Annotated in this window: 43 protein-coding genes; 22 read left to right on the forward strand and 21 right to left on the reverse strand. The window is 71.7% G+C overall.

Annotation, left to right across the window (positions count from 1 at the left end):
• Positions 1–44: 44 nt before the first annotated feature.
• Positions 45–1,469 (reverse strand): type I glutamate--ammonia ligase, encoded by a 1,425-nt coding sequence (gene glnA, locus AB0J90_RS33280; RefSeq protein ID WP_363602846.1) that lies wholly within the window; start codon positions 1,467–1,469, stop codon positions 45–47.
• 298 nt (positions 1,470–1,767) lie between these two features.
• Here glnA and AB0J90_RS33285 point away from each other — a divergent pair, with 298 nt between their 5' ends.
• The 3 genes from AB0J90_RS33285 to AB0J90_RS33295 all read left to right on the forward strand — a co-directional run bounded on the left by AB0J90_RS33285 (position 1,768) and on the right by AB0J90_RS33295 (position 3,756).
• Positions 1,768–2,169, forward strand: coding sequence for an RDD family protein (locus AB0J90_RS33285; RefSeq protein WP_363602848.1), 402 nt, complete (start codon positions 1,768–1,770; stop codon positions 2,167–2,169).
• 68 nt (positions 2,170–2,237) lie between these two features.
• Positions 2,238–2,843, forward strand: coding sequence for an isochorismatase family protein (locus AB0J90_RS33290; RefSeq protein WP_363602850.1), 606 nt, complete (start codon positions 2,238–2,240; stop codon positions 2,841–2,843).
• A gap of 7 nt (positions 2,844–2,850) precedes the next feature.
• Positions 2,851–3,756, forward strand: coding sequence for a DJ-1/PfpI family protein (locus AB0J90_RS33295; RefSeq protein ID WP_363602852.1), 906 nt, complete (start codon positions 2,851–2,853; stop codon positions 3,754–3,756).
• Positions 3,757–3,836: 80 nt separating this feature from the next.
• On the opposite strand, the gene AB0J90_RS33300 is transcribed toward AB0J90_RS33295, so the two are convergent.
• The 3 genes from AB0J90_RS33300 to lipA form a co-directional block, all read right to left on the reverse strand.
• Positions 3,837–4,526 (reverse strand): DUF4191 domain-containing protein, encoded by a 690-nt coding sequence (locus AB0J90_RS33300; RefSeq protein WP_326556626.1) that lies wholly within the window; start codon positions 4,524–4,526, stop codon positions 3,837–3,839.
• Between the two features lie 101 nt (positions 4,527–4,627).
• Complete coding sequence (locus tag AB0J90_RS33305; protein WP_363602854.1) at positions 4,628–6,157, reverse strand: NAD(P)/FAD-dependent oxidoreductase; 1,530 nt, start codon at positions 6,155–6,157, stop codon at positions 4,628–4,630.
• A gap of 222 nt (positions 6,158–6,379) precedes the next feature.
• Complete coding sequence (gene lipA, locus AB0J90_RS33310; RefSeq protein WP_363602856.1) at positions 6,380–7,474, reverse strand: lipoyl synthase; 1,095 nt, start codon at positions 7,472–7,474, stop codon at positions 6,380–6,382.
• A gap of 372 nt (positions 7,475–7,846) precedes the next feature.
• Between lipA and aspS the strand changes: the two genes are divergently transcribed.
• On the forward strand, positions 7,847–9,172 hold the full coding sequence (gene aspS / locus AB0J90_RS33315; RefSeq protein WP_363602858.1) for an aspartate--tRNA(Asn) ligase: 1,326 nt from the start codon (positions 7,847–7,849) through the stop codon (positions 9,170–9,172).
• 71 nt (positions 9,173–9,243) lie between these two features.
• Here the strand turns inward: aspS and lipB are convergent, their stop codons facing one another.
• Positions 9,244–9,882: a lipoyl(octanoyl) transferase LipB gene (lipB, locus tag AB0J90_RS33320; RefSeq protein ID WP_363602860.1), complete on the reverse strand. Its 639-nt coding sequence runs from the start codon at positions 9,880–9,882 to the stop codon at positions 9,244–9,246.
• A gap of 425 nt (positions 9,883–10,307) precedes the next feature.
• Here lipB and AB0J90_RS33325 point away from each other — a divergent pair, with 425 nt between their 5' ends.
• The gene (locus tag AB0J90_RS33325) at positions 10,308–10,595 is read left to right on the forward strand and encodes a hypothetical protein (protein WP_363602862.1); all 288 of its coding nucleotides are present in this window, start codon (positions 10,308–10,310) and stop codon (positions 10,593–10,595) included.
• Between the two features lie 56 nt (positions 10,596–10,651).
• Here AB0J90_RS33325 and AB0J90_RS33330 read toward each other — a convergent pair whose 3' ends face one another.
• Positions 10,652–12,397, reverse strand: coding sequence for a DUF2079 domain-containing protein (locus tag AB0J90_RS33330; RefSeq protein ID WP_363602939.1), 1,746 nt, complete (start codon positions 12,395–12,397; stop codon positions 10,652–10,654).
• A gap of 225 nt (positions 12,398–12,622) precedes the next feature.
• Here AB0J90_RS33330 and AB0J90_RS33335 point away from each other — a divergent pair, with 225 nt between their 5' ends.
• The 3 genes from AB0J90_RS33335 to AB0J90_RS33345 all read left to right on the forward strand — a co-directional run bounded on the left by AB0J90_RS33335 (position 12,623) and on the right by AB0J90_RS33345 (position 15,693).
• Positions 12,623–13,597 carry an ATP-binding protein gene (locus AB0J90_RS33335; RefSeq protein WP_363602864.1) on the forward strand — a complete coding sequence of 325 codons (975 nt, stop codon included), beginning with the start codon at positions 12,623–12,625 and terminating at the stop codon, positions 13,595–13,597.
• A 47-nt stretch (positions 13,598–13,644) separates the two neighbouring features.
• Positions 13,645–14,037 (forward strand): SCO5389 family protein, encoded by a 393-nt coding sequence (locus tag AB0J90_RS33340; RefSeq protein ID WP_363602866.1) that lies wholly within the window; start codon positions 13,645–13,647, stop codon positions 14,035–14,037.
• Positions 14,038–14,235: 198 nt separating this feature from the next.
• The gene (locus tag AB0J90_RS33345; RefSeq protein ID WP_363602868.1) at positions 14,236–15,693 is read left to right on the forward strand and encodes a PHB depolymerase family esterase; all 1,458 of its coding nucleotides are present in this window, start codon (positions 14,236–14,238) and stop codon (positions 15,691–15,693) included.
• Between the two features lie 68 nt (positions 15,694–15,761).
• Here the strand turns inward: AB0J90_RS33345 and AB0J90_RS33350 are convergent, their stop codons facing one another.
• From AB0J90_RS33350 to lpdA, 3 genes are all read right to left on the reverse strand, one after another.
• Positions 15,762–16,661, reverse strand: a complete 900-nt coding sequence (locus AB0J90_RS33350) for a TIGR01777 family oxidoreductase (protein WP_363602870.1) — start codon at positions 16,659–16,661, stop codon at positions 15,762–15,764.
• 135 nt (positions 16,662–16,796) lie between these two features.
• Positions 16,797–18,620 carry a 2-oxoglutarate dehydrogenase, E2 component, dihydrolipoamide succinyltransferase gene (gene sucB, locus AB0J90_RS33355; protein WP_363602872.1) on the reverse strand — a complete coding sequence of 608 codons (1,824 nt, stop codon included), beginning with the start codon at positions 18,618–18,620 and terminating at the stop codon, positions 16,797–16,799.
• A 72-nt stretch (positions 18,621–18,692) separates the two neighbouring features.
• Positions 18,693–20,081, reverse strand: coding sequence for a dihydrolipoyl dehydrogenase (gene lpdA / locus AB0J90_RS33360; RefSeq protein WP_363602874.1), 1,389 nt, complete (start codon positions 20,079–20,081; stop codon positions 18,693–18,695).
• Between the two features lie 226 nt (positions 20,082–20,307).
• On the opposite strand from lpdA, the gene AB0J90_RS33365 reads away from it, so the two are divergent.
• A complete protein-coding gene (locus tag AB0J90_RS33365) occupies positions 20,308–20,634 on the forward strand; it encodes a hypothetical protein (protein ID WP_363602877.1) in 327 nt (108 codons plus the stop codon).
• A 142-nt stretch (positions 20,635–20,776) separates the two neighbouring features.
• On the opposite strand, the gene AB0J90_RS33370 is transcribed toward AB0J90_RS33365, so the two are convergent.
• The gene (locus AB0J90_RS33370; protein WP_363602879.1) at positions 20,777–22,366 is read right to left on the reverse strand and encodes a leucyl aminopeptidase; all 1,590 of its coding nucleotides are present in this window, start codon (positions 22,364–22,366) and stop codon (positions 20,777–20,779) included.
• Between the two features lie 185 nt (positions 22,367–22,551).
• Between AB0J90_RS33370 and gcvT the strand changes: the two genes are divergently transcribed.
• Positions 22,552–23,694, forward strand: a complete 1,143-nt coding sequence (gene gcvT, locus AB0J90_RS33375) for a glycine cleavage system aminomethyltransferase GcvT (RefSeq protein ID WP_363602882.1) — start codon at positions 22,552–22,554, stop codon at positions 23,692–23,694.
• A 26-nt stretch (positions 23,695–23,720) separates the two neighbouring features.
• Here the strand turns inward: gcvT and AB0J90_RS33380 are convergent, their stop codons facing one another.
• The 4 genes from AB0J90_RS33380 to AB0J90_RS33395 form a co-directional block, all read right to left on the reverse strand.
• Entirely contained in the window at positions 23,721–25,004 is a 1,284-nt protein-coding gene (locus tag AB0J90_RS33380) for a DUF2314 domain-containing protein (RefSeq protein ID WP_363602884.1), read from the reverse strand.
• A 67-nt stretch (positions 25,005–25,071) separates the two neighbouring features.
• On the reverse strand, positions 25,072–25,845 hold the full coding sequence (locus AB0J90_RS33385; protein WP_363602888.1) for an adenosylcobinamide-GDP ribazoletransferase: 774 nt from the start codon (positions 25,843–25,845) through the stop codon (positions 25,072–25,074).
• Complete coding sequence (locus AB0J90_RS33390) at positions 25,838–27,880, reverse strand: bifunctional adenosylcobinamide kinase/adenosylcobinamide-phosphate guanylyltransferase (protein ID WP_363602893.1); 2,043 nt, start codon at positions 27,878–27,880, stop codon at positions 25,838–25,840. Before AB0J90_RS33390 ends, AB0J90_RS33385 begins: the two co-directional genes overlap by 8 nt.
• 98 nt (positions 27,881–27,978) lie before the next feature.
• Positions 27,979–29,241, reverse strand: coding sequence for an MFS transporter (locus AB0J90_RS33395; protein WP_363602895.1), 1,263 nt, complete (start codon positions 29,239–29,241; stop codon positions 27,979–27,981).
• A gap of 151 nt (positions 29,242–29,392) precedes the next feature.
• On the opposite strand from AB0J90_RS33395, the gene AB0J90_RS33400 reads away from it, so the two are divergent.
• Positions 29,393–29,593, forward strand: a complete 201-nt coding sequence (locus tag AB0J90_RS33400) for a hypothetical protein (RefSeq protein ID WP_326556643.1) — start codon at positions 29,393–29,395, stop codon at positions 29,591–29,593.
• Positions 29,594–29,598: 5 nt separating this feature from the next.
• On the forward strand, positions 29,599–30,402 hold the full coding sequence (locus AB0J90_RS33405) for a site-2 protease family protein (protein ID WP_363602900.1): 804 nt from the start codon (positions 29,599–29,601) through the stop codon (positions 30,400–30,402).
• A 93-nt stretch (positions 30,403–30,495) separates the two neighbouring features.
• On the opposite strand, the gene AB0J90_RS33410 is transcribed toward AB0J90_RS33405, so the two are convergent.
• Complete coding sequence (locus AB0J90_RS33410) at positions 30,496–31,491, reverse strand: aldo/keto reductase family protein (RefSeq protein WP_363602905.1); 996 nt, start codon at positions 31,489–31,491, stop codon at positions 30,496–30,498.
• 128 nt (positions 31,492–31,619) lie between these two features.
• Complete coding sequence (locus AB0J90_RS33415) at positions 31,620–35,966, reverse strand: tetratricopeptide repeat protein (RefSeq protein WP_363602908.1); 4,347 nt, start codon at positions 35,964–35,966, stop codon at positions 31,620–31,622.
• Positions 35,967–36,817: 851 nt separating this feature from the next.
• Here AB0J90_RS33415 and AB0J90_RS33420 point away from each other — a divergent pair.
• The 3 genes from AB0J90_RS33420 to AB0J90_RS33430 are packed head-to-tail and all read left to right on the forward strand — an operon-like array spanning position 36,818 to position 39,460.
• Positions 36,818–37,624, forward strand: a complete 807-nt coding sequence (locus AB0J90_RS33420) for an ABC-2 family transporter protein (protein ID WP_363602910.1) — start codon at positions 36,818–36,820, stop codon at positions 37,622–37,624.
• Positions 37,617–38,438 carry an ABC-2 family transporter protein gene (locus AB0J90_RS33425; RefSeq protein WP_363602912.1) on the forward strand — a complete coding sequence of 274 codons (822 nt, stop codon included), beginning with the start codon at positions 37,617–37,619 and terminating at the stop codon, positions 38,436–38,438. Before AB0J90_RS33420 ends, AB0J90_RS33425 begins: the two co-directional genes overlap by 8 nt.
• Positions 38,438–39,460: an ATP-binding cassette domain-containing protein gene (locus AB0J90_RS33430; RefSeq protein ID WP_363602914.1), complete on the forward strand. Its 1,023-nt coding sequence runs from the start codon at positions 38,438–38,440 to the stop codon at positions 39,458–39,460. Before AB0J90_RS33425 ends, AB0J90_RS33430 begins: the two co-directional genes overlap by 1 nt.
• A gap of 6 nt (positions 39,461–39,466) precedes the next feature.
• On the opposite strand, the gene AB0J90_RS33435 is transcribed toward AB0J90_RS33430, so the two are convergent.
• Positions 39,467–40,030, reverse strand: a complete 564-nt coding sequence (locus tag AB0J90_RS33435) for an XRE family transcriptional regulator (protein ID WP_363602942.1) — start codon at positions 40,028–40,030, stop codon at positions 39,467–39,469.
• Between the two features lie 65 nt (positions 40,031–40,095).
• Between AB0J90_RS33435 and AB0J90_RS33440 the strand changes: the two genes are divergently transcribed.
• Positions 40,096–40,782 carry an AzlC family ABC transporter permease gene (locus AB0J90_RS33440; RefSeq protein ID WP_363602916.1) on the forward strand — a complete coding sequence of 229 codons (687 nt, stop codon included), beginning with the start codon at positions 40,096–40,098 and terminating at the stop codon, positions 40,780–40,782.
• Positions 40,776–41,084, forward strand: coding sequence for an AzlD domain-containing protein (locus AB0J90_RS33445; protein WP_363602918.1), 309 nt, complete (start codon positions 40,776–40,778; stop codon positions 41,082–41,084). The genes AB0J90_RS33440 and AB0J90_RS33445 overlap by 7 nt, the downstream gene beginning before the upstream one ends.
• 56 nt (positions 41,085–41,140) lie before the next feature.
• Here the strand turns inward: AB0J90_RS33445 and AB0J90_RS33450 are convergent, their stop codons facing one another.
• From AB0J90_RS33450 to nadA, 3 genes are all read right to left on the reverse strand, one after another.
• On the reverse strand, positions 41,141–41,755 hold the full coding sequence (locus tag AB0J90_RS33450; RefSeq protein WP_363602920.1) for a DUF3043 domain-containing protein: 615 nt from the start codon (positions 41,753–41,755) through the stop codon (positions 41,141–41,143).
• 78 nt (positions 41,756–41,833) lie between these two features.
• Positions 41,834–43,189, reverse strand: a complete 1,356-nt coding sequence (gene murA / locus AB0J90_RS33455; protein WP_363602923.1) for a UDP-N-acetylglucosamine 1-carboxyvinyltransferase — start codon at positions 43,187–43,189, stop codon at positions 41,834–41,836.
• A gap of 233 nt (positions 43,190–43,422) precedes the next feature.
• Positions 43,423–44,592, reverse strand: a complete 1,170-nt coding sequence (nadA, locus tag AB0J90_RS33460) for a quinolinate synthase NadA (protein WP_363602925.1) — start codon at positions 44,590–44,592, stop codon at positions 43,423–43,425.
• A 67-nt stretch (positions 44,593–44,659) separates the two neighbouring features.
• Between nadA and AB0J90_RS33465 the strand changes: the two genes are divergently transcribed.
• Entirely contained in the window at positions 44,660–45,811 is a 1,152-nt protein-coding gene (locus tag AB0J90_RS33465; RefSeq protein ID WP_363602927.1) for a glycerate kinase, read from the forward strand.
• 55 nt (positions 45,812–45,866) lie between these two features.
• Here AB0J90_RS33465 and AB0J90_RS33470 read toward each other — a convergent pair whose 3' ends face one another.
• Positions 45,867–47,327, reverse strand: coding sequence for an MFS transporter (locus AB0J90_RS33470; RefSeq protein ID WP_363602929.1), 1,461 nt, complete (start codon positions 47,325–47,327; stop codon positions 45,867–45,869).
• Between the two features lie 175 nt (positions 47,328–47,502).
• On the opposite strand from AB0J90_RS33470, the gene AB0J90_RS33475 reads away from it, so the two are divergent.
• The 4 genes from AB0J90_RS33475 (at position 47,503) to AB0J90_RS33490 (ending at position 50,149) form a co-directional block, all read left to right on the forward strand.
• Positions 47,503–47,898, forward strand: a complete 396-nt coding sequence (locus tag AB0J90_RS33475) for a MarR family transcriptional regulator (protein ID WP_363602931.1) — start codon at positions 47,503–47,505, stop codon at positions 47,896–47,898.
• A 111-nt stretch (positions 47,899–48,009) separates the two neighbouring features.
• Positions 48,010–48,387, forward strand: coding sequence for an iron-sulfur cluster insertion protein ErpA (gene erpA / locus AB0J90_RS33480; RefSeq protein WP_363602933.1), 378 nt, complete (start codon positions 48,010–48,012; stop codon positions 48,385–48,387).
• A gap of 279 nt (positions 48,388–48,666) precedes the next feature.
• The gene (locus AB0J90_RS33485; protein ID WP_363602935.1) at positions 48,667–49,644 is read left to right on the forward strand and encodes a carbohydrate kinase family protein; all 978 of its coding nucleotides are present in this window, start codon (positions 48,667–48,669) and stop codon (positions 49,642–49,644) included.
• Between the two features lie 4 nt (positions 49,645–49,648).
• Positions 49,649–50,149, forward strand: a complete 501-nt coding sequence (locus tag AB0J90_RS33490; RefSeq protein WP_363602937.1) for an ATP-binding protein — start codon at positions 49,649–49,651, stop codon at positions 50,147–50,149.
• Positions 50,150–50,260: the final 111 nt, after the last annotated feature.

Genomic DNA, 50,260 nt, shown 5'->3' on the forward strand with positions numbered 1-50,260 from the left:
CGACGCCCTCCGGGCGTCGGCGGCTCGCCGTAGGTGTTGCGCGTTCAGCAGTCGTAGTACATGGCGAACTCGTGCGGGGTGGGGCGCAGGCGGACCGGGTCGATCTCGTTGGTGCGCTTGTAGTCGACCCAGGTGGAGACGAGGTCGGGGGTGAAGACGCCGCCTTCGAGGAGGTAGTCGTGGTCGGCTTCGAGGGAGTCGAGTACCTCGGCCAGCGAACCGGGGACCTGCTTGACCGAGCCCCACTCCTCCGGCGGGAGGTCGTAGAGGTCCTTGTCGATCGGCGTCGGCGGTTCGATCTTGCTCTTGATGCCGTCGAGGCCGGCCATCATCATGGCGGAGAAGGCCAGGTAGACGTTGGCGGACGGGTCCGGCACCCGGAACTCGACCCGCTTGGCCTTCGGGTTGCTGCCGGTCACCGGGATACGGGTGCAGGCGGAGCGGTTGCGCTGGGAGTAGACCAGGTTGACCGGGGCCTCGTAGCCCGGCACCAGCCGGCGGTAGGAGTTGACCGTCGGGTTGGTGAAGGCGAGCAGCGACGGGGCGTGGTGCAGCAGACCGCCGATGTACCAGCGGGCGGTGTCGGACAGGCCGGCGTAACCGGTCTCGTCGTAGAACAGCGGCTCGCCACCGAGCCAGAGGCTCTGGTGGGTGTGCATGCCGGAGCCGTTGTCGCCGAACAGCGGCTTGGGCATGAAGGTCGCGGTCTTGCCGGCGGCCCAGGCCTGGTTCTTGACGATGTACTTGAAGAGCTGGAGCTGGTCACCGGCGTGCAGCAGGGTCGAGAACTTGTAGTTGATCTCGGCCTGGCCGGCGGTGCCGACCTCGTGGTGCGAGCGCTCCACGGTGAAGCCGGTGTCGATCAGCCGGCGGACGATCTGGTCGCGCAGGTCGGCGTAGTGGTCGACCGGCGGGACCGGGAAGTAACCGCCCTTGTACGCGGTCTTGTAACCGCGGTTGCCGCCCTCTTCCTCACGGCCGGTGTTCCAGGCGCCCTCGATCGAGTCGATGTAGTAGAAGGCCTGGTTCGCCGAGGTCTCGTGGCGGATCGAGTCGAAGATGTAGAACTCCGCCTCGGCGCCGAAGTAGGCGGTGTCGGCGATGCCGCTCGCGGCGAGGTAGGCCTCGGCCTTCTTCGCCACGTTGCGCGGGTCCCGGGAGTACGCCTCGCGGGTGAACGGGTCGTGGATGAAGAAGTTGAGCGCCAGGGTCTTCTCGATCCGGAACGGGTCGATGAAGGCGGTGGCGACGTCGGGGAGCAGCAGCATGTCCGACTCGTGGATCGCCTGGAAACCACGGATCGACGATCCGTCGAAGGCGAGACCGTCGGTGAAGACACTGTCGTCGAACGACTCGACCGGCAGGTTGAAGTGCTGCATCACGCCCGGCAGGTCACAGAAACGTACATCGACGAACTTTACGTCCTCGTTCTTGAGGTATCGCAGGAGTTCCTCGGGATTGGCGAACACACATCCTCCTGGCACGTCCACGGGGTGGCTAGGCTGGTGGGGACGCTATGACCATGCGGTTGCCCGAGCATGTCTCTTATGTTTCTGCCGTGTTACGTCATTTGCGGAGCGTGATCCCCACTGGATGGCCGTGGTCGGGTCCCCCGCTCGGACGATACCCCGCCGAAGCCGCGGACGGCAGTGCGCGAACTCCGTGTCGCGGCCCCGGACCGGTCGGAACCGGTCGGGGGCCGGCCGGTGCCGGGCTGCCGTACGGTGCCCGATACCCTGACTCTCCGTGGCGATTCAGGATGGAAGCATGGCACTCAGTCCGGCAACGGACCCGGCCTTCGTGCCGCCGAGCCTCGCTCGCCGGTTCGGTGCGCTGATCATCGACTGGGTGCTCTGCCTGCTGGTGGCCAACTTCATCGGCGACCCGGTACGCGACGGCTGGCCCCCGGTCCTCGTACTGATCGGCGTGTACGGCTTTTTCGTCGGCCTGTTCGCCCAGACGCCGGGCATGTTCGTCACCCGCCTGCGCTGCGTCGCGTACGCCGACGGCGGCCGGATCGGGGTGATCCGCGGACTGCTCCGCGGCGTCCTGGTGTCGCTGGTGATCCCCGTGCTGATCATGGACGGGCGTCGGCGCGGCTGGCACGATCGGGCGGTCGGCTCGGTGATCGTCCCGGCCCCGCCGGCCACCGCCACCCCGGCCGGTTGACCAGATCCGTCCGCAACCGGGCGTGATTGTGTCTTCTGACGCTGGCCGCACCGGGTCAGGATCGAGCCATGGATAAAGCACTTCTTGTCATCGACGTCCAGGAGTCGTTCCGGCAGCGGCCGATCTGGCGGGCCAGTTCCAACCCCGACATCGTCGACCGGGTCTCCCGGCTGGTCGACACCGCCCGTGCCGACGGCGACCTGGTCGTCTGGGTGCTGCACAGCGAGCCCGGCACCGGCGACGTCTTCGACCCCGCGAACGGTCACGTACGGCTGGTCGAACCGCTCCGGCCCGAGTCCGGCGAGCCGGTGCTGACCAAGACCTCCCGCAACGCGTTCACCACCACGAACCTGCAACAACTCCTCACCACCAGGGGCATCCGGGAACTGGTCGTCTGCGGCATCCAGACCGAGCAGTGCTGCGAGACCACCGCCCGGGTCGCCAACGACCTCGGCTTCGACGTCACCTTCGTGATCGACGCCACCGCCACCTTCCCGATCCAGCACCGCGACGCCCCGGCCGGGCGGTCGGTGGAGGAGATCCTGGCCGACCCGACCACGCTCGGCACCGCCGACATCCTCGACCGCACCGAGTACGCGCTGGCCGGGCGGTTCGCCACCATCCGTACCGTGGCCGAGTTGACCGGCGCGGTCCCGGTCGTACCGGTCGGCTGACCGGATCGTGACCCAGGTCGTCTTCCTGCTCGTACCCCAGGTGCACCTGCTGGACCTGGCCGGGCCCGCCCAGGTCTTCTCGACCGCGGCGACCCTCGGGTACGACTACCGGCTGCACTATCTCGGCGAGCAGGAAGACGTACCGACCGCACAGGGTCTGCCGGTACGGACCGTTGTCGAGCCGCCGCGACTCGGACCGGAGGACCTGATCGTCGTACCCGGATGGCGGGCGCCGACGATCGACCGCAACGGGCAGCTCATGCCCGGCACGCTGCGCTGGCTGGCCGACCACCACGCGGCCGGCGGCACCGTGGCCAGCGTCTGTGCCGGTGCGGACGCGCTCGGCCGGGCCGGGCTGCTCGACGGGCGGCGCTGCACCACCCACCATGAGGTGCAGGACGAACTCGCCCGGCGCTACCCGAGGGCGACCGTGGTCCGTGACGTGCTCTACGTGGTCGACGGCCGGGTGGTCACCTCGGCCGGCATCGCCAGCGGCATCGACCTGGCGTTGCACCTGGTCGCCACCAGGCATGGCCCCGGCGCCGCCGGGCGGATCGCCCGTTCGATGGTGGTCTACGCCCGACGCAACGGCAACGAACAGCAGGCCAGCGCCATGCTGCGGCACCGGGCCCACCTCAGCGATGCGGTCCACCGGGCCCAGGACCAGATCGACACCCGGTACGGCGAGACGCTGCCGCTGGCCGAACTTGCCACCGGAGCCGGGGTCAGCGAACGGACCCTGACCCGGCTGTTCGTCCGGGCGACCGGGCTGACCCCGCTGCGCTATCAGCAACTACTCCGGCTGGAGCGGGCCGAGCACCTGATCGGGCACGGTGCGACCGTGGAGTCGGCGGCCCGTACGGTCGGGTTCGCCGACGCCCGGATGCTCCGCCGCCTGCGCGCCCGCCCCTGAGCCCGGCCGGTACGCCGCGCCCGCCCCTGAGCCCGGCCGGTACGCCGCGCCCGCCCCTGAGCCCGGCCGGGTACGCGGGGTCAGCGACCCCGGGTCTGGCGGAACGCGCCCTTCGCCGGGCGCATGTTCTTCGGGATCGCGCCCTTGGGCATCTGCGGCCGGGCGGTGAGCGCCTTGAGTCGCCGGTCGAGGGCGTTCACGTCCTTGCCGCTCAGGTTGCGCGGCAGCCGCATCAGCGTCATCCGCAGCTTGCGGATCGGCAGCTCACCCTCGGCCTGACCGAGCGTGTAGTCGTAGAGCGGGGCGTTGCCGATCACCTTCGCCAGCCGCCGCTTCTCCTGACCGAGCAGCCCGCGCACCCGCTGCGGGTTCCCCTCGGCCAGCAGCACCACGCCGGCCCGGCAGAGCACCAGGTGCACCATGTCCATCTGGGTGGTCGAGCTGACCGCCGGGGTCACCCGCCAGTCGCCCCGCATGCTCTCCAGGATCTGTGGCGCGGCGCCCGGCTGCCCCTCGGCGGCGTTCATCATCGCCCGGTTGGAGCGCAGGTTCAGCACGATCAGCACGGCGAGCACGGTCAGCAGGATGCCGATCGGGATCCAGATCCAGCCCCAGAACAAAAACGCGACCACGGTCAGGGCGAGCGGGATCAGTACGGCGCCGGCCGCGAGCGGGACAAACCACTTGTCCTGTTTCGCGGTGAACGAGAACACCATGCCGATCTGCTTCAGCCGCTGGCCGAACGACACCTTCTCCTGGGGTTTTGCCATGCGTGAAAGTGTAGTGGGCGGCGCGGGTCCTGTTCACCCGCGGCCACCGCTCCCGCCGCCACCGCCCCGCGATCGCCCACCGCCCCGCGATCGCCCGGGGGCTACCGGGTCCGCTCGCCGGTACGCGAACCGCTCGACTGCTTCGGCAGCACCGGCGCCGACCGTCCGGTGCCGTGGTTCCCGGAACCCGAGCCCGAGCCGGAGTCCTTCTCCTCGTGGTACTCCTCCTCGACGTTGACCTGCCACACGTCGTGGGTGGTGCCGTCGAGGATGTTCTCCGCGGTCAGCATCGCGGTGAGCATCGAGTGGTCCTGGTTGTTGTACCGGTGCATGCCGTTGCGGCCGACCGGGTGCACGTTCGGCGCCGCCTCGGCCAACCAGGCCCGGATCGTGTTGATCGCGTCCTCGTAGCCCTCGTCGTAGACCGGGTACGCCTTCGGCATCCGGACCACGTACCCGGCGCTGACCGCGCCCGGCGTGACCAGGCCCAGCCGCTCCAACTCCTCGGTGCCGAGCGCGACCAGATCGGAGTCGGCCTGCTCCCACAGGTCGTCGCCCTCGAAGACGAAATACTCCAGCCCCAGGCAGGTGAAACCGTCCCGGACCAGGTACGGCGACCAGGAGCCGAAGTTCTGGATCCGGCCGACCCGTACGCCGGGGGTGTGCACGTAGATCCAGTTGTCCGGGAAGCCGGCCTCGGCCGGGACCACCAGGGCGATGGTGAGGAAGTCGCGGTAGCGCAGCGCGTCGGCGGCGGCGAGGACCTCCGGCGGTGCCGGCGGCTCCATGATCTGCACGAGCTGGGACAGCGGCATGGTCGACACGACGTGGTCGGCGTCGTACCGCTTCGCCCCGTCGGCGTCGGTCACGGTCACCCCGACCGCCCGACCCTCGGCCCGGTGTACGGCGGTCGCCCACGACTGCATCGTGACCGTGCCGCCGGCCTTGGTCACGTGCTCGGCGGCCCGCTCCCACATCATGCCGGGGCCGAACTTCGGGTACTGGAACTCCTCGATCAGGCTGGTGATGTCCTTCTGGTTGCGCTTGGGCAGCACCGCGTTGATCACCGCGCTGGAGAGGGAGAGGTTCTTGATCCGCTGGGCCGCCCAGGCCGCCTGCAACTCGGTGGCGGGCATCCCCCACAGCTTCTCGGTGTACGTCTTGAAGAACTTGGTGTAGAGCCGGGTGCCGAACCGGGCCGACGTCCAACCCTCGAAGTGGCTCTGGTCCTTCGGCGGGTTGATCCGCGCCCACGCGTACGAGCCGACGCACCGGACCGCCTCGAACACCCCCAGGTTGCGTAGTGCGTTGCCGGCCTTGAGCGGGTAGTCGAACAGCTTGCCGTCGTAGTAGATGCGGCTCATCCGGGGCCGCAGCAGGAAGTCCTCGTCCGGCAGGATCTCGTGCCACAATGCCTCGACCTGGGAGACCTTGGTGAAGAACCGGTGCCCGCCGATGTCGAAGCGCCAGCCGTCCCGCTCCACCGTGCGGCTGATCCCGCCGACCACGTCGTCGGCCTCGAAGACCTGCACCGAGGCGTTCCGCTTGGTCAGCGCATAGGCTGCGGTCAATCCGGCCGGGCCGGCTCCGATGATTACGGTATGGGGCGTGGTCGCCATGATGCTATTCATCACCTTCGACGCGTTGACGGCAACCCCGGTGCCGAAACAGACCGATGCTCGTCAATGCGTGCGCGGCCGCCACGGGCCCGCTGGGCTGAGGCTGGACGGCCGGAATCTAACACGTGTGACGGGTTTCAGCCGTGCTGCGTCGTGATGAACAAACGCGACCGGGGTGCGCGCAACGCCCGTTCAGGCGTAACACGCACCCCGGTGCGGCGTACGGAAAGAGGGTCAGCCGGCGAGCGCGGCGACGCTGCCCTGCCGGGCGTCGAGCGCCTGCTGGTAGAGCCGACCCGCCCGGTACGACGAGCGCACCAGCGGCCCGCTCATCACCCCGGCGAAACCGATCTGCTCCGCCTCGGCGGCCAGCTCGACGAACTCCTCCGGCTTCACCCAACGCTCCACCGGGTGGTGGCGCGGGGTCGGGCGCAGGTACTGCGTGATGGTGATCAGCTCGCAGCCGGCGGCGTGCAGGTCGCGCAGCGCCTGCGAGATCTCCTCGCGCTGCTCGCCCAGCCCGAGGATCAGGTTGGACTTGGTCACCAGACCGGCCGCACGGGCCTGGGTGATGACGTCCAGCGAGCGCTCGTAGCGGAAGCCGGGCCGGATCCGCTTGAAGATCCGCGGCACGGTCTCCACGTTGTGGGCGAGGACCTCCGGCCGGGAGCCGAACACCTCGGCGAGCTGCTGCGGGTCGCCGTTGAAGTCCGGGATCAGCAGCTCGACGCCGCAACCGCCCTGGAGGGCGTGGATCTGGCGGACCGTCTCGGCGTAGAGCCAGGCGCCGCCGTCGGGCAGGTCGTCGCGGGCCACCCCGGTCACCGTCGCGTAGCGCAGCCCCATGGTGGCGACCGACTCACCGACCCGGCGCGGCTCGTCGGCGTCGAACTCGGCCGGCTTGCCGGTGTCGATCTGGCAGAAGTCGCAGCGGCGGGTGCACTGGTCACCGCCGATCAGGAAGGTGGCCTCGCGGTCTTCCCAACACTCGTAGATGTTGGGGCAGCCGGCCTCCTGACAGACCGTGTGCAGCCCCTCGCGGGAGACCAGGCTGCGAAGCTGGGTGTACTCCGGGCCCATCTTCGCCTTGACCTTGATCCACGGCGGCTTCCGCTCGATCGGAGTCGCCGCGTTGCGCGCCTCGACGCGGAGCAGGCGACGTCCCTCTGGTGCGGCGGGTCCGGTGGTCCGAGGGCCCGAAGCGGTGGCGACGTTGCCGGCCGGCTGCGGCGCGGCAGTCGGCGTTCCGGATTGCTCGATGGTCACGAATCCGAGCCTACGCGTAGCAGGTGGTCGGTGGCGGCGTAGGCGACGGGGCTCACTACCCATTGGTTGTGATCGCACTCACCCACCGCCGGAGAAACCCGCTCCCGGCTCCGGCGGGCGCCTGTTAGGGTCTCCCGCAACGGCGACGACGGAGCCGAGTAACGGTACGACCAGCAGGGCACGAGAGAGTCACCGGTAGCTGCGAAGGTGATGCCCGCCCGGGCCGTGAAGACCCTCCTGAGCTGCGGGAAGAACGATGTCGGGACCTGGGTCGCGACATCCAGTAGAGCCCGCCGACCGGCCCACGTCACGGGCGACGAAAGAGGTCGTCGGCGGTTCGCCGCCCGACGGCGAAGGTGTGGTGGCACCGCGAGGTTCCCGCTCGCCCACACCTCCCTGGGGATCGCGTTGCGATTGACGAGGAGGTAACACCACATGCGACGCGTCCTTTCCACCTCCCTTCCCACCCACGTCGGCGAATCCGTGACCGTCACCGGCTGGCTGCACCGCCGCCGCCTGCTCAAATCGGTGGCGTTCCTGATCGTGCGCGACGCCGGTGGGCTGGCCCAGGTCGTGGTCACCGACCCGGAGCTACGGGCCCGGCTGGCCGAACTGCCCGAGGAGACCGTGCTCGAGGTCACCGGCGAGGTGGCCGCGAACCCGGCCGCGCCCGCCGGGGTCGAGCTGGTGAAGCCTTCGGTACGCCTGCTCGGCGAACCCGCCGTACCGCCACCGTTCGACCTGTACCGGCCGGCCCTGGCCGCGACCCTGCCGACCCAGCTGGACCACGCGTCGGTGGCGCTGCGCCACCCGACCCGGTCGGCACCGTTGCGGATCTCCGCCGCGGCGGTGGCCGGCTTCCGGGCCACCCTCGACGCTCGCGAGTTCGTCGAGGTGCACACCCCGAAACTGGTCGCCGGTGCGACCGAGAGCGGGGCGAACGTCTTCGCACTCGACTACTTCGGGCGGCCCGCGTACCTGGCGCAGTCGCCGCAGTTCTACAAGCAGATGATGGTCGGCGTCTTCGAGCGGGTGTACGAGGTCGGGCCGGTGTTCCGGGCCGAACCGCACGACACCGCCCGTCACCTGGCCCAGTACACCTCACTCGACGTCGAGTTCGGTTTCGTCACCGACCACCGGGACGTGATGATGATGCTGCGCGAGGTGCTCGCCGGCATGCTCGACTCGGTTGCCGTACGGGCCGGGGGTGCGCTGGCCACCCTCGGGGTCGAACTGCCGTCGGTGCCGGTCGAGATCCCGTCGGTGCACTTCACCGAGGCACTGCGGATCGCCGGAGCCGAGCCGGACGAACCCGACCTCGCCCCCGCCCACGAACGGGTACTGGGGGAGTGGGCCCGCGCCGAGCACGGCTCCGACTTCCTCTTCGTCACCGGCTACCCGATGGCGAAGCGCCCGTTCTACACCCACCCGGCGCAACCGGGCAGTCCCGAGCACCGGCCGGCGTGTACGGGTGCCGTGGAACCGGCGTACTCGAACGGGTTCGACCTGCTCTTCCGTGGGGTCGAACTGGTCACCGGCGGTCAGCGCCTGCACCGGCACGCCGACTACCTGGCGGCGCTCGCCGCGCGGGGTGAGCCGGTCGAACCGGTCGCGACGTACGTGGCGGCGTTCCGGCACGGCATGCCGCCGCACGGAGGCTTCGCGATCGGGCTGGAACGGTTCGTTTCCCGGCTGACCGGTGCCGCCAACGTGCGTGAGGTCACCGCCTTCCCGCGTGACCTGCACCGCCTGACGCCGTAGCCGTCCGTCGAACGGAAGTGCCCCGGGTGTGTGTGGCTACCCGGGGCACTTCTCGACGCGGTGAACGGAAACTAGCCGAGCAGGGTCGGCAGGCGGCGCTCGACCAGGGGGAGCACCTCGGCCACGGTGACCCGGCGGCCGAGTTCGGCGGTGAGCGAGGTGACACCCGCGTCGCGGATGCCGCAAGGCACGATCTGGTCGAAAGCGCCCAGGTCACAGTCGCAGTTGATGGAGAACCCGTGCAGCGTCACGCCCCGGGCGACCCGGATGCCGAGCGCTGCGACCTTGCGGGCCGGACCGCGCTCGTCCTGCGCCACCCAGACCCCGCTGCGCCCGTCGATCCGTACCGTGGCCAGGCCGACCTCGGCGCAGACCTCCATCAGCATGTCCTCGGTACGCCGCACGTACGCGACCACGTCCACCGGGTCCGGCAGCTTCACGATCGGGTAGCCGACGAGCTGCCCCGGCCCGTGCCAGGTCAGCTTCCCGCCCCGGTCGACGTCGATCACCGGGGTGCCGTCGATCGGCCGGTCGGCCGGCTCGGTGCGCTTGCCCGCGGTGTAGACGCTCGGGTGCTCCAGCAGCAGGACCGTGTCCGGCTGCTCACCGGCGACCACCGCCGCGTGCAGGCGACGCTGTTCCTCCCACGCGGCCAGATAATCGATCTCGCCGACATGGACGGCCCGCAGGCCCGAAATAGTGCTGGTCACGCCCCCAGCGTAGTCCCGCCCAGCGCCGAAACCCCCGGTGACCATGCTCACCGCGACCCGGCTGGTTTCCATGATCATGAAGAGTTCGGCTCGTTATAGCCGGCCGAACTCTTCGTGATCACGGGAGGGCCGGGCTGTGGATGGGGTGGCGTGTCGTCCACAGGGGGAGGGGGAGGGGTGGCGGGAGAGGGGACGGGGGGACAGGGTTTCTCGGGTGTTCGATGAGTTGGTTGCTCGGCAGCACGGGGTGCTAACACGGGCACAGGCGTACGCGTGTGGGCTGAGCAAGGCGCAGGTGGAAGCGCGGGTACGGGGCGGGCGGTGGCGGTTCCTGTTCGGGCGGGTCCTCGCCACGTTCACCGGTACCCCGCCTCGGGAGGAGCTGCTCTGGGCTGCGGTGTTGCGGGCCGGACGGGGTGCCGTACTTGCGGCCCCGCCGCGGCGGCCGGTGGTACGACGACGTCGCCTACGACGCCTGGCGCACCCGCGTGGAACTCGACGGCCGGGCCGCACATCCGCCCGACCGGCGCTGGCGCGACACCCATCGCGACAACGCCGCCGCAGCAGCCGGCGAAACCACCCTGCGCTACGGCTGGACGGACGCCACCCGAACGCCCTGTGCCACCGCCCACCAGGTGGGACAGGTACTCCGCCACCACGGCTGGCCCCGCCACCCCCGCCCCTGCGGCCCGAACTGCCCGATCCCTCCGTGATCCCGAAGACTTCGGCCGGCTATGGCGAGCCGAACTCTTCCGGATCACGGCGGGGGTCACGGTTGGGGGAGGGGCCAGAGGTAGACGTCGTCTGCGCGTTGGGGTGGGCCTAGGAGGGCGGTGGCGGTTTCGCGGAGGGCGTCGACGTGGACGGGGTACTTGGCGCCGTGTACGCGGTCGGCGAGCACCACCACCTCGACCCGCCAGTGGCGCAGGTCGGCGCGGGCGGCGGCCCGGTCGGCGTCGCTGATCGGGGGCACGATGCCGGTCTGTGCCACCTCGGCGAACAGGGCGTCGGTGAACCGGGGGACCGGGCCGATCCGGCCCCGCCCGTCCGGGCCGCCGGGGCCGAGGAAGAAGCCGGACGGGATGGCGAACTCGCCCTGCCGGTGGGCGAGCGCGTACGCCTGCCAGCGCTGCCCGTCCGGGGTCACGTCGAGGGTGAACGGCAGCGGCGCCAGTACGCCGTCGGCGCTGACGTACTCGCGCCAGTCGCCGGAGGTGATGAACCTCGGTATCGGTTCCCGTTCGATCGTCAGCAGGCTCACCGGCACCAGCGGCAGCAGGGCGACCGCGAAGCCGACCGTCCAGCCGATCCGGGCCCGCCGGTCCAGCCGCGCCTTTGCCAGCTGCTCCACCGCGTACGCGAGCAGCAGGCCGAGTACGGGTGCCACCACCAGGGCGAGCCGGGACGGCAGCGCGGCGTTGAACACGGGCAGCTTGCCGAGCAGCGCGTACGGCAGCGGGAAGTCGAGGATGTGGCCGTCGACTTTGATCCTGGGTCCCCAGGACAGGACGGCGAAGACCGCGGCGGTGACCGCGAGGGCGCGCAGGGTGGCCCGTCGTCCGGGTTCGGCGTGCCGCCAGAGCAGGACGAAGCAGAGCACCGCGAGGATCAGCAGCGGCAGCCCGAAGAACGAGTTCTCCTCGGTCGGGTTCGGCGCGAGCGACGAGTCGAGGCCGGCCACGCCGGCCAGCGAGCGGGCCGGGAAGGCGCCGAAGGCGAGGATGTCCTCGGCATGGATGCGGGGGTCGAAGCCGGTGCCGTGGTAACGCTGCGGGCCGAGGAAGTGCAACCATAACGGGTACGACAGCAGCGCGAACGCCACCGCGCCGGCAACCGCGAGCCCGCGTAGGAAGGTCGGCAGGGCGGCGCGTGCCTGTGCCCGGCGGCTGCGGTCCAGTGACCAGGTGCCGAGCCACACCGCGCAGGCCAGGGCGGTGAAGAACAGCCCCTCGGCGGCGATCGAGAAGGTCACCGCGACCAGCACCCCGAGTACGACACCGTTGCGTACCCAGCGCCCCGGTGAGTGCAGGTTCAGCACCCGCCACAGCAGCAGTGGGACCAGCCAGCCGGCGGTCCAGTTCAGGTGGGCGTTGGCGTGCGACACCATGCCGGGCGCGAAGCCGACGAAGAGCCCACCGAGCAGGGCTGCCGGGCGGTACCGGACCAGGTGCCGGGAGAGCAGCCAGTACCAGGCGAGCGCGGTCGCGGCCAGGTTGAGCGTGAGTACGACCAGGAAGGTCGCCGGTGGCCCGATCAGGTACGTCAGCGGGGCGAAGACCACGGCGTACACGGTGATCGAGGTGTTGACCGCGAGGTTGACCCCGTCGGGGGCGTTGAGCAGCGACGTGAACAACGGGTCGGCGCCGTGAGTGAACGCGTGCGCGCCGTAGGCGAGCAGCCATTCGAAGAGGGCCTGGTCGCTGGAGTTGACGGTGATCGCCCGGCCGTTCGGGTCGCCCCACAGGCCACTGGTCACCCAGACCGCGAGCGCCACTGCCGCGACGAGGGCGAGCAGGTCAACCCGCCTGTCGTGGGTTGCCCCGGTCGGTCGTACGGGTGGTGGCGGCGGTTCGGAACCGGTCGGTGTCGGCCCGGCGACCAGGGGCGAGGAGATCGGCACGGGGCGGACGTTACCAATTTTCGTCCGACACGCCCGCGTTGCGCCTAGCCTTGACTGGCTTACTGAAAATGACTATCAATTCAATTGATAGCTGGTGCCGTGCTCGGAAAGGTCCGTACCGTGAAGATTTCTTTTGTCGGCAAGGGTGGCAGTGGCAAGACCACGCTGGCCGCGCTGTTCGCCCGCCACCTCGCCGACGCGTCGACCCCGCTGCTGGCCATCGACGCCGACATCAACCAACATCTCGCCGCCGCGCTCGGCGCGACCGAACACGAGGCGCTCACGCAGCCCGCGCTCGGCGACCACCTCGGCGAGATCAAGGAGTACCTGCGCGGCGACAACCCACGCATCACCTCGGCGGCGGCAATGGTCAAGACCACCCCGCCCGGCCGGGGCTCCCGGCTGCTCCCGGTCACCGGGGCCAACCCGCTCTACGACACCCTGGTCCGCGAGGTGGGCGGCATCCGGCTCGCGGTCACCGGCCCGTTCAGCACCGAGGACCTCGGCGTGGCCTGCTACCACTCCAAGGTCGGCGCGGTGGAACTGCTGCTCAACCACCTGGTCGACGGCCCCGGCGAGTACGTGCTGGTGGACATGACCGCGGGCGCCGACTCGTTCGCCTCCGGCCTGTTCACCCGCTTCGACACCACCTTCCTGGTCTGCGAACCGACCCTGCGCAGCATCGGCGTCTACCGCCAGTACGTCGGCTACGCCCGCGAGTACGGCGTACGGGTGCACGTGGTCGGCAACAAGGTGGACGACGAGTCCGACGTCGAGTTCCTCCGCGAACACGTCGGCGCCGACCTGCTCACCTGGATCGGTCGGTCGACGTACGTCAAGGCCGCCGAACGGGGCACGACGATGCCGATCTCGGCCCTGGAGCCGACCAACCGCGAAGCGCTCGACCTGATGCGCGCCACCGTCGACGCGGGCGGCAAGGACTGGGCCACCTACACCCGGCAGGCGGTCGAATTCCACCTGCGCAACGCGACCGCCTGGGCCAACGACCGGGTCGGCGAAGACCTCGCCGGCCAGGTCGACCCGGACTTCGTACTCGGCCCGACCGCGGTGGACCTCGCCGGTCGGGCCGGATGACGACTCCAATCGCACAACCGACAAGCCCCATGACAGAAGGAGAAAGCATGTCCCTCGACGTTTCCGCGGCGCTGCTGGAGCGGGCCGAGGCCGGTCAGGTCGACGACGCCGAGTTCGTCGACTGTGTCCGGACCTCACTGCCGTACGCCTGGACCGTGGTCTCGGACGTGGCCGCCCGGTCGGCGGACCCGGCGCTCGAGTTCGCCGACCACGCGGTGCCGCCGCCGAGCGAGGCCGAGCGCGGGCAACTGCTGCGCGCCCTGGCCAGCGACGCCATCCGGGGTGGGCTGGAGCGCCACTTCGGAGTGAAGCTCGCGTTCCAGAACTGCCACCGGGTGGCCGCGTTCAAGCTCGGCGCCGTCGGCGGCGACACCTACCGGCGGTTCATCTCCCCGCTCGCCCAGGTACGCAACCAGTCCCCGGAGCTACGCGACTGCTGAGACGGTGTGCGCAGGGGCCCCTCGTCGTCGTCCGCGAGGGGCCCCACCCGACCCGGGACACCTGCGGCGGAGCGGGAGGGGCACATGCCGGCATAGGCGAATATGTGACTGCCAACCATGTCATGGCGCCGTCATGCGGACGTAACGTTCCGGCAACTCGGGGGTGACTCAGTTCACAATTCATCGTCAGGAGACGCCGTGCGCCGCCGCCCATCAGCGTTACTCACCCGGATCGTCCGCGCCGCCGCCGTACCCGTGCTCATCGCCGCGGCGGTCCTCACCGGAGCCGCGCCCGCCCAGGCCGCCAGCCTCACCCAGGTCACCGGCTTCGGCAGCAACCCCGGCAACCTCAGCATGTACGCCTACCGCCCCGACGGCCTGCCGTCGAACGCGCCCCTGGTGGTCGCGCTGCACGGCTGCACCCAGGACGCGAACGGCTACTACACCAACTCCGGTTGGAAGAAGTTCGCCGACCAGTGGAAGTTCGCCGTCATCTTCCCGCAGACCAGCGCGTCCAACGCCGCCAACGCCTGCTTCAACTGGTTCCTCACCGGCGACACCACCCGGGGCCAGGGTGAACCGGCCTCGATCAAGCAGATGGTCGACTACTCGGTGGCCAACTACGGGACCAACCCCGCCCGCGTCTACGTCACCGGCCTGTCCGCCGGTGGTGCGATGACCGCGGCGATGCTCGCCACCTACCCCGACGTCTTCGCCGCCGGCTCGGTGGTCGCCGGGCTGCCGTACCGCTGCGCCACCTCGCAGACCAACGCGTACACCTGCATGTACTCGACCGTGAGCAAGACCCCGCAGCAGTGGGGCGACCTGGTCCGCGCCGGCTACTCCGGCTACACCGGCCCGCGCCCCCGGGTGTCGATCTGGCACGGTCGCTCCGACGCGGTAGTGGTGCCGGCCAACGGCACCGAACTGCGCGACCAGTTCACCAACGTGGCGGGCGTCTCGCAGACCCCGACCAGCACCTCGACGCTGCCGGCCAACACCACCCTCGAGGTGTACGGCAACGACGCGGTACGGCTCTACCAGGTGGCGAGCATGGGTCACGGCACCCCGGTCGACCCGGGCAGCGGCGCCGACCAGTGCGGCACCGCCGCGGCGTACTTCCTGGACACCATCTGCTCGGCGTACCGGGACGCGCTCTTCTTCGGCCTCGACGGCGGCTCCACCGGTCCGGGCAACCCGGGTGAGCCGGGCGCCCCGGCCACCCCCACCGGCCTCGCCGTCACCGGCACCACCGCCAGCGCGGTGTCGCTGAGCTGGGGTGCGGCGAGCGGGGCGAGCGGCTACCACGTCTACCGCAACGGCAGCCGGGTGACCACGACCGCCGTGGGCAGCGCCGCCTACACCGACTCCGGTCTGACCGCCGGAACCACCTACTCGTACGCGGTCAGCGCGGTGAACTCCGCCGGCACCGAGAGCGCCCGTTCCGCCACGGTCTCCGCGACCACCACCGGTGGCACCACGCCCCCGGTCTGCGTCACCGCCACCAACTACGCGCACGTGCAGGCCGGTCGCGCCTACCAGTCCGGCGGGTACGCGTACGCCAACGGCTCCGCCCAACGGATGGGCCTCTACAACACCTTCTACACCTCGACGCTGAAGCAGACCGGCCCCAACTACTGGGTCATCGGCTGCTGAACCCCCGCTGATCGCGCAGGGCCTCCGGTTACCGGTTCTTCGGTAACCGGAGGCCCTGCGCGTCGGCGTCAGTCGGTGAGGGCGGCGTGCAGGGCGCCGGGCAGGTCCGGATGCCGGTACGTGAAGCCGGCTCGGGGCAGCACCCCCGGCACCACCCGGGAACTGGTCAACGCCTCGACCGCGAGCCCGCCCAGCAGGATCCGCAGGGCGAAGCCGGGAATCGGCAGCACCGCCGGCCGGTGCAGCGCGGCACCCAGTTCGCGGGTGAACTCGTGGTTGGTGACCGGCTCCGGACTCACCACGTTGACCGCTCCGGCGATGTCGTCACGGTCCAGCAGGAACTCCACCGCGGCCAGCCAGTCGGCCAGCGCGATCCACGGCATCCACTGCCGGCCACCGGCCAGCGGGCCGCCGATGCCGAGCCGGAACGGCAGGAGCTGCGGCTTGAGGAAACCGGCGTCCCGGTGCAGGGCGTAGCCGGTACGCAGCCGGACCACCCGTACGCCGGCATTCTCCGCCGGCCCGGTCGCCGCCTCCCAGACCCGGCACATGTCGGCGAGGAAGCCGTCACCGGCCGGGGTCTCCTCGGTGACCGGCCGGTCGCCGGTGTCGCCGTACCAGCCGATCGCCGAGCCGTTCAGCAGCACCGCCGGCCGGTCGGCCGGGGGCAGGGCGGCGATCGCCTCGGCCAGTGTGCGGGTGGTGTCCACCCGGCTCGTGCGAATCAGTTCGCGGTACCGCTCGGTCCACCGCTGGTCGCCGACCCCGGCGCCGGCCAGGTTGACCACCGCCCCGGTGCCGGCGAGTGCCGTCGGGTCGAGCTGTCCCGCCGCCGGATTCCACTGCACCTGGCCGGGGTTCCGAGGCGGATGGCGTACGAGTTGGACAACCTCGTGGCCGCCGGCCCGCAGCCGTTCGATCAGCCGACTGCCGAGGAAGCCGGACGCACCGGCGGCAAGGATCCGCATGCGTCCATCCTGGCAGAGCCGCCGATCGCCGCACGGCGGGCCGCCCGCGAACGGCCGCCCGCCGCCCGGTGAACGGGTCGGGGACCGCGGGGCGGATGCCCCGCGGTCCCCGAGGACCGTGCTGTGTGGTGCCGGTCAGGCCAGTTCGGCCTCGAAGTTGCCGGCCTCCAGCCGCTCCTTCACCGCGGTGAGGAAACGGGCCGCGTCGGCGCCGTCGACCAGCCGGTGGTCGTAGGAGAGCGCCAGGTAGACCATCGACCGCGGCGCGATCACCTCGCCGAGATCCGGGTCGTTGACCACGACGGCCCGCTTGACCACCGCGCCGGTGCCCAGGATGGCCGCCTGCGGTGCCGGCACGATCGGGGTGTCGAAGAGCGCCCCGCGGCTGCCGGTGTTGGTGATCGTGAAGGTCGCGCCGGAGATCTCGTCCGGGCTGATCTTGTTGGACCGGGTCCGCTCGGCGACGTCCGCGATCCGCCGGGCCAGACCGGCGAGGTTGAGGTCACCGGCCTCCTTGATCACCGGTACGAGCAGGCCCTTCTCGGTGTCGACCGCGATGCCCAGGTTCTCGCCCGCCGGGTACGTGATGGTGCCCGCGTCCAGGTCGATCGACGCGTTCACCACCGGGTACGTCTTCAGCGCCTCCACCGCGGCGAGCGCGAAGAAGGGGAGGAAGGAGAGCTTGACGCCGTGCTTGGCCACGAAGTCGTTCTTGGCCTGCTGACGCAACCGGGCGATCTTGGTGACGTCCACCTCGACCACGGTGGTGAGCTGCGCCGAACTCTGCAGCGACTCGAACATCCGCCGGGCGATGGTGACCCGGGTCCGGGTGAGCTTCTCGGTCCGGCCCCGCAGCGGGCTCGGCTCGGCCTTCGCGGCGGCCGGCTTGGCAGCCGCCGGAGCGGCAGCGGCCGGTGCCGGGCGGGCCGCGGCGGCACGGGCCTTCTCCGCCGCCTCCAGCACGTCCTGCTTGCGGATCCTGCCGCCCACGCCGGTGCCGGTGACCGTCGACAGGTCGACGCCCTGGTCACTGGCGAGCCGGCGGACCAGCGGGGTGACGTAACCGGCGACGTCCTCGCCGTTGGTCTGCGCCACCGGAGCGGCCGCCGGCCGGGCTGCCGCGGCCGGCTGGGCCGCCTGCTCGGTCTGCACCGGCTTGGTGGACTGCTCGGCCTCGGCGACCGGCGCGGCGTACGACGCACCGGAGACCGGGTCGGGCTGGGCCGCCGGGGCCTGCTCGGCCTTGGGCGCCGGGGCCGGTTCGGCCTTGGCGGGCGCCGGGGTCGGCTCCGGGGCCGGGGTAGCGGCCGGTGCGGCACCTGCGGCACCGATCACGGCGAGGTCGGCACCGACCGCGGCGGTTTCGTCCTCGGCGACCTTGATCTCCAGCAGCGTGCCGGCGGCCGGCGACGGGATCTCGGTGTCCACCTTGTCGGTGGAGACCTCGAGCAGCGGCTCGTCGGCCTCGACGGTGTCGCCGACGGCCTTGAGCCAGCGGGTGACCGTGCCCTCGGTGACGCTCTCGCCGAGGGCGGGCATCTTGAGCACGGTGCCGCCGCCGGTGGCCGGGGCGGTCGCCGCCGGGGCGGGCTCGGCCGCGGCCGGCTCCGGTGCGGGGGCGGCCGCCTGCGGCTCCTCCGCAACCGGCTCGTCCTCGGCGGGTGCCTGCTGTGCGGGCGGGGCGGCCTCGGGGGCCGGGGCGCTGTCGCCGGCCGACTCGCCCTCACCGGAGATGACGGCGAGTTCGCTACCGACCTCGGCGGTCTCGTCCTCGCTCACCACGATCCGGCTCAGCACGCCAGCCGCGGGGGAGGGGATCTCGGTGTCGACCTTGTCGGTCGAGACCTCGAGCAGCGGCTCGTCGACCTCGACCCGGTCGCCCTCCTGCTTCAGCCAGCGCGTGACGGTGCCCTCGGTGACGCTCTCGCCGAGCCGGGGCATGGTGACCGATACCGGCATCTCTCAAGACTCCTTCGTGGCCTTTGCGATGGTCACCCGGTTGCCGCCGGGTGTCGCGGAAGATCTGTGCTGTCAGGCGTGCGCGTGCAACGGCTTGCCGGCCAGGGCGAGGAACGCCTCGCCGAGGGCCTCGGTCTGGGTCGGGTGGGCGTGTACGAGCTGCGCCACGTCGGCCGGGTAGGCCTCCCAGTTGAAGATCAACTGAGCCTCGCCGACCAACTCGCCGACCCGGGCGCCGACCATGTGTACGCCGACCACCGGCCCGTCGGAGACCCGTACCAGCTTGACGAAGCCGGCCGTCTTGAGGATCTGGCTCTTGCCGTTGCCGCCGAGGTTGTAGTTGTACGTCGACACCTTGTCGGCGCCGTACTTCTCCTTGGCCTTCGCCTCGGTGAGCCCGACGGAGGCAAGCTCGGGGTCGGAGTAGGTGACCCTCGGGATGCCGTTCTCGTCGATCACGGCGGGGTTCAGCCCGGCGATCTCCTCCGCGACGAAGATGCCCTGCTGGAAACCGCGGTGGGCGAGTTGCAGGCCGGGCACGATGTCACCGACGGCGAAGATGTTCGCCACGCCGGTACGCAGCCGCTCGTCGGTCAGCACGAAGCCTCGGTCGACCTTGATGCCCTGCTCCTCGTAACCGAGGTTGGCGGTGGTCGGGCCGCGGCCGACGGCGACCAGCAGCAGCTCGGCCTCGAAGGTCTCGCCGCCCTCGATGGTCGCCTTGACGCCGGTCTCGGTCCGCTCGACCTTCTCGAACCGCTTGCCGGTCTTGAAGTTGATGCCACGCTTGCGGAAGGCGCGCTCGAGGGCCTTCGAGGACTCCTCGTCCTCGGCGGCGACCAGTCGGGGCAGCGCCTCGATGATCGTCACGTCCACCCCGAACGAGCGCCACACGCTGGCGAACTCGACGCCGATGACGCCGCCGCCCAGCACGATCGCCGAACTCGGCACCCGGTCGAGCACCAGGGCGTGGTCACTGGTGATCACCCGCTCGCCGTCGATCTCCAGGCCGGGCAGGCTGCGGGCGTACGAGCCGCTGGCCAGGATGATGTTGCGTCCGGTGTAGCGGCGACCCTCCACCTCGACGGTGTCCGGGCCGACCAGCTTGCCGTGACCCTCCACGACGGTGATCTTCGCGCTCTTGATCAGGCCCTGCAGGCCCTTGTAGAGGCGGGAGATGACCCCGTCCTTGTACGAGTTCACCCCGGACATGTCGATCCCGATCAGCTCGGCCTTGATGCCGAACTGCTCGGACTCGCGGGTCTGGTCGGCGATCTCCGCCGCGTGCAGCAGCGCCTTCGTGGGGATGCACCCGTTGTGCAGGCAGGTCCCACCGAGCTTGCCCTTTTCGATCAGCGCGACCGACAGGTCAAGCTGCGCGGCGCGCAGCGCCGCCGCGTACCCCCCGCTGCCACCGCCGAGAATGACAACATCGAAGGTTTCGCCGTTCGGCTCGCTCACAGTTAACTCCCAGGTCGCGTCGCTGCCACGAGGGCCATGCCAATGGAAACGGGCATTTCGTCCTCACCGACCGTTGCATTCCGGCCGGATACCTTCTACCTGGGCCATCTTGTCACTTGCAGTCCCGCGCCGCGTAACTGAGGTGCCCAAGGACACGTCCGTTCCACGTACTCTTTGCCCAACCACCGGACACGACCGGCACGGGTGGGCGGGAGGAGAAGAGCGGGTGGCCTGGTTTAGGCGCCGCAAGCAGGGCGGCAACGCGGCAGGTGATCGCGTTGCGAACCGCGGGGACGTGGAACACCTGGAGCAGTTCGTCAAGTCCAGACGGGGCGTCGAGGCGTTCATCGAGCCGCGTACGACGGTGACCGAGACGACAGTGATGTTGATCGCGTCGGACGGGGAGTGGACCCGACGCCGGATCGACAGCCCGGAGGGCGCCCGCCGCTTCGCCCACAAGATGGCGATCCCGATCTACGACGTGCGCCTGGTCGGCTACCCGCAGCGGATGCGCGACTTCAACGAGCGCCGCAAACGGAGTACGGGTGCCTGACGTGCGTCGGACGTGCGGCCGGGGTTGAGCAACGAGCAGCTTGAGCCGAGCGGGCGGGCTGGTCACGGAGGCTGGTGAACCGGTGCGGCGAACGCGCCGGCCCCCGGCCACGCTCGGCCGGGGGTCGGTTCGCGGGTACCGCTCAGTTGTTGGCGGCGATGTCCTCGACCAGGTGCAGCAGGGTCCGTACCGGCACCGCGGTGCCGCCCTTGGCCCAGTAACCGGTCGGCTCACCCGAGTGGTAACTCGGGCCGGCGATGTCGATGTGCGCCCAGTCGACCCCGTCGGCGACGAACTCGCGTAGGAAGACGCCGCCCTGCAGCATGTGACCGGCCCGGTCCATACCCGCGTTGACCTGCGAGATGTCGGCGACGTCGGAGTCCATGCCCTTGCGCACGTCCTCCGGCAGCGGCATCGGCCAGGCCGGCTCGCCGACCGCTTCACCGGCGGCGCGTACGCGGGTGCACAGCTCCGGCGTACCCATCACCCCGGCGACCCGCTTGCCCAGCGCGACCACCTGGCCGCCGGTCAGGGTCGAGGTCTCCAGCAGGTAGTCGCAGCCGTCCGCGCAGGCCCGGGCGATCGCGTCGGCCAGGATCATCCGGCCCTCGGCGTCGGTGTTGAGCACCTCGACCCGCTTGCCGTCGAACATGGTGATCACGTCGCCGGGGCGGTAGCTGCTCGCCGACGGCATGTTCTCCGCCATCGGCAGGTAGGCCTGCACCGACACGGCCGGCTTCAGCTCCGCGATGGCGAGCATGGTGGCGGCGACCGCCGCCGCGCCGGCCATGTCCGACTTCATCTCCCACATGCCCTGCGCCGGCTTGATCGAGACGCCACCGGTGTCGAAGGTGATGCCCTTGCCGACCAGCGCGATCCGCTTCCCGGCCCCGGCGGTGCCGGCCGGCGGCTGGTAGCTCAGCTTGACCAGCCGCGGCGGCGCGTCGGAGCCCTGCCCGACCGCGACGATGCCGCCGTAACCGCCGGCCGCGAGGGCCTTCTCGTCCAGCACCTCGACGGTCAGGCCGGCCGCGTCGGCGGCGGCCACCACCGACTCGGCGAACGACGGCGGGCGCAGCTCGTTCGGGGCGGTGTTCACCCAGTCCCGGGTCCGGGTGACGGCGGCGGCGACCACGGTCGCGCGGGCGATCTCGGCGCGGGCGGCCGCGTCGGCGGCGTCCGGCACGTGCACCGAGATCTCCACCACCGGGGTACGGCGGGTCGGCTGCGGGCGGGTCTTGTAACCGGTGAACCGGTAACCGCCGATCAGGGCACCCTCGGCCACCGCGCGCAGCGCGGCCGGGGCGTCCTCGTCGTCGGGCACCGGCAGGCTCAGCGCCACCCGGTCCGCGCCGGCCAGGGCCCGGATCGCGGACCCCGCAGCCCGGCGCAGGGTTTCCGGTGCGGGGGCGGCGCCGGTCGGCTCGGCACCCAGACCCACGGCCACGACCAGCGGGGCGGTGACCGTACCGAGCGTGGCGAGCTTGATCACCTCGCCCTGGGCGCCGGTCGCGCCGAGCAGGGCCAGGGTCTCGGTCAGGCGTCCGTCGAACGCGGCGGCGATGCTTTCCGCCCCGGTCGCCAGCAGCAGCGTGCCGGCGTACCCGCCGGGCCCCTCACCCCCGGTGTCCGCGGATCCGCTCTGGCTGTGCACGCCGATGACGAGGGCGTCGACGGCAAGCTCCGCGGGGTCGGTGTCGACCAGGCTGAGGGTGGTGCTGGGCGATGTCACTCGGCGTCTCCGGACGGGCTTGGCCGGCCGCGTTGTGCGCGGTCCGGCGACGAAGGTCTCCGGCGAACCTACCCGCCGGAGAGGTCGGCTGTCCCAGCGACTGTCGCCGTAGGGATCCCGCCGATGTTAATCACCAGGTCGAGCCCGGGTGAGCCAGGAGGGCGACCCCCGGTAAGTTGCCATCCATGACCGACCTGACCACGGCCGCCGCCGACTCGTTGCTCCGCTCACCCCTGAACGAGCGGCACGCCGCGCTGGGCGCCAAGTTCGCCGCCTTCGGCGGCTGGTCCATGCCGCTGGAGTACGCCGGCGGCGGGGTGCTCAAGGAGCACACCGCGGTCCGTGAGGCGGTCGGCGTGTTCGACGTCTCCCACCTGGGCAAGGCGCGGGTCACCGGTCCCGGTGCGGCCGACTTCGTCAACGCCTGCCTCAGCAACGACCTGGGCCGGATCGGGCCCGGCCGGGCCCAGTACACGCTCTGCTGCGACGAGGCCACCGGCGGCGTGGTGGACGACATCATCGCCTACCTCTACGGCGACGAGCACGTCTTCCTCATCCCGAACGCGGCCAACACCGCCGAGGTCGTCCGCCGGCTGCGCGCCGCCGCGCCCGCCGGGGTCACCGTCACCGACGAACACCGGGCGTACGCGGTGCTCGCGGTGCAGGGCCCGCGCTCGGCCGACCTGCTCGGCGCGCTCGGCCTGCCGACCGAACACGACTACATGAGCTTCTCCACCGCCACCCTCGCGGTCGGCGACGGCGAGCCGGTCGAACTGGTGGTGTGCCGCACCGGATACACCGGCGAACACGGGTACGAACTTGTCGTACCCGAGGCCGGGGCGACCGCGGTCTGGGACGCGCTCTTCGCCGCCGGTGAACCGTACGGGCTGCGGGCGTGCGGGTTGGCCGCCCGGGACACGCTGCGTACCGAGATGGGCTACCCGCTGCACGGGCAGGACCTGTCGCTGGAGATCACCCCGGTGCAGGCCCGGTCCGGCTGGGCGGTCGGCTGGAACAAGCCGGCCTTCTGGGGCCGGGACGCGCTGCTGGCGGAGAAGGCGGCCGGACCACGCCGGCTGCTCTGGGGCCTCGCCGCACAGGACCGGGGCATCCCGCGCCCGGGCATGCGGGTCGTCGCCGGTGACACCGAGGTCGGCACGGTCACCAGCGGCACGTTCTCGCCGACCAACAAGTCCGGCATCGGGCTCGCCCTGCTGGACACCGCCGCCGGGCTGACCGAGGGCGCCACCGTCGAGGTCGACGTACGCGGCCGCCGCTCGGTGATGAAGGTGGTCCGGCCCCCGTTCGTGCAACCGTCGGTACGCTGACCGCCGTTCGACCGCCCCGGACCGGCTCAGTTGTGCCGGCCGGAGTCCAGTACGGCCTGGGTCCAGCCGCCCTCGACGACCGTGCCCCGGTCCAGTAGCGCCCAGTCGACGACGTCGGCGGTCGCGATCACGACCGGGGCGCCGATCCGGACCGCCGGGTCGGCGACCGCGTCGCAGGCGCTGGTGCCGTGGATCAGGTCCGGCCGGTGCCAGGAGTCGACACCAGCCCAGACGTACTCGGGGCCCTCGGCGGTGACCAGGCCGTACTTGATCAGCAGTTGCAGGTCCCCGGCCAGCGAGCCGCCGACGAACCGGTCACGGACACCGGCCAGGCCGGCACGGGCGGTGGCGACGGCCCGCGCCATCGCGTCGTCGCTGCGGTCGTAGCGGATGTCGGAGCGGGGAGCGCCGAACAGGGTGGTGCAGACCCCGGCGAAGTAGCGGCTGGGCGGGCCCTGGTGACCGATCGGCGGGAGCAGGGTCAGGAACGAGTCGGCCTCGGGATCGGTGGCCGGGTCGAGTTCCAGCCGCAGCGCGGCCGGGCCGGCGGCGTCCTGCTGGCGCGGATAGCCGTACGCGACCGCGATGTCGTGGTCGGTGACGGTGGTGACCACCGGCAGTTGCACGAACGCGGGCACCTCGATCCCGGACAGCCCGTCGGTCCAGGTACGCAGCAGCCGGCGAGCGACCCCGGTCATCACCGCACCCCAGCCCCGGGTGAGGTGCCCCGGCACCTCCTGGGCCTGGAGTTCGAGCAGGCCGAACCGGCGCAGGCCCTTGGTGGTGAACCAGAGCCCACCCTCGGCGGTCGAGTACGGCACCAGCACCCAGTCGACCAGCCGTACCCGGCCCTCGGCGTCGGGCAGTGACCGCAGCGCGGTGGCCGGGTCGAGGAACTGCAGGCCGAACACGTCGACCAGGTCGCCGCCGACCGCGTCCGCCATCGCCGCGCCGACCGCCCGGGCAGCCCACTCGTGTGCCGGCGGCCAGCCCGGCCGGTAGCTCGCTTGGATCACCACCAGGCTGTTGGCGGCGTCGAGCCGGGCGAGTTGTTCGTCGGTGGCGCCGAACGCGGTGAGCAGGTCCGGCGGCAGGTGCGGGAACTCCGACACCGGGCGCAGGTCGACCGTCATCAGCGGGCTGTCCAGCATCTGCCGGGTGAGGTCGTGGACCAGTTCGGTGACCCGGTCGCCGAGTGCCGCCATGGCCTGGGCCGGGGTCACCTCGGGCGGGGTCGAGACCGGTACCAGGTAGGTCGCGGTGAGCGACTCCGGTACCGGCAGAGGCAGGAAATCGTCCGTGATGATCATGACGTGCCCCGCTCGCCGAAAAGTAGTGATTCTCTTTCGCGAACGCTACCGAAGATGGCGGGCCGGATCAGCCGGTCAGCACCAGACCGAGGTAGACGAGCGTGGTGACGACCTCGACCTGGGCACCGAGCACGTCGCCGGTGATCCCGCCGAACCGCCGTACGGTATGGCGCAGCAGCACCAGCCCACCGGCCAGGGCGAGGCAGACCACGACCGGACCCTGCCACGGGCGGCCCGGCACCGCCGCCACCGCCACGCCCGCGACGGCGACGGTGGCCACCGCCAGCGGCAGCCGGGCGACGGTCCCGGCGACCAACGCGCCCAGCCCCTCCGGCCGGGCCGCCGGCACACCGCGCCGGCACGCCCAGCTCACCGCCAGCCGACCGGCCGCGCTCGCGGTGACCACGCTCGCCAGCAGGGCCGGCCAGCTCCGTTCCGGCAGCGCCGCGAGCACGCCGACCTGGAGCAGGAGTACGAGAACGAGCGCCGCCACCCCGAACGGCCCCACGTCCGGCTTCTTCATGATCTCCAGCGCCGCCGGCCCGGACCGGTACGACCCGAGCGCGTCGACGGTGTCGGCGAGCCCGTCCAGGTGCAGCCCCCGGGTGAACAGCGCCCCGGCGGCGACCGTCACCGCCCCCGCGACCAGCGCCGGGGCACCGGCAGCGGTCGCGCCGAGCAGGATCGCGGCGAGCGCCGCACCGAGCAGCGCACCGGCGGCGGGAGCGAGGATCATCGCCACCGCCGCCGTCTCCCGGTCCACCCTGCCCGTACGCAGCGGCAGGGTGGTGAACGTGGTCAGCGCCAGCCGGGCGCCGGCCGGAAACCGGTGTTCAGGCACCGCGCGAGGCGCCGTCGCCGGCCCACGCGTCGAATTCCCCGGTCCGCGTCCCGCTGCCGTCGGCATCGCGGTCCGGATCGGTCGGGTCGGGCCGGGTCGGGCCGGGGCCGGCCGGTTCCGGTTCGTCGAACTCGCTGTCGTCGGTGGTGCCGTCCCGGCCGGGCTCGGCCCCGAAGCGCTGTTCGTCCCCGTCGTCCCCGTCCGGCCGTTCGTGCCGGCCCGGCTGCTCCTCGCCGGCCGGCGACTCGTCCTCCGGCTCGGCCCAGCCGCTGGGTGCCAGCGACGGGTGCCCGCCCACCGACCCGGCCAGGGTCAGCGCCGTACGCAGCAGCGGCAGGGTGGCCAGCGCGGTCGCCCCCTCGCCCAGGTCGAGCTTCAGGTCGAGCAGCGGGGTCAGCCCGAGCACGTCGGCCGCGAGCCGGACCGCCGGATGCCCGCCGTGGTCCGGCAGCAGGCACCAGTGCCGGGACTGGCCGGCGAGATCACGGCTCACCATGCCGGCGGCCACGCCGACCGGGCCGTCGAGCAGCACCGGCGTACGCCGGGCGGTCGCGCCGAGCAGGATGCCCGCCGCGATCGCCACGTCGCCGCCACCCAGCTCGGCCAGGATGTCCTTGGGACCGCGCGGACTGCGCCGGCTGCGGTGCAGCGCGTCGCGTACGGTCGCGCAGCGCACCATCCAGGCCGCGTCGTCCACCTGGCCGCCGGGGCTGATCACCCGTCCGAGTACGGCAGCCGGCTCGGCACCCGCGGTGGCGGCGAGCACGGCCGCGGTGGCGGCCTCGGTGCCGGCGCCGCAGGAGGCGAGCACGATCACCTCGACCCCGTCGTCCACCGCCTCCTCGGCCAGCCGCCAGCCGTAGCGCAGGGCCGACTCGACGGCCTCGGCGGTCAGCGCCGGTCCGTCCTCGATCGGTGCGGCGGTCGGCGCGTCCACCACCTGCAGGCTCGCGCCGACCTCGGCGGCGAGCCGGGCGAGCGGGCCCTTGCCGGCGCGCGCCTGGTCGGCGCGGCGGCCGGACTCGCCCGCCGTGGCCCCGGCGGCGGCCCCACCGTCGTGGTCACCGTGCAGCAGCAGTACCCGTACCGCCCGCCACGGGCGCGGGGTCGGGGTGCCCTGGGTGCCGGCGGCGAAGCCGACCACCCGTTCGAGGTTGCCAAGCCCGGCACCGGGCAGGTCGAGCGTGGCGAGCCGGTCGATCGCCTGCGGACCGGCGTACTCGTCCGGCATCGGCAGGTCCATGCCGGTCTGGATGACCAGTCCGGTGGCGACCATCGGCAGCATCATCGTCGGCGCGGACCAGGGTGAACTGTCGACCGGCGGGGCTGGTTCCGGCTCGGGCAGGTGCGGCGTGAGTACGTCCGGCGACGCGACCCTGCTCGCCACGTCCGGCGCGGTCACCGGCTGTTCCGTCGCGATCTCGGTGCTGGCCGGTGCGCTGCGGCTCGGGCCGGACTGGCTGGGTACGACCACGTTCGGCTGGGCCGGGCCGGGCTTGAGCCAGGTGGGCTGACCGGCCACCACCAGGACCACCGCGTCGCAGACCTCGGCGACCACCTGGTTCGTGGTGCCGAGCGCGTCGGTGAACGCCCGCCCGATGGTGGTCGTCGGCACCAGGGAGAGCCCGACCTCCGGGCTGACCAGCACCAGCCGGGCGGTGCAGTCGCGGATCGCGGCGGCGAGTTCGGCGATGGTCACGCGGTCGTCGGCGGGCTGGTGGACCGGGTCGAGCAGTACGGTCACCCAGCCGCCGAGGTCGTCGACGAGCAGCGTGTCGTCCGGGGCGGCACCGGCGATCAGTTCGGCCAGCCGGGACGGGTCCTCGGCGGTCTCCTCGGTCGTCCAGCCGGCCGGACGGCGCAGTTGGTGCGCCTCGATCCGGGCCGCCCATTCCGGGTCGTCCGGTTCGGCCTGCCGGGCGGTCGCGACATAACGGACAGCGGTCGTGTCGCGTACGAGCGACTCGGCGAACTCGGATTTGCCGGAGCGGATCCCGCCGAGCACGAGAACCGTGTTCCAACCGTCAACGGACATGTCCGTACCTTAGAGCGCCCAGCCGGAGATTCGCCTGTGAGGTAGGTGCAGCATCGGCGACAACCGCACCCCGGCGGCGAGCTATCCCGGTTCGTGCCCTATCCGACCGGTCCGGCGGCGGCCCCGGATGTTGTCGGGGCACCCGGCCGGTCTGGGCGCGACGCCCAGCGGGTCAGCATCGGAACCACCCAACCGGTGACGACGAGGACCCCGCCCAGCACCGCCCAGCCGGCGCTGCCACCGTCGATCAGCAGCAGCGTGAGCAGCACCGGACCGGCGGCCTGGGCCAGGCCGTTGATCAGCCCGTGCACCCCCTGGTACTGGCCGAGAGCCGAGGGGTCCGCGAGGTCGTAGGCCAGGCCCGTGCTGGCGGTCCCGTGGTAGAGGTCGCCGAGGGTGTAGACCACCGTGGCGAGCAGCAGCAGCCCGACGGCGGCACCGGGGCCCAGTCCGGCCGACGCGGCGTAGAGCAGCATCGCGACCGCCAGCACCAGCCCCGCCCGTCGCATCGTCCGGGCAGCCGCAACCGCCCCCTGCGCGTCGTGGCTGATCCGTACCCCGAACAGCACGGTCAACGCGGCGTTCGTGACCAGCACCGCGGCGATCACCGCCCGGGGCACCCCGGGCTGGCCGGCGATCCAGATCGGCAGCACCAGGTTGAGCACCACCTGATGCACCGAGATCACCGAGGCGGCGGCACTGACCGCGACGTACCGCAGGTCACGCAGAGCCGCCCAGCCGCCCGAGCGGGCACCGCCGGGCGTCGGCGGGAGTGCGGGCAGTCGCATCAACAGGCCCGCCGAGATCAGGTACGTGACCGCGTTGCCGACCGCCAGCAGGGCGTACCCGGTCCGGGTGTCGGCGGTCAGCGCGAGCCCGGCCAGCGCGGCACCCACGCTGACCCCGACGCTGGCCACCGCCCACAGCGTGGCGAACGCGCGGACCCGTCCCTGCGGACCGGCGACCGCCGCGACCAGCGCCGCCCGCACGGTCAGGTTCCCGGTGACCAGCAGCGCGTCGAGCACCGCCACCACCAGGAACGCCGGGAAGGAGTGGACCAGCAGGTACGACGCCGCGACCACCGCCTGCCCCACCTGCAGTACGGCACGCAGCGCACGCGGGTCCCACCGGTCCGCGAGGTGCCCCAGCGGCACGGTGGCGCAGAGCCCGACCAGACCGGCGATCGTGAGCCCGAGACCGACCGAGGCGGCGGAGAGCCCCACGCCCCGGGTCAGGAACAGCGCCGCCCCGGCACCCCAGAGCCCGGTACCGACCGTGTTGGCAAGGGTGCCCCAGGCCAGCGTCCGCAGCGGTCCCGCCGGGGGAATCGGCGACCAGGCCGCACCCGTCCGCCCCCGCACCCCGCGCCTCCTCCCGCCCACCCTTGCCGGACGCTAGCGCGCTCCCACAACCACCCGGCGGGCAGCGGCCCCGCTGCGGGCGATCGACGGCCGCCGCCGGACGGCTAGGCTGGCGGGGTCCGTCGGGGACATCGGTGAGGGGAGACGCAAGATGCCGTGGAGCTGGCGGTACGAGGGCACGGACGGCCAGGCGGTGAGCGGGCCGGACGAGACGTTCGGCAGCCAAGCCGACGCCGAGTCCTGGATCGGCCAGGCCTGGCGTGAACTTTCCGCGTCCGGGGTGACCACGGTGATCCTGCTGGAGGACGAGCGGGTCGAGTATCGGATGAGCCTGCAACCGGTCGCCGAGTGAGTCTGATGGGCTTCGAACACTCCGGCCGCGAACGGCTCGTGCTCGGGGTGCCCAGGGAGGCGTTCCGGCCGAGCCCCATCTTCCTGGCCCTGGTCGCCCTCTTCGTGACCAGCGGCGTACTGAGCTGGAACCAGTTCGGCAACGTCCGGTTCGACGTGTTCCTCTTTGTCGTCTCCGGCTGGCTGGTCTCCCTCTGCCTGCACGAGTACGCCCACGCGATCGTCGCATTCCGGGCCGGGGACCGGGGAGTGGCCCACCGCGGCTACCTCACCCTCAACCCGCTCAAGTACAGCCACCCGCTGCTGTCAATCGTCTTCCCGGTGGTGATCGTGCTGCTCGGCGGCATCGGCCTGCCCGGCGGGGCGGTCTGGGTCGACCACCACCAGATCCCCGGACGGCTGCGGCACACCCTGGTCAGCCTCGCCGGGCCGGCGACCAACGTGCTCTTCGCCCTGGTGCTGGTGCTGCCGTTCGCGTTCACCCTGGACGTCGGCGCGCACCCGGAGTTCTGGGCCGGTGTCGCGCTGCTCGGCTTCCTCCAGCTCACCGCGAGCGTGCTCAACCTGCTGCCGGTGCCGGGGCTCGACGGCGGCAACATGCTCTACCCGTGGCTGTCACCCCAGTGGCGGCGCGGCTACGACCTGATGGCCCCGTACGGCTTCCTGCTGCTGTTCGCCCTGCTCTGGAACCCGCGGATCAGCAACTGGTTCTTCTCGGTCGTGTTCACCGTCGGCGACTGGATCGGGCTGCCCAGCCCGCTCTACGCCGCCGGCTACGACCTGATCCGGTTCTGGCAGGACTGGATCTGACGGCAAGCTGCTGTGGCGGCAAGCCTGCTGTGACGGTCTTCCGTGACGGCGACCCGGCACCCGCACCGAGGAGCGGGTGCCGGGTCGGCACGACTACGGGCGGGCCGGGCTCTTGGTCTTGGCCGGGTCCCGTTCGGTGATCGGCCCGACGATCTCGTCGATCGCCTTGAGCAGGTCGGCGTCGAGCTTGACCCCGGCTGCCTTGACGTTGTCCGCGACCTGCTCCGGGCGGGTCGCGCCGACGATCGCCGACGACACGTTCGGGTTCTGCAACACCCAGGCGAGCGCGAGCTGGGCCAGGCTCAGCCCGGCCTGGTCGGCCAGCGGCTTGAGCTGCTGGACGGTGGTCAGCACCTCGTCGGTCATGAACCGGGCGATGGTCGACGCCCCGGACTTCTCGTCCGTGGCCCGGGAACCGGCCGGCGGCGGCTGACCGGGCAGGTACTTGCCGGAGAGCACACCCTGTGCCATCGGCGAGAAGACGATCTGACCGATGCCGAGTTCCTCGCTGGCCGGCACCACCTCGCCCTCGATCACCCGCCACAGCATCGAGTACTGCGGCTGGTTGGAGACCAGGTGGATCCTCAACTGCCGGGCCAGCTCGTACGCCTCGCGGATCTCGTCAGCGCGCCACTCCGACACCCCGATGTAGAGCGCCTTGCCGGAGCGTACGACGTCGGCGAACGCCTCCATCGTCTCCTCGAGCGGCGTGCTGTAGTCGTACCGGTGGGCCTGGTACAGGTCGACGTAGTCGGTCTGCAACCGGCGCAGCGAGCCGTTGATCGACTCCAGGATGTGCTTGCGGGACAGACCCCGGTCGTTCGGGCCGGGACCGGTGGGCCAGTAGACCTTGGTCAGGATCTCCAGCCCCTCCCGGCGCTGGCCCTGCAGGGCGCGACCGAGCACCGACTCGGCGCGGGTGCCGGCGTACACGTCGGCGGTGTCGAACGTGGTGATTCCGTGGTCCAGAGCGGCTTGGACGCAGGCCAGGGCGGCGTCCTCCTCGATCTGCGAGCCGTGGGTGATCCAGTTGCCGTACGAGATCTCGCTGACCTGGAGACCGGAACGGCCAAGGTGTCGGAAGTCCATGCCTGAACCCTAACCGTTGCCGATATCGTTTCAATGATCGACTAGCCGGGCCGGAATCTACCGTTTCGACGCCCCCGCCCGGTGGCCGTCCGGTGCGAAGCGGCGAAAGCCGGTCGTGCGAAACCCGATCAGAGCACCGGCTTGGTGTCCGCCAGCAGCCGGTCGATCTCGTCCATCACGTCGTTGCGGCTGGGGTGGACCGGGTCGATCAGCAACTCGCCGCGCCGGTCGAGTGCACCCCACTGGCCGTCCGGGGTGGCGATCAGGAACGCCACCGGGTGGATCACCATCGCCGGGTACGCCGGTGACACGATCACCCGACCGGTCCGGTCGACCACACCCTTGCGCCCGCCGAGGTCGACGATGGCCAGACCCTCGTCGGTGAACCCCTCGACGTAGCGGCCGTCGGTCAGGGCGGTCGCGAACGCCGCGTACCGGGTCGGCAGGACCTCCCGGCCGGTCTTGTCGACCGCACCCCAGCCGCCGCGCCGGATCGCGGCGATGCCCCGGCGGAACGGCCGTACGTCGTCGCAGCCCTGCCCGATCACCACCTGGTTGTTCTTGTCGACCGCGATCCAACCGCCGGTGCCGTCACGGGAGACCCACGCCAGTCCGTCGGCGAAGGACCCGACGCCGAGGTAACCGGCGTTCGCACCGATGAGCAGCTCACCGGACTCGTCGATCAGTTCCCAGGCGCGGGCTTCCGGCCGGCGTACCCAGGCCACCCGGTCGTGGAACGGCTGGGCGTCGGCGTAGCTCGGCGCGATCGCCGACTCGCCCTCCGGCGTGGTGTAGCCCCAGCGCTGCATCCGTTCGCTGAACGTCGGCACCGGCGGCCGGTGCACCTGGAGGATCTCGTCCCGGTCCCGGGGGTACGGCCCCCAGCCCTGCTGCGCCACCTTGCTGAACACCGCGTCCAGCGCGAGTTCGGTGCGCGCGATCAGGTCCGGGTCCTCGACCTTACGCAGCTCCAGCGCCTTCTCGAAGTGGTTGCACGCCTCGATGTACCGGCCCTGGTCGTAGCAGGACCGGCCGGCGTGCTCGTGCATGGTGGCGCGCAGCCGGTCCGGCAACTCCGACGAGTTCGCCTCCTCGAACAGCCGGTCGGCCTCGGCGAAGTCGCCGCGCCACTGCAACACGTGCGCCAGCCGGGCCTGGGCGATGGCGATCCGCCGCAGCTCGCCGGTGGCCTCCGCGTGCCCCAGGGCGAGCTTGCCGTCGGCGAGCGCCTTGCCCAGGTCACCGAGGATCCGGGAAACCACCGCGCGCAGGCTGAGCAGCCGTGCCCGGGTCCGGTTGTCCTGCGCCGGATCGACCTTCTCGGTCAGCCGGTCCCGGATCGCCCGCAACTCGTCGGGATCCTCGACCAACTCCCGCAGGGTCTCGTGGTGGAACCGCCACCGGTACGCCGACAGCACCTGCTCCGGGTCCGGCGGCGGAGGTTCGGGCGTCTCCTCCTCCGCCGGAGCCTCGTCCGGTGTCGGCTCCTCCGGCGAGATGATCGGGGTGAGCATGGTCGGCGCCCGCAGTGCCGTGGCGGCGCCCGCCGCGGGGCCCTCCGGAGCGGGCAGCACGGTGTCCGGGCTGGCCTCGGCAACGGGTGAGCCAGGGGGAGTGGTGGCAAGCGGCGGCCCCGACACCGGCACCGGGTCCTCCGGCAACGGGCCGTCGGCCGGGTACCCGTCGTCGCTGGGGCCGTCCTCGTCGAGCGGACCCGACGGCTGCGTCCCGGCGTCGCCCGTACGCGCGGTCGTCGGGTTGTCCGCTGCCTGCCCGGTCCCCGGTCCGGCCGGCTCACCGTCCGCGGTGGACGATCCGGCAGCCGGCTCAACCGGCGCCGCTGTCGCCTGTTCCCGCACACCACCGCCGGCCGGATCCGCCGATACCAGATCGTCGACAGGACCGGCCGGTACGCCGGACCCGCCGGCTGTCGCCGCAGTGGCGTCGACCATTACCGCGCCGCTGCCGATTGCCGGTTCTCCGGCTGGTGTGCCGACACCCGTTGCCGGCTCGCGAGGAGTATCGACGCCGCCCGCCGATTCACGGGGCGCGTCGAGGGCTGCTGCCGACTGGCCGGGGGAGCCGACATCCGTAGCCGATCCGCCGTCGAATGTCGGCTCGGTGCCGCCGCTGGACGACGCCGTGTCGGTGCCCCCGGTGGCCGATGCCGTTGCCGTGGTGTCGCCGTGCCCGGCCGGCGCGGCGCTGTCGTGCGTCTGGACCGGAGCGGCGGGCGGCCACGGAGCCGGGCCGGACGTCGTGGGCGGGGTGGACGTCGTGGGTGGGCCAGACGTGGTGGGCGGGGCGGACGTCGCGGGTGGGCTGGACGTCGTGGGCGGGGCGGGGGTCGTGGACGACGCACTGGAGGGTGATGGGGCGGCAGTGGGGGTCGTGACCGCGGCAGGAACCGGTACCGGGTCGGCCCCGGTCGGCTGTCCGGCGCCGGACGTGCCGCTCGGGGTCGGCTGCGGCGACTCTGCTCCGACCAGCGAGCCCGACGCCGACACGGCGGGTCCGGCAGACGGTCCAGCGGCGGCCTCGGTCTCGCGGCCCGCACCGGTATCCACTGCCGCGGCCGGACCCGGCGACACAAGCTCTCCCGATCCCGATCCCGATCCCGATCCCGATCCCGATCCCGATCCCGATCCCGTCTTCGACGTCGACCCGGTAGCCGGTGCTGGGGCCGGATCGAGCCGTACCAGCGGTGCGGCGGGCTCGACGGGCGGAGCCTCGACCGGCGGGGGCTCGACGGGCGCGGGGCGGGGCGGGGGTGGTGGTGTCGGTGCGGTGAGGAACTCCAGGCGCAGTCCGGCGGCCGGAGGAGCGGAGACCGGCGTACGCGGCGGCTCGTCGTGCGCATTCGGCCCGCTCGGCGAAGCGGCGTGGGTGACTGCCTCGTCGTCGGCCGGCGTCGGCAGCCAGCCCGAGGTGGCGTCGCGGCCCTTGGCCGGTTCGCCGCTGCGCTCGGACGGTACAGGTTGTTCGTCCGGTGCCGGTGCAGGCTCGGGAGCCTGGTGTCGCCGTTCGCGCTTCGGCGTGAACAGGTCGGCACCGCTCGGCAGTGGCTCGTTCGCTGCCGGCGGACCGGACGTGGGCGCGGCGGTCTGGTCCGGTGCCCGGTACGGCGGCACCTCGGCCAGCGGCCAACCCTGCCCGGGCGGCACCTGGCCGTGCCGCCCCTGCTCGACCGGCCGGTCCTGGGTGGGCCTGCCCTGCTCGACCGGCCGCTCCTGGCTGGGCCGTCCCTGGTCGAACTGCCGGTCGTGTGCGGGCCTGCTCTGCTCGCTCGGCCGGTCCTGATCCGGGTACTCGACGGGCCTGCCCTGGCCGGGCCGTCCCTGGTCGAACTGCCGGTCGTGGGTCGGCCTGCCCTGCTCGATCGGCCGGTCGTGGGTCGGGCGGCCGTGCTCGATCGGCCGGTCCTGCGTAGGCCGCGTGTGTTCGGCTGGGCGGTCGGGCCGGGTCGGCGTGCCGGGGCGGCCGGCGGCCGGGCCGGGGTCGGCCATCGGCGGGCGACCGGTGCCGGGCTCGGACGGCCGGTAACCGTCGCGCGTCGGCGGCGCATCCCGGCGTACGGAGGGACCGCGGTCGGGGGACCAGCCGCCGTCCTGCCCCGGCCCGGTCCAGCGGTCCTGCGGCGCCACGGGTTCCCGGTCCGGACGGCCGGTGTTCGGCGGCTGCCGACGCGGTGGCTCGGCACCGGGCGGGTAACCCGGCTCACCCCGGCTCGGCCGCTCGACCGGGCCGTCGCTCCGGCCTGGCCGGGGAATGCCGCCGGGGCCGATCGGGACCTGGGCGTCCGGTCCGGACCAGCCCCTCGGTTGGGTACGGCCCGATCCCTCGGAGTCGACGAAGCGGCGCTCGGCAGACGGCGGTCGGCGGCCCGGCAGTGCCTGGGTTTCCTCCGGCGGGGAATCCGGTCGCCAACCGCCGGGCCGGTCGTACGGCGCAACCGGACCCGGCCCGCTCCACACCGCTTCCGGTGCTGGCCCGCTCCACGCCGCCTCGGTGCCCGGCCGGTACGGCTGGCGCTCCCGTACGTCCCGGTCCTGCTCGTACGTCTCGTGCTCGTACCCGGCGGGGCGGCCACGATCCTGCTGGTACCGCTGGTCAGGTCGGTCGGTCGACCGGTACTCGCCCTGCCCGGGACCACCCGATCCGCCGCGACCGGCGCCGCCGGGGTGCGCGGGACTGGTCGGATGCGCGGGGCTGACCGGGTGCGCGGGGCTGACCGGGCGAGCCGAACCGACCGGGTGGGCCGGGCTGACGGGGTGGGCCGGGCTTACCGGACGAGCCGAACCGACCGGATGGGCCGGGCTGACCGGATGGGCCGGGCTTACCGGATGAGTGGGGCCGACCGGGCGCGCGGGGCCGACCGGACGAGCCGGCGGCAGCGGGCCGCCCCAGTGTTCGGCCCGGTCGGGTGCGGACGGTGTCGCTCCCCAGCCGTCCTGGGCCGGACGCCGGCCGTCCACGGTCGGATACTGCCCCCGCTCGGCCGCCTGCCCGTAGCCCGAGGTCGCCTGGCCGTAGCCCGACGGCTGACCCTGCCCGCGATCGGCACCCTGGATCGGCTGACGGTCGTGCTGCGAGGAGTCGTGCCGCGAGGAGTCGTGCCGCGAGGGGGAGTCGTGCCGTGAGGAGTCGTGGCGTGAGAGGGAGTCGTGCCGTGAGGAGTCGTGGCGTGAGGACGAGCCGTGGTCGGAGGGCGGGCCATGCCTCGAAGGTGGACCGTCGTCGGGCTGCTGACCGTACCGGGAGGGTTGGCCGTGTTCCGACTGCGGACCGGGAGCGAACGGCGGGCGGTGACCCCGGGAGCCGTGGTCGGACGGCTGTCCGTGACCCTGGGTCGGGACACGACCCGCCTGCTGGCCCGAGAAATGGGACGGGTTCGCCTCGTCGGGGTGCGACGATGGTCCGTCGGGCGGGTAGACACCGGCCCGACCGGACACGACCGACGCACGGCCGCTGGCCGAGCGTTGCGGTGGCCGCTTCGGTCCGGGGTCGCCCGGATACCGCTGGCCGGGGAAGGCGGCCTGCCACTCCGTGGTCGGCTCGCCCATCCAGGACGGCTCGGGCGGGTCTCCCCATCGGTCCCGGTAGCGATCCGTCATGATCCGACCCCGTTCCGGCGGGGCGCGCGGCGCGGCCGGTGGAACGGCTCGCGGCGCTCAATCACGGCGGTGTCACCTCGTCGGAAATTCTCACTGGGCAGCCGGGGGCGCCGGGTAAAGTCGCCCGGCTCGCTGCAGCGTGGTCGCGGAAGGAGGGTAACGGCGTGGGCTCGGTCACCGCCACTGCGGCACCGCCGATCAGTAGAAACATCATGTCCTTGTTCCGGACATTTACTGCGATAACAGGATCAGGGTACCGTCGCTATTCGACGTACCGACAGGCGACGTTCGCCGGAGCCTTCACCAACACCGTCTTCGGCTTCCTCCGCTGTTACGTACTGCTCGCCGTGGCGACCGGAGCGGGCGGCCAGGCGGCCGGCTACGACCCCGCGCAACTGGCCACCTTCGTCTGGGTCGGGCAGGGACTGCTCGCGGTGGTGGGGCTCTGGGGCTGGACCGAACTGGCTGATCGGATCCGGACCGGGGACATCGCCACCGACCTGCTCCGACCGGTGCACCCGGTGGTCAGCTACCTCGCCACCGACCTCGGACGGGCGGCGTACGCGATGCTGACTCGGTTCGTCCCGCCGGTGCTCACCGGCCCGATCTTCTTCGACGTCTACCTGCCGACCCGCTGGTACACCACCCCGCTCTTCCTGGTCTCGATGTCCGTCGCCGTGATCCTCTCGTTCTGCTGCCGCTACCTGGTCAACGCGACCGTCTACTGGCTGGAGGACGTACGCGGGCCGATGGTGCTCTGGACCCTCTCCTCCGGCATCCTCGCCGGTCTCTACTTCCCGCTGCGCTTCCTGCCGGAGTGGATCAGCGTGCCGCTCTGGCTGGCCACCCCGTTCCCGAGTCTGATGCAGACCCCGCTCGACGTGGTGATCGAACGCGACCGGCCGGCGGTGCAGGTCGGCCTGGTCGGCGTACAGGTGGTCTGGGTCGGGGTGCTGCTGTTCGCCTGCCACGTCGTGCAGCGGCGGGCCGAGCGGCGACTGGTGGTGCAGGGTGGCTGAACGGGAGCAGCCGGTCGGGCCGGGCGCGGGTTACCTGGCCCTGCTGCGCGGGCAGGCGCGGTCGCAGGCGTCGTACCGCGCATCGTTCGCCGTCGACCTGGTCAGCAACGTCGGTGCCACCGTCTTCGACGTGGTCACGGTGCTGGTGCTGTTCCAGGTGACCCGGATCCTCGGCGGTTTCGACGTACGCGAGGCGATGGTGATGGTGGGGCTGTCCGCCTGCTCGTTCGCCACCGCCGACCTGGCCGTGGGCAACATCGAACGGGTCCGGCACTACGTCCGGACCGGGCTGATGGACGCGGTGCTCGTACGCCCGCTCCGCCCGCTGCCGCAACTGCTGCTGATGGACCTGCCGCTGCGCAAGCTCTCCCGGGCGGCGTTCGGGCTCGCCGTGCTGGTCGTGGCGCTGGCCGCGGCCGACATCGACTGGACTCCGGGGCGGGTCGTGCTGGTGCTGGTCGCCCCGCTGGCCGGGACGGTCTTCTTCGGCTCGATCTTCGTCGCCTCGGCCACGCTGGCGTTCTGGTGGATCGACTCCGGCGAGGTCGGCAACGCGTTCACCTACGGTGGTCGGGACTTCACCTCGTACCCGGTGACCGTCTACGGTGGATGGTTTCGCGCGATTTTCGCGTACGGCCTGGGCTTTGCCTTCGTGGCTTATCACCCGGCGCTGGCGCTGCTCGGCCGGGCCGACCCGCTGGGCCTGCCGGGCTGGGTCGGTTGGGCCGCGCCGGGCGTCGCGGGGCTGGCCGCCGTCGGCGCCGCCGCCGCGTGGCGCAGCGGCATCAGACACTACCGGAGTACGGGGTCATGATGAGCGACGTCATCGAAGCGCGCGGACTGCGCAAGGATTTCACGGTACGGGTGAAGGCCGGCCGGTTGCGCAGGACGAGGAAGGTCGTCGCCGCGGTCGACGGGGTGGACCTGGTGGTGGCCCGCGGCGAGATGGTCGGCTACATCGGGCCGAACGGCGCCGGCAAGTCGACCACCCTGAAGATGCTCACCGGTGTGCTGATGCCCTCCGGTGGCGACGTACGCGTCTGCGGGCTGACCCCGGTGGCGCAGCGGACCCGACTGGCGCTGCGCATCGGCGTGGTGTTCGGCCAGCGTTCCCAGCTCTGGTGGGATCTGCCGCTGCGGGACTCGTTCGACCTGCTGCGGCACATCTACCGGGTGCCACCCGTCGAGCACGCCGCCCGGCTGCGCCGCTGCCGGTCCCTGCTCGACCTGGACGAGTTCCTCGACACCCCGGTCCGCCAGCTTTCCCTGGGCCAGCGGATGCGCGGTGAGCTGACCGCCGCGCTGCTGCACGGGCCGGAGGTGCTGTTCCTGGACGAGCCGACGATCGGCCTGGACCTGGTGAGCAAGCAGGCGGTCCGGGAGTTCCTGGGCGAGCTGGGCCGGGCCGGTGACACCACCCTGGTGCTCACCACCCACGATTTGGCCGACATCGAACGGCTATGCCGCCGGCTGGTGGTGATCGATCACGGTCAGGTAGTGCACGACGGCGACATCGAGGCGCTGCACGCCCGGTACGGTTCCCGGCGGCTGGTCGTGGTCGACCTGGACGAGCCGCTGGCCGATCCGCCAGCCCTGCCCGGTGCGCCAATGCGGCGGATCGAGGCGGACGGTCGGCGGCTGGTCTTCGAACTGGAGTCGGCGACCGCGGGGGAGGTGGTGGCCCGGCTGGCGGGGCTCACCACCCTGCGCGACATCGCCATCGTCGAGCCGGACATCGAGGACGTGGTCCGCCGCCTCTACCAGACCCCCGCCCCGCCCGGCGCCATCCCGTCGCAGGCGCCGGTCACCCGCGCCGATCTCACGGGTGCTCCCTGAGCCCGCTCACGGGTGCTCCATGACGAGTACGGCGAAGGTGCCGGGGGCGAGCGCCTCGTAGTGGTGCGGTACGTCGCCGGGGAAGGCGGCGTAGTCGCCGGGTTCGAGTTCCACCGGCGCCGAGGCGGGTCCGGTACGCAGCCGCCCGGCGCCGACCACCAGGTGTTCCATGCTGCCGGGGATGTGCGCGGTGGCCTCGCGTACGGCACCGGGTTCGAGGGTGAGCAGGTAGATGTCGCGCCGGGTGTGGGTCGAGCCGGCGGCGAGCAGGGTGCCGGTGAAGTCGGCCTGGTCGGAGCGGATGCCGCTGCCGTAACCGGCCCGGACCACCCGTACCGCCGGGGCGGGTTCCTCGACCAGTCGGCTGAACGGCACCTCCAACGCGACGCCGAGCGCCCAGACCGTTTCCACGCTGGGGTTGCCGGTGCCGGCTTCGAGTTGGGAGAGCGTCGACTTGGCGATGCCGGCCCGGCGGGCCAGTTCGGTGAGCGAGATGCCGGCGCGTTCCCGTTCCCGGCGCAGGGCGGCGGCGATGGTGGCCACGGGCGAGCTGGGCGGGGACGGCGGCATGTTCGCTCCATCGGTCTCGATGTTCGGTTTGACGAACGCTGGCACGGCGTTCATTATTCTGAACCATGCGTACGGTAGACCGAACAACCGACCGCGCCCTGCTGCGCGACATCGGTGCGCTCAGTGTGGCGATCATCGCGGTCGGCGCCTCCTTCGGCGCGATCGCACTCGCCGCCGGGCTGCCGGTCTGGGCCGTCCTCGCCATGTCCACGGTGCTCTACGCCGGTGGAGCGCAGTTCATGGCCGTCGGGCTGGTCGCCGCCGGCAACCCGCTCGCCGCCGTACTTGCCGGACTCCTGCTCAACGCCCGACACCTACCGTTCGGGCTCACCCTCGGCGACACCCTCGGCAGCGGCTGGCGGTCCCGGATCCTCGGCGCCCACCTGATGACCGACGAGACCACCGCCTTCGCCCTCGCCCAGCCCGAGGGTGCCGCCCGGCGGCGCGCGTACTGGCTGGCCGGGGTGCTGCTCTTCCTCGCCTGGAACGCCGGCACCGTGCTCGGTGTGCTGCTCGGCGGGTTCGCCGGTGACCCGAACCGGCTCGGCCTGGACGCCGCCTTCCCGGCCGGTCTGCTCGCCCTGCTGCTGCCCGTCCTGCGGGACCCGGACACCCGACGGGTCGCGGTGGTCGGGGCGCTGGCCGCCGTACTGCTCACCCCGGTCCTGCCGGCCGGGCTGCCGGTGCTGGTGGCGCTCGGCGGGCTCGGCGTACTCGCCCTGCCCCGACGCAAGCCGGTACGGCCATGCTGATCGCGGTGATCCTGGCCCTGGCCGTCGGCACGTACGCGTTCCGGCTCGCCGGTGTGGTGCTGCGGGAACGCGCCGACCTGCCGGACTGGTTGGCCCGGCTGCTGCCGATCGCCGCCGCCACCATGCTCGCCGCGCTGGCCGCCACGGCGGCGCTCACCGAGGGCGGTGCCTTCGCCGGCATCGCCCGCCCGGCCGGCGTGCTGGTCGGGCTGGCACTCGCCGTGCGCAGGGCACCGTTCGTGCTGGTGGTGATCGCCGCGGCCGGCACCACCGCCGTACTGCGCCTGTTCGGCGTCGCCTGAGGCGTGCCCGGCGTCGTCCGAGGCGTGCCCGGCGTCGTCCGAGGCGGGAAGCGGGCTTAGATCTTGTCGCCGATCTTGACCCGCGGGGTCGGCGCGCGCATCCGGCGGAACGTGATCGAACGCATGATCGCGTAGAGGTAGAGCGAGCCCATCCGCAGCTCGGTCTTGGGGAACCGCTCGGTGACCAGCTTCTTGATCTTCCGTGAGATCAGGATCGAGTCGATCACCACGCCGATGGCGAGCGCACCCCAGAGCAGGTTCGAAACCAGGCGTACGGCCGGCGGCATCGCGGCCGACGAACCGATCAGCACGATCAGGGCACCACCGAAGAACCAGGTGCCGATCGTACGGCGGGAGTCGACCACGTCACGGGCCAGCACCCGCTCCGGTCCCCGGTCACGGGGTCCACCCTCGCGACGGAACTCGGCCGCCGCCTCGGCCCGTGCGGCCCGACGGCGCTCGCGTGCCTCCTGCTTGTTCGCCGGGGGGCGGGTCTCCACCGCGCCCGCTCGACGCCCCACGGTCGGGCGCTTCGGCGTCTCCTTGCCGAGCTCCTTCTTGCTGGGCGTGTAGCCCCGGGGGCGGGCGGCATCGGTCGCCTCGTCGGGCGTCACCGCGGTGACGTTCTCCTCGACGAGGTCGGTGGGCTTACGGCGAAACAACGACGGCACGGATGAAGGGTAGCGGGCGGCTGACACCTCCCACACATCACGGTGCGGGAGGTGTCAGCGGCTACGCCGTATGTGCTGCTACGGGCGTTCTACGTGGGCGCCGAGGGCGGAGAGCTTCGCCTCGAAGTCCTCGTACCCGCGGTTGATCAGGTCGACGCCGTACACCCGGGAGGTGCCCTCGGCGGCCAGCGCGGCGATCAGGTGGCTGAACCCGGCCCGCAGGTCCGGGATGACCAGGTCGGCCGCGTGCAGTTTGCTCGGGCCGGCGATCACCGCGGAGTGCTTGAAGTTGCGCCGGCCGAACCGGCACGGGGTGCCGCCCAGGCAGTCGCGGTAGACCTGGATGGTGGCGCCCATCTTGTTCAACGCCTCGGTGTAGCCCAGGCGCTGCTCGTACACGGTCTCGTGCACGATCGACAGGCCCCGGGCCTGGGTCAGCGCGACCACCAGGGGCTGCTGCCAGTCGGTCATGAAGCCGGGGTGCACGTCGGTCTCCAGCGCCACCGCCTGCAACTCACCGCCCGGGTGCCAGAACCGGATGCCGCCCTCCTGGCCCGGCGAGTCCAGCTTGGGCGCGCGGGCGTCGGTGACCTCGTACGCGCCGCCGACCGAGCGGAACACGTTCAGGAACGTCATCATGTCGACCTGCTCGGCACCGAGCACCTCGACGTCGCCGCCGGTGGCCAGTGCCGCCGCCGCCCAGCTCGCCGCCTCGATCCGGTCCGGGATCGGCCGGTGGGTGTAACCCTGCAGCCGCGGTACGCCCTGGATCTCGATCACCCGGTCGGTGTGCACCTTGATGATCGCGCCCATTTTCTGCAGGATCGCGATCAGGTCGACGATCTCCGGCTCCACCGCCGCGTTGCGCAGCTCGGTGACGCCCTCGGCCATCACGGCGGTCAGCAGCACCTGCTCGGTCGCACCCACGCTCGGGTACGGCAGCTCGAACTTGGTGCCGTGCAGGCCGCTCGGCGCGGTGAGGTGCATGCCCTCCGGCGCCTTGTCGACGATCGCGCCGAACTGCCGCAGCGCCTGGATGTGGAAGTCGATCGGCCGGGGGCCGATGTGGCAGCCACCGAGGTCGGGGATGAACGCGTGCCCGAGCCGGTGCAGCAGCGGACCGCAGAACAGGATCGGGATCCGGCTCGACCCGGCGTGCACGTTGATCTCGTCGGTGGTGGCGCTCTCCACGTTCGCCGGGTCGAAGATCAGCTCGCCGTCCTCGGCGCCGTCGCTGACCCGGACTCCGTGCAGTTCGAGCAGACCTTTGACGATCTCGACGTCGCGGATGCGCGGGACGTCGAACAGGCGGCTCGGGGTGTCGCCGAGCAGGGCGGCGACCATCGCCTTCGAAACAAGATTCTTGGCGCCGCGGACCCGGATCTTCCCCGACAACGGGGTACCTCCGTGCACGACCAGTACGTCGTCGGTCAACGCAACCTCCAGCGGAATAGATGCTGCCGGGTAAGGGGTGCGGGGCGGCTGAGCGTCACTCACGGCCGTAGCCCGTAGGGCGCAGCCGCGGGGATACGGCTGGCTCTGTGTCGCCTGGGCAGCATAGCGCTCCGTGACCGAAATGGCGTTGGTCACCCCGACCTAGATGGCACGAAATCGGGACGTCACTGCCTATCGGTACGGCGGCCACTACTGCAAGTAATCGGTTCTGCTCACGGAAGTGCGAGCATCTGGTCCAGTGCCACCTTGGCGTGGTGCGCGGTGTCCGGATCCACCGTGATCTGGTTGACAACCCGGCCGGCGACCAGCTCCTCCAGCGCCCACACCAGGTGCGGCAGGTCGATCCGGTTCATCGTCGAGCAGTAGCAGACAGCTCGGTCGAGGAACATGATCTCCTTGTCCGGGTGGGCGTTGGCGAGCCGGCGTACCAGGTTCAGTTCGGTGCCGACCGCCCAGGCCGAGCCGGCCGGCGCGGCCTCGATGGTCTTGATGATGTATTCGGTGGAACCGACGTAGTCGGCGGCCGTCACCACGTCGTAACGGCATTCCGGGTGCACCAGCACGTTTACCCCGGGCACCCGGGTCCGAACCTCGTTCACACTCTCCAGGGTGAACCGGCCGTGCACCGAGCAGTGCCCGCGCCAGAGGATCATCTTCGCGTCGCGCAACTGCTCCGGGGTGAGCCCACCGCCCGGCTTGTGCGGGTCGTACAGCACGCAGTCGGCCGGGTCCAGCCCCATCTCCAGCACCGCGGTGTTGCGTCCCAGGTGCTGGTCGGGCAGGAACAGCACCCGCTCACCGCGCTCGAACGCCCAGCGCAGCGCCCGTTCGGCGTTGGACGAGGTGCAGACCACACCGCCGTTGCGGCCGACGAAGCCCTTGATGTCCGCGGACGAGTTCATGTACGTCACCGGCACGGTCGAACCGGCGACGCCCAGCTCCTCCAGCACCTCCCAGGCCGTCTCGACCTGCGGCAGCGCGGCCATGTCCGCCATCGAACAGCCGGCGGCCAGGTCGGGCAGGATCACCTGCTGCTTGTCGGTGGTGAGGATGTCGGCGCTCTCGGCCATGAAGTGCACGCCGCAGAAGACGATGTACTCCGCGTCCGGCCGGGCGGCGGCCTCGCGGGCGAGCTTGAACGAGTCGCCGGTCACATCGGCGAACTGGATCACCTCGTCGCGCTGGTAGTGGTGGCCGAGCACGAACACCCGCTGGCCGAGTTTGGCCTTCGCCGCGGTCGCGCGGGCGACCAGGTTCGGGTCACTTGGCGGGGGAAGTTCCCCCGGACAGTCCACGCCACGCTCGCTGTCCGGGTCGGTCCCGCGACCCAGCAGGAGCAGGGCGGTAGCGGTGTTTGACGGCTCTACCCAGGTCGAAGTCACGCCCTCCATGCTCCCACAGCGCGGGCCGCCCGCAGCGCCTGCCGATGTGGGCTGCCACACTGCCGTGATGCGGGTTCTGATCTGTCCAGACAAATTCGCCGGTACCCTCTCCGCCCCCGAGGTGGCCGCCGCGGTGATCGCGGGCTGGCACGACACCGCCCCCGGGGACCAGGCCATCGCCCGACCGCTGGCCGACGGCGGTCCGGGCTTCGTCGAGGTGCTCGCCGGCGCGGTCGCCGGGCGCCGGCTGGCGGTGCCGACCGTCGATCCGCTCGGCCGCCCGGCGCAGGGCGAGATCCTCGTCACCGACCCGGACGACGGTGGCGTACCCACCGCGTACGTCGAGAGCGCGCAGGCCTGCGGCCTGCACCTGCTCAGCGAGGACGAACGCGACCCGAAGATCACCACCTCGTACGGGCTGGGTCTGCTGATCGCCGCCGCGGTCGAGTCGGGAGCCCGTCGGGTGGTGATCGGGCTCGGTGGCTCGGCCACCAACGACGCCGGTGCGGGCCTGCTCGCCGCCCTCGGTGCCGCCCCGATCGACGAGATCGGCCACGCCCTGCCGTACGGGGGTGCCGTACTGGGCTCCGCCTCGGCGCTGGCCGGCGCACCCCGGCTGCGGGAGGTGGAACTGGTCGCGGCCACCGACGTGGACAACCCGCTGACCGGCCTGCACGGCGCCTCGAACGTGTACGGACCGCAGAAGGGCGCCTCCCGCGAGGACGTGTTCCTGCTCGACTCCGCCCTGGAGGTGTTCGCGGGCGTGCTGGAGCGGGAATTGCCGACCTGCCCGCCGGACCTGGCCACCCTGCCCGGTGCCGGCGCGGCCGGTGGCCTCGGTGCGGCGATCCTCGCCCTCGGTGGTCGCTGCGAGTCGGGCATCGCCCTGGTCACCGACATGATCGGCTTGGCCGCCGCGCTGGACGAGGCGGACCTGGTGATCACCGGCGAGGGCTCGTTCGACCACCAGTCGCTGCGCGGCAAGGTGGTCGCCGGCATCGCCGGAGCGGCCCGCGACCGGGGGCTGCCCTGCGTGGTGCTGGCCGGCCGGGTCAGCACCGGGCGCCGGGAGGCGGCCGCGGCGGGGGTGACCGAGGCGTACAGCCTGGTGGACCACTTCGGTGGTGAGGAACACGGCGGGGTCGAACAGGCGATGACCCGCCCGGCCGAGGGGCTGCGCGCGGTCAGCGCCCGCCTCGCCGGCCAGTGGAGCCGCTGACCGCACCAAGTAGTAAGGAAGGGCCCCTCGTTGTCGAGGGGCCCTTCCGCACGACTCAGCCGGCGCGGCCGATGCGTTCGAGTTCCGTACGGCTGTAGTCGGCCGGCACGTGGTCCATCCCACTGCGGTCGACCGGTGCGCCCCGGTGCCGACCCCGCCGGTCGAGTACGCCGATCGCGGCGATCAGCAGCCCGAACACGGCGATCCCGCTGACCAGCCCGATCGCCGGGTAGAACGAGTCCGGTACGTGCCCCGGAGCCGGCGCGTCACTGGCCAGGATCGCGGTGACCCCGGCCAGGGCGATCGCCCCGCCGATCTGGAACGAGGTCTGCACCAGCCCGGAGGCGAGACCCTGTTCCTCGTCGGCCACCCCGGAGGTGCCCTGGATGTTCAGCGTCGGGAAGGCCAGCGCGAACCCGGCACCGAGCAGCAGCATCGTGGGCAGGATCACGCCGACGTAGTCGGCCTGACCGTCGATCCGCAGGAACAGCAGATAGGCGGCCAGGAAGGCGACAAAACCGCCGGCCACCACCGGGGCGGTGCCGTACCGGTTGACCAGTCCACCGACCCGGGGACCGCCGAAGGCGACGATCAGCCCGGCCGGCAGGAACGCCAGCGCCATCGACAGCGGCGACCAGCCGAGCACCACCTGCACGTAGAGCGTGCCGATGAACTGGAACCCGATGTAGGAACCGGTCACCGCGAGCGCGCCCAGGTTGGCCCGGACCAGGGTCCGGTTGCGCAGGATGCCCAGGCGTACCAGCGGGTGGGCGACCCGGCGTTCGATCGCCACGAACGCCACGACCAGCGCCGCCACCAGGGCGAAGGACCCGAGCGTACGGGCCGACAGCCAGCCGGCGTTCGGCGCCTCGACCACGGCGTACACCAGGAGCAGTAGCGCCGCGGTGGAGGTGGCCGCGCCGCCGAGGTCGTAGCCGGCACCGGCCGGACGCTCGGTGCGGTGACGCGGGATGAGCTTGATGCCGGCGATCAGGATGACCAGCGCGATCGGTGCCGGCAGCAGGAAGGTCATCCGCCAGCCGGCCTCGGTGAGCAGCCCGCCGAGGATGAGACCCATGGAGAAGCCGCTGGCCCCGCAGGCGGTGTAGAAGCTCAGCGCCCGGTTGCGGGCCGGGCCCTCGTGGAACGTGGTGGTGATGATCGACAGGCCGGCCGGCGCGGTGAAGGCGGCGGCGACGCCCTTGACGAAGCGGGTGCCGATCAGCAGGTTCGGGTCGTCGACCAGGCCGCCGAGCAGGGACGCGAGGGCGAAGACGCCGATCGCCCAGAGGAAGACCCGGCGCCGGCCGAGCAGGTCCGCGGCCCGCCCGCCGAGCAGCAGCAGGCCACCGTAGCCGAGCACGTAGCCGCTGACGATCCACTGGAGGGCCGAGTTGGACAGCCCGAGGTCGGCCTGGATCGAGGGCAGTGCCACGCCGACCATCGAGACGTCGAGTCCGTCGAGGAAGAGCGCGCCACAGAGTACGAGCAGGGTGCCGTACAGGCGGGCGGTCATGTGCGGCCCGCCGGTGGTGGTTTCCGGGGCAGATGACCGGGATGGTGGCTCGCTGTCGGATTTGGTCGGAGTTGTGGGAAGTGCCATGAGCAGCAACTTACTTGCGTCTGCATCTAATGCACAAGCAATAAGTGTATGAACACATTTTGCTTGAGCATCTGGTAGGATCGCGGACGTGTCCGAAGACGACCGGCTAGTAACCGAATGGCGCCAGCTCGCCAGCAGGTACGCGGCGGCTTCGTGCGCGCTCGAACGCGAGCTGCACGATCGGCACGGCCTCGGCATGAGCGAGTTCGAGGTGATCGACCGGCTCGCCACCGCCGAGGCGGCCAAACTGCGCATGCAGGAGCTGGCCGAACTGGTACACCTGAGTCAGAGCGCGTTGAGTCGGGCGGTGGCCCGGCTGGAGCGCGACGGGCTGGTCTGCCGGGCGCTCTGCGAGCAGGACCGGCGCGGAGTCTTCGTCACGCTCACCGACAGCGGTCGGCAGCGTCAGGAAGAGGCCCGGCCCACGCAGCGGGCGGTGCTGGAAGCGAGCCTCGGCGTGGCGGCAGTGCCGTCAGCCGGGTGACCCGCACCTCATCGACCTACAATTAGATCTGAACCACATTGGGAATGGCCGGTCAGAGGGCTAGCGTTGGCCAGTACGGACCCAAGACACCGTCGCAGGGGAGACTTTCACGTGACCACGCCAGTGCAGACCGAGTCGACTGAGTCGACCGAGGCAAAGGCCCCAAGCAGCATCGTCCTCACCGACATCGCGGCGCAGAAGGTCAAGGCCCTGATCGAGCAGGAAGGCCGCGACGACCTGCGGCTGCGGGTCGCCGTCCAGCCGGGTGGCTGCTCCGGCCTGCGCTACCAGCTCTTCTTCGACGAGCGTTCGCTCGACGGCGACGTCGTCAACGACTTCGGCGGCGTCGAGGTGGTTGTCGACCGGATGAGCGTTCCCTACCTCACCGGCGCGACGATCGACTTCGCCGACCGGATCGACGCCCAGGGCTTCACCATCGACAACCCGAACGCGCAGAACTCCTGCGCCTGCGGCGACTCGTTCCACTAGAGCCCGACCGCTCGGCGGCGCGCCCCACCCGGCGCGTCCCACGAACCACCAGCGGGGCCTCCTGTGTCGCCTGCGCTGTCCAGCTCGACGTGCACCACACGCCGGGGCGGACAGCGGAGGTGGCGGGAGGCCCTGCTTTTGGTGTACCCGGAGGATTTTTCTCCTCCCGTGCCCTCTCGTGACCTGGCGGTGGCCGCTAACCGACGGACCGGCGACGATCCGGTGGCCGGGCCGGTAGGCTGACTCGGCTGTACAACCGACACCGACCCGAGGGCCGACATGAAGATCGCCGTTACTGGCTCGATCGCCACCGATCACCTGATGCATTTCCCGGGCAGGTTCGCCGACCAGCTCCTCGCCGACCAGCTCGACAAGGTGTCACTCTCCTTCCTCGTCGACGACCTCGTGCTGCGCAGGGGTGGGGTGGCGGCCAACATCGCCTTCGGCATGGCCCAGCTCGGACTGCGGCCGATCCTGCTCGGCGCGGTCGGTGCCGACTTCGCCGACTACCGGTCCTGGTTGGAGCGGCACGGCGTCGACTGCGACTCGGTGCACGTCAGCGAGGTCGCGCACACCGCACGCTTCGTCTGCACCACCGACCTCGACATGTGCCAGATCGCCTCCTTCTACGCCGGTGCGATGAGCGAGGCACGCAACATCGAGCTGGCCCCGGTCGCCGACCGGGTCGGCGGCCTCGACCTCGTCCTGGTCAGCGCGAACGACCCGGCCGCGATGCTGCGTCACTCCGCCGAGTGCCGGGAGCGCGGCTACGCCTTCGCCGCCGACCCGTCCCAGCAACTCGCCCGGATGGACGGCAGTGACGTGGTCGGCCTGATCGACGGCGCCGAATACCTGATGACCAACGAGTACGAGAAGTCCCTGCTGCAGAGCAAGGCCGGCCTGACCGACGCCCAGCTCCTGGAGCGGGTCAAGGTCCGGGTCACCACGCTGGGCAAGGACGGGGTCGAGATCGCCGGCCGCGACTTCGCGCCGTTCCGGGTCCCGATCGCCCGCGAGATCGAGGCGACCGACCCGACCGGCGTCGGCGACGGCTTCCGGGCCGGCTTCCTGGCCGCCATCTCCTGGGGACTGGGCCTGGAACGGGCCGCCCAGGTCGGCTCGCTGATCGCCACACACGTGCTGGAAACCGTCGGCCCGCAGGAGTACGAGGTCCGCAGCGACCTGTTCATCAAGCGGATGGCCGAGTCGTACGGGGGCGAGGCGGCCGAGGACATCCGGCCGTACCTGAACGCCTGAGCGGATGCCCGTACCCGTGAACGGCCACCTGGTCGCGTTCGCCGGGCTGCCCGGGGTGGGCAAGAGCACCCTGGCGGCCCGGCTCGGGGCGGCGCTGAACGCCCCGGTCCTGCCGGTCGACCCGATCGAACGGGTGCTCGCCGAGCACGGCATCCCCGCCGGCAACCTCTCCTACCTCAGCGTCGCCGCCCTGGCCGAGGTGCAGCTCGGCCTCGGGCTGCCGGTGATCGTCGACGCGGTGAACCCGGTGGCCTCGGCCCGCGGCCTCTGGCACGACCTGGCCGAGCGGGCCGGGGTGCCGCTGCGCGTGATCGAGGTGTGGTGCGCCGACGAGGCCGAACACCGCCGCCGGGTGGAAGAGCGCCCCGCCGCCCCCCTGGTCCCCACCTGGGAACAAACCCTGCTCCGCCGCGCCGAGTACGAGCCCTACATCGGCCCCCGCCTCATCGTCGACACCTCCACCCCCGGCGACCCCCTCCCCGCCATCCTCACCTACCTCCAATAACCCCCCCCCGCCCCCCTCGACGATCGCCGACGCCGGGAACGTCGACGTGCCGATGTAGCGGATCTTGCCCTGGTGGACCAGGTCGCTGAGCGCGACGAGACCCTCGGCGCG

The organism is Micromonospora sp. NPDC049523 (assembly GCF_040676775.1).
Taxonomy (GTDB): domain Bacteria; phylum Actinomycetota; class Actinomycetes; order Mycobacteriales; family Micromonosporaceae; genus Micromonospora_G.

Bases quoted from the DNA above. Each gene is read 5' to 3' on its own strand.
- gcvT (WP_363602882.1), top strand. From the start codon at position 22,552: ATGACCGACCTGACCACGGCCGCCGCCGACTCGTTGCTCCGCTCACCC.
- AB0J90_RS33350 (WP_363602870.1), bottom strand. From the start codon at position 16,661: ATGCGGATCCTTGCCGCCGGTGCGTCCGGCTTCCTCGGCAGTCGGCTG.
- AB0J90_RS33440 (WP_363602916.1), top strand. From the start codon at position 40,096: ATGCGTACGGTAGACCGAACAACCGACCGCGCCCTGCTGCGCGACATC.
- AB0J90_RS33430 (WP_363602914.1), top strand. From the start codon at position 38,438: ATGAGCGACGTCATCGAAGCGCGCGGACTGCGCAAGGATTTCACGGTA.
- AB0J90_RS33290 (WP_363602850.1), top strand. From the start codon at position 2,238: ATGGATAAAGCACTTCTTGTCATCGACGTCCAGGAGTCGTTCCGGCAG.
- AB0J90_RS33405 (WP_363602900.1), top strand. From the start codon at position 29,599: ATGGGCTTCGAACACTCCGGCCGCGAACGGCTCGTGCTCGGGGTGCCC.
- aspS (WP_363602858.1), top strand. From the start codon at position 7,847: ATGCGACGCGTCCTTTCCACCTCCCTTCCCACCCACGTCGGCGAATCC.
- AB0J90_RS33485 (WP_363602935.1), top strand. From the start codon at position 48,667: ATGAAGATCGCCGTTACTGGCTCGATCGCCACCGATCACCTGATGCAT.
- AB0J90_RS33465 (WP_363602927.1), top strand. From the start codon at position 44,660: ATGCGGGTTCTGATCTGTCCAGACAAATTCGCCGGTACCCTCTCCGCC.
- sucB (WP_363602872.1), bottom strand. From the start codon at position 18,620: ATGCCGGTATCGGTCACCATGCCCCGGCTCGGCGAGAGCGTCACCGAG.
- AB0J90_RS33445 (WP_363602918.1), top strand. From the start codon at position 40,776: ATGCTGATCGCGGTGATCCTGGCCCTGGCCGTCGGCACGTACGCGTTC.
- AB0J90_RS33470 (WP_363602929.1), bottom strand. From the start codon at position 47,327: ATGACCGCCCGCCTGTACGGCACCCTGCTCGTACTCTGTGGCGCGCTC.
- AB0J90_RS33390 (WP_363602893.1), bottom strand. From the start codon at position 27,880: ATGTCCGTTGACGGTTGGAACACGGTTCTCGTGCTCGGCGGGATCCGC.
- AB0J90_RS33490 (WP_363602937.1), top strand. From the start codon at position 49,649: ATGCCCGTACCCGTGAACGGCCACCTGGTCGCGTTCGCCGGGCTGCCC.
- AB0J90_RS33340 (WP_363602866.1), top strand. From the start codon at position 13,645: ATGTCCCTCGACGTTTCCGCGGCGCTGCTGGAGCGGGCCGAGGCCGGT.
- AB0J90_RS33410 (WP_363602905.1), bottom strand. From the start codon at position 31,491: ATGGACTTCCGACACCTTGGCCGTTCCGGTCTCCAGGTCAGCGAGATC.
- AB0J90_RS33400 (WP_326556643.1), top strand. From the start codon at position 29,393: ATGCCGTGGAGCTGGCGGTACGAGGGCACGGACGGCCAGGCGGTGAGC.
- lipA (WP_363602856.1), bottom strand. From the start codon at position 7,474: ATGGGTAGTGAGCCCCGTCGCCTACGCCGCCACCGACCACCTGCTACG.
- AB0J90_RS33420 (WP_363602910.1), top strand. From the start codon at position 36,818: ATGTCCTTGTTCCGGACATTTACTGCGATAACAGGATCAGGGTACCGT.
- AB0J90_RS33285 (WP_363602848.1), top strand. From the start codon at position 1,768: ATGGCACTCAGTCCGGCAACGGACCCGGCCTTCGTGCCGCCGAGCCTC.
- AB0J90_RS33380 (WP_363602884.1), bottom strand. From the start codon at position 25,004: ATGATCATCACGGACGATTTCCTGCCTCTGCCGGTACCGGAGTCGCTC.
- AB0J90_RS33300 (WP_326556626.1), bottom strand. From the start codon at position 4,526: ATGGCAAAACCCCAGGAGAAGGTGTCGTTCGGCCAGCGGCTGAAGCAG.
- AB0J90_RS33305 (WP_363602854.1), bottom strand. From the start codon at position 6,157: ATGAATAGCATCATGGCGACCACGCCCCATACCGTAATCATCGGAGCC.
- AB0J90_RS33435 (WP_363602942.1), bottom strand. From the start codon at position 40,030: ATGCCGCCGTCCCCGCCCAGCTCGCCCGTGGCCACCATCGCCGCCGCC.